General features: G+C 61.5%; 62 protein-coding genes (1 of these 62 running past the window's edge). 29 read left to right on the top strand and 33 right to left on the bottom strand.

Annotated features, from left to right (window positions below; genetic code table 11):
* The 5 genes from Q0X85_RS08690 to Q0X85_RS08670 form a co-directional block, all read right to left on the bottom strand.
* On the bottom strand, positions 1-734 hold the 5' portion of the coding sequence (locus Q0X85_RS08690; protein WP_297771446.1) for a TRAP transporter large permease. The gene continues 577 nt to the left of window position 1, outside the view; the window shows 734 of its 1,311 coding nt (coding positions 1-734); the start codon lies at positions 732-734; its stop codon lies off the left edge, out of view.
* 1 nt (position 735) lies between these two features.
* Positions 736-1,263, bottom strand: coding sequence for a TRAP transporter small permease (locus tag Q0X85_RS08685; protein ID WP_297771444.1), 528 nt, complete (start codon positions 1,261-1,263; stop codon positions 736-738).
* The gene (locus Q0X85_RS08680; protein WP_297771442.1) at positions 1,260-1,892 is read right to left on the bottom strand and encodes a TetR/AcrR family transcriptional regulator; all 633 of its coding nucleotides are present in this window, start codon (positions 1,890-1,892) and stop codon (positions 1,260-1,262) included. Before Q0X85_RS08680 ends, Q0X85_RS08685 begins: the two co-directional genes overlap by 4 nt.
* 64 nt (positions 1,893-1,956) lie before the next feature.
* Positions 1,957-3,081 carry a C4-dicarboxylate TRAP transporter substrate-binding protein gene (locus Q0X85_RS08675; protein WP_297771440.1) on the bottom strand — a complete coding sequence of 375 codons (1,125 nt, stop codon included), beginning with the start codon at positions 3,079-3,081 and terminating at the stop codon, positions 1,957-1,959.
* Positions 3,082-3,329: 248 nt separating this feature from the next.
* Positions 3,330-4,565, bottom strand: coding sequence for a urate hydroxylase PuuD (locus tag Q0X85_RS08670; protein WP_297771439.1), 1,236 nt, complete (start codon positions 4,563-4,565; stop codon positions 3,330-3,332).
* Positions 4,566-4,672: 107 nt separating this feature from the next.
* Here Q0X85_RS08670 and Q0X85_RS08665 point away from each other — a divergent pair, with 107 nt between their 5' ends.
* Positions 4,673-5,584, top strand: a complete 912-nt coding sequence (locus tag Q0X85_RS08665) for a LysR family transcriptional regulator (RefSeq protein WP_297771437.1) — start codon at positions 4,673-4,675, stop codon at positions 5,582-5,584.
* A 20-nt stretch (positions 5,585-5,604) separates the two neighbouring features.
* Here Q0X85_RS08665 and uraH read toward each other — a convergent pair whose 3' ends face one another.
* A complete protein-coding gene (gene uraH, locus Q0X85_RS08660) occupies positions 5,605-5,958 on the bottom strand; it encodes a hydroxyisourate hydrolase (RefSeq protein WP_297771435.1) in 354 nt (117 codons plus the stop codon).
* Between the two features lie 209 nt (positions 5,959-6,167).
* On the opposite strand from uraH, the gene puuE reads away from it, so the two are divergent.
* Both puuE and Q0X85_RS08650 read left to right on the top strand, forming a co-directional pair.
* The gene (gene puuE, locus Q0X85_RS08655) at positions 6,168-7,583 is read left to right on the top strand and encodes an allantoinase PuuE (protein ID WP_297771433.1); all 1,416 of its coding nucleotides are present in this window, start codon (positions 6,168-6,170) and stop codon (positions 7,581-7,583) included.
* Positions 7,580-8,077 carry an ureidoglycolate lyase gene (locus tag Q0X85_RS08650; protein WP_297771431.1) on the top strand — a complete coding sequence of 166 codons (498 nt, stop codon included), beginning with the start codon at positions 7,580-7,582 and terminating at the stop codon, positions 8,075-8,077. The genes puuE and Q0X85_RS08650 overlap by 4 nt, the downstream gene beginning before the upstream one ends.
* 237 nt (positions 8,078-8,314) lie before the next feature.
* On the opposite strand, the gene Q0X85_RS08645 is transcribed toward Q0X85_RS08650, so the two are convergent.
* The 9 genes from Q0X85_RS08645 to coxB all read right to left on the bottom strand — a co-directional run bounded on the left by Q0X85_RS08645 (position 8,315) and on the right by coxB (position 15,784).
* A complete protein-coding gene (locus Q0X85_RS08645; protein WP_297771429.1) occupies positions 8,315-8,902 on the bottom strand; it encodes a GNAT family protein in 588 nt (195 codons plus the stop codon).
* On the bottom strand, positions 8,902-10,164 hold the full coding sequence (locus tag Q0X85_RS08640; protein WP_297771427.1) for a pitrilysin family protein: 1,263 nt from the start codon (positions 10,162-10,164) through the stop codon (positions 8,902-8,904). Before Q0X85_RS08640 ends, Q0X85_RS08645 begins: the two co-directional genes overlap by 1 nt.
* A complete protein-coding gene (gene thrC / locus Q0X85_RS08635; protein ID WP_297771426.1) occupies positions 10,161-11,549 on the bottom strand; it encodes a threonine synthase in 1,389 nt (462 codons plus the stop codon). Before thrC ends, Q0X85_RS08640 begins: the two co-directional genes overlap by 4 nt.
* Positions 11,546-12,229, bottom strand: coding sequence for an SURF1 family protein (locus Q0X85_RS08630; protein WP_297771425.1), 684 nt, complete (start codon positions 12,227-12,229; stop codon positions 11,546-11,548). The genes thrC and Q0X85_RS08630 overlap by 4 nt, the downstream gene beginning before the upstream one ends.
* A 92-nt stretch (positions 12,230-12,321) precedes the next feature.
* On the bottom strand, positions 12,322-13,122 hold the full coding sequence (locus tag Q0X85_RS08625; protein WP_297771423.1) for a cytochrome c oxidase subunit 3: 801 nt from the start codon (positions 13,120-13,122) through the stop codon (positions 12,322-12,324).
* 24 nt (positions 13,123-13,146) lie between these two features.
* Complete coding sequence (locus Q0X85_RS08620; protein ID WP_297771421.1) at positions 13,147-13,734, bottom strand: cytochrome c oxidase assembly protein; 588 nt, start codon at positions 13,732-13,734, stop codon at positions 13,147-13,149.
* Positions 13,734-13,898, bottom strand: a complete 165-nt coding sequence (locus Q0X85_RS08615) for a hypothetical protein (protein ID WP_297771419.1) — start codon at positions 13,896-13,898, stop codon at positions 13,734-13,736. The genes Q0X85_RS08620 and Q0X85_RS08615 overlap by 1 nt, the downstream gene beginning before the upstream one ends.
* Positions 13,895-14,851, bottom strand: a complete 957-nt coding sequence (gene cyoE / locus Q0X85_RS08610) for a heme o synthase (RefSeq protein WP_297771417.1) — start codon at positions 14,849-14,851, stop codon at positions 13,895-13,897. Before cyoE ends, Q0X85_RS08615 begins: the two co-directional genes overlap by 4 nt.
* 78 nt (positions 14,852-14,929) lie before the next feature.
* On the bottom strand, positions 14,930-15,784 hold the full coding sequence (gene coxB / locus Q0X85_RS08605) for a cytochrome c oxidase subunit II (protein WP_297771415.1): 855 nt from the start codon (positions 15,782-15,784) through the stop codon (positions 14,930-14,932).
* A gap of 233 nt (positions 15,785-16,017) precedes the next feature.
* Between coxB and tldD the strand changes: the two genes are divergently transcribed.
* Positions 16,018-17,439, top strand: a complete 1,422-nt coding sequence (tldD, locus tag Q0X85_RS08600; protein ID WP_297771413.1) for a metalloprotease TldD — start codon at positions 16,018-16,020, stop codon at positions 17,437-17,439.
* Positions 17,440-18,236: 797 nt separating this feature from the next.
* Complete coding sequence (locus Q0X85_RS08595) at positions 18,237-18,821, top strand: exopolysaccharide biosynthesis protein (RefSeq protein WP_297771411.1); 585 nt, start codon at positions 18,237-18,239, stop codon at positions 18,819-18,821.
* A gap of 7 nt (positions 18,822-18,828) precedes the next feature.
* Here the strand turns inward: Q0X85_RS08595 and Q0X85_RS08590 are convergent, their stop codons facing one another.
* The 5 genes from Q0X85_RS08590 to Q0X85_RS08570 form a co-directional block, all read right to left on the bottom strand.
* Positions 18,829-19,014: a DUF3008 family protein gene (locus tag Q0X85_RS08590; RefSeq protein WP_297771409.1), complete on the bottom strand. Its 186-nt coding sequence runs from the start codon at positions 19,012-19,014 to the stop codon at positions 18,829-18,831.
* A 63-nt stretch (positions 19,015-19,077) separates the two neighbouring features.
* Positions 19,078-19,218 carry an entericidin A/B family lipoprotein gene (locus Q0X85_RS08585; RefSeq protein ID WP_297771407.1) on the bottom strand — a complete coding sequence of 47 codons (141 nt, stop codon included), beginning with the start codon at positions 19,216-19,218 and terminating at the stop codon, positions 19,078-19,080.
* Positions 19,219-19,292: 74 nt separating this feature from the next.
* The gene (locus Q0X85_RS08580) at positions 19,293-21,044 is read right to left on the bottom strand and encodes a histidine kinase dimerization/phosphoacceptor domain -containing protein (RefSeq protein WP_297771405.1); all 1,752 of its coding nucleotides are present in this window, start codon (positions 21,042-21,044) and stop codon (positions 19,293-19,295) included.
* A complete protein-coding gene (locus Q0X85_RS08575) occupies positions 21,041-21,604 on the bottom strand; it encodes an RNA polymerase sigma factor (RefSeq protein ID WP_297771403.1) in 564 nt (187 codons plus the stop codon). The genes Q0X85_RS08580 and Q0X85_RS08575 overlap by 4 nt, the downstream gene beginning before the upstream one ends.
* The gene (locus Q0X85_RS08570; protein ID WP_297771401.1) at positions 21,601-21,849 is read right to left on the bottom strand and encodes a NepR family anti-sigma factor; all 249 of its coding nucleotides are present in this window, start codon (positions 21,847-21,849) and stop codon (positions 21,601-21,603) included. The genes Q0X85_RS08575 and Q0X85_RS08570 overlap by 4 nt, the downstream gene beginning before the upstream one ends.
* A gap of 49 nt (positions 21,850-21,898) precedes the next feature.
* Between Q0X85_RS08570 and Q0X85_RS08565 the strand changes: the two genes are divergently transcribed.
* Complete coding sequence (locus Q0X85_RS08565; protein WP_297771399.1) at positions 21,899-22,717, top strand: response regulator; 819 nt, start codon at positions 21,899-21,901, stop codon at positions 22,715-22,717.
* An 84-nt stretch (positions 22,718-22,801) separates the two neighbouring features.
* On the opposite strand, the gene Q0X85_RS08560 is transcribed toward Q0X85_RS08565, so the two are convergent.
* Positions 22,802-22,972, bottom strand: coding sequence for a DUF1328 domain-containing protein (locus Q0X85_RS08560; RefSeq protein WP_297771397.1), 171 nt, complete (start codon positions 22,970-22,972; stop codon positions 22,802-22,804).
* A gap of 173 nt (positions 22,973-23,145) precedes the next feature.
* On the opposite strand from Q0X85_RS08560, the gene Q0X85_RS08555 reads away from it, so the two are divergent.
* Entirely contained in the window at positions 23,146-23,475 is a 330-nt protein-coding gene (locus tag Q0X85_RS08555; protein WP_297771395.1) for a hypothetical protein, read from the top strand.
* A gap of 3 nt (positions 23,476-23,478) precedes the next feature.
* On the top strand, positions 23,479-23,844 hold the full coding sequence (locus Q0X85_RS08550; protein ID WP_297771393.1) for a hypothetical protein: 366 nt from the start codon (positions 23,479-23,481) through the stop codon (positions 23,842-23,844).
* Here Q0X85_RS08550 and Q0X85_RS08545 read toward each other — a convergent pair.
* Positions 23,841-24,248, bottom strand: coding sequence for a hypothetical protein (locus Q0X85_RS08545; RefSeq protein WP_297771391.1), 408 nt, complete (start codon positions 24,246-24,248; stop codon positions 23,841-23,843). The genes Q0X85_RS08550 and Q0X85_RS08545 overlap by 4 nt on opposite strands.
* A 67-nt stretch (positions 24,249-24,315) precedes the next feature.
* Between Q0X85_RS08545 and Q0X85_RS08540 the strand changes: the two genes are divergently transcribed.
* A complete protein-coding gene (locus Q0X85_RS08540; protein WP_297771389.1) occupies positions 24,316-25,047 on the top strand; it encodes a Crp/Fnr family transcriptional regulator in 732 nt (243 codons plus the stop codon).
* Between the two features lie 4 nt (positions 25,048-25,051).
* Here the strand turns inward: Q0X85_RS08540 and Q0X85_RS08535 are convergent, their stop codons facing one another.
* The 5 genes from Q0X85_RS08535 to Q0X85_RS08515 all read right to left on the bottom strand — a co-directional run bounded on the left by Q0X85_RS08535 (position 25,052) and on the right by Q0X85_RS08515 (position 29,731).
* Positions 25,052-26,707, bottom strand: coding sequence for a mechanosensitive ion channel family protein (locus tag Q0X85_RS08535; RefSeq protein WP_297771387.1), 1,656 nt, complete (start codon positions 26,705-26,707; stop codon positions 25,052-25,054).
* Between the two features lie 65 nt (positions 26,708-26,772).
* Positions 26,773-27,264, bottom strand: coding sequence for a pyridoxamine 5'-phosphate oxidase family protein (locus tag Q0X85_RS08530; protein ID WP_297771385.1), 492 nt, complete (start codon positions 27,262-27,264; stop codon positions 26,773-26,775).
* Positions 27,264-27,464 (bottom strand): CsbD family protein, encoded by a 201-nt coding sequence (locus tag Q0X85_RS08525; RefSeq protein WP_050663227.1) that lies wholly within the window; start codon positions 27,462-27,464, stop codon positions 27,264-27,266. Before Q0X85_RS08525 ends, Q0X85_RS08530 begins: the two co-directional genes overlap by 1 nt.
* 199 nt (positions 27,465-27,663) lie before the next feature.
* Complete coding sequence (locus Q0X85_RS08520; protein WP_297771381.1) at positions 27,664-29,256, bottom strand: phospholipase; 1,593 nt, start codon at positions 29,254-29,256, stop codon at positions 27,664-27,666.
* Positions 29,257-29,551: 295 nt separating this feature from the next.
* Positions 29,552-29,731, bottom strand: coding sequence for a PLDc N-terminal domain-containing protein (locus Q0X85_RS08515; protein WP_297771379.1), 180 nt, complete (start codon positions 29,729-29,731; stop codon positions 29,552-29,554).
* A 678-nt stretch (positions 29,732-30,409) separates the two neighbouring features.
* On the opposite strand from Q0X85_RS08515, the gene dprA reads away from it, so the two are divergent.
* From dprA to Q0X85_RS08495, 4 genes are all read left to right on the top strand, one after another.
* The gene (dprA, locus tag Q0X85_RS08510) at positions 30,410-31,552 is read left to right on the top strand and encodes a DNA-processing protein DprA (RefSeq protein ID WP_297771377.1); all 1,143 of its coding nucleotides are present in this window, start codon (positions 30,410-30,412) and stop codon (positions 31,550-31,552) included.
* 92 nt (positions 31,553-31,644) lie between these two features.
* The gene (topA, locus tag Q0X85_RS08505; RefSeq protein WP_297771375.1) at positions 31,645-34,281 is read left to right on the top strand and encodes a type I DNA topoisomerase; all 2,637 of its coding nucleotides are present in this window, start codon (positions 31,645-31,647) and stop codon (positions 34,279-34,281) included.
* 179 nt (positions 34,282-34,460) lie between these two features.
* Entirely contained in the window at positions 34,461-35,156 is a 696-nt protein-coding gene (locus tag Q0X85_RS08500; protein ID WP_297771373.1) for a CoA transferase subunit A, read from the top strand.
* A 2-nt stretch (positions 35,157-35,158) separates the two neighbouring features.
* Positions 35,159-35,788 carry a 3-oxoacid CoA-transferase subunit B gene (locus tag Q0X85_RS08495; protein ID WP_297771371.1) on the top strand — a complete coding sequence of 210 codons (630 nt, stop codon included), beginning with the start codon at positions 35,159-35,161 and terminating at the stop codon, positions 35,786-35,788.
* Positions 35,789-35,825: 37 nt separating this feature from the next.
* On the opposite strand, the gene Q0X85_RS08490 is transcribed toward Q0X85_RS08495, so the two are convergent.
* Entirely contained in the window at positions 35,826-36,632 is an 807-nt protein-coding gene (locus Q0X85_RS08490; RefSeq protein ID WP_297771369.1) for a lytic transglycosylase domain-containing protein, read from the bottom strand.
* 356 nt (positions 36,633-36,988) lie between these two features.
* On the opposite strand from Q0X85_RS08490, the gene Q0X85_RS08485 reads away from it, so the two are divergent.
* The 13 genes from Q0X85_RS08485 (at position 36,989) to Q0X85_RS08425 (ending at position 50,337) form a co-directional block, all read left to right on the top strand.
* Entirely contained in the window at positions 36,989-37,198 is a 210-nt protein-coding gene (locus Q0X85_RS08485) for a hypothetical protein (RefSeq protein ID WP_297771367.1), read from the top strand.
* Between the two features lie 214 nt (positions 37,199-37,412).
* Positions 37,413-38,282 (top strand): Flp pilus assembly protein CpaB, encoded by an 870-nt coding sequence (gene cpaB / locus Q0X85_RS08480; protein ID WP_297771366.1) that lies wholly within the window; start codon positions 37,413-37,415, stop codon positions 38,280-38,282.
* Between the two features lie 191 nt (positions 38,283-38,473).
* Positions 38,474-39,892: a type II and III secretion system protein family protein gene (locus Q0X85_RS08475; protein WP_297771365.1), complete on the top strand. Its 1,419-nt coding sequence runs from the start codon at positions 38,474-38,476 to the stop codon at positions 39,890-39,892.
* A gap of 16 nt (positions 39,893-39,908) precedes the next feature.
* On the top strand, positions 39,909-40,562 hold the full coding sequence (locus tag Q0X85_RS08470) for an OmpA family protein (protein WP_297771363.1): 654 nt from the start codon (positions 39,909-39,911) through the stop codon (positions 40,560-40,562).
* A 254-nt stretch (positions 40,563-40,816) separates the two neighbouring features.
* Positions 40,817-42,061 carry an AAA family ATPase gene (locus tag Q0X85_RS08465; RefSeq protein ID WP_297771362.1) on the top strand — a complete coding sequence of 415 codons (1,245 nt, stop codon included), beginning with the start codon at positions 40,817-40,819 and terminating at the stop codon, positions 42,059-42,061.
* 17 nt (positions 42,062-42,078) lie between these two features.
* Positions 42,079-43,521, top strand: coding sequence for a CpaF family protein (locus tag Q0X85_RS08460; RefSeq protein WP_297771361.1), 1,443 nt, complete (start codon positions 42,079-42,081; stop codon positions 43,519-43,521).
* Between the two features lie 5 nt (positions 43,522-43,526).
* Positions 43,527-44,495 carry a type II secretion system F family protein gene (locus tag Q0X85_RS08455; protein WP_297771359.1) on the top strand — a complete coding sequence of 323 codons (969 nt, stop codon included), beginning with the start codon at positions 43,527-43,529 and terminating at the stop codon, positions 44,493-44,495.
* 10 nt (positions 44,496-44,505) lie between these two features.
* Positions 44,506-45,495: a type II secretion system F family protein gene (locus Q0X85_RS08450; RefSeq protein ID WP_297771357.1), complete on the top strand. Its 990-nt coding sequence runs from the start codon at positions 44,506-44,508 to the stop codon at positions 45,493-45,495.
* Between the two features lie 10 nt (positions 45,496-45,505).
* A complete protein-coding gene (locus tag Q0X85_RS08445) occupies positions 45,506-46,057 on the top strand; it encodes a tetratricopeptide repeat protein (RefSeq protein ID WP_297771355.1) in 552 nt (183 codons plus the stop codon).
* Between the two features lie 29 nt (positions 46,058-46,086).
* Positions 46,087-46,944, top strand: a complete 858-nt coding sequence (locus tag Q0X85_RS08440) for a tetratricopeptide repeat protein (RefSeq protein ID WP_297771353.1) — start codon at positions 46,087-46,089, stop codon at positions 46,942-46,944.
* A gap of 8 nt (positions 46,945-46,952) precedes the next feature.
* Positions 46,953-47,453 (top strand): prepilin peptidase, encoded by a 501-nt coding sequence (locus tag Q0X85_RS08435; protein ID WP_297771351.1) that lies wholly within the window; start codon positions 46,953-46,955, stop codon positions 47,451-47,453.
* A 93-nt stretch (positions 47,454-47,546) separates the two neighbouring features.
* The gene (locus tag Q0X85_RS08430) at positions 47,547-48,857 is read left to right on the top strand and encodes an ATPase (protein ID WP_297771349.1); all 1,311 of its coding nucleotides are present in this window, start codon (positions 47,547-47,549) and stop codon (positions 48,855-48,857) included.
* 142 nt (positions 48,858-48,999) lie between these two features.
* Complete coding sequence (locus tag Q0X85_RS08425) at positions 49,000-50,337, top strand: UDP-glucose/GDP-mannose dehydrogenase family protein (RefSeq protein ID WP_297771348.1); 1,338 nt, start codon at positions 49,000-49,002, stop codon at positions 50,335-50,337.
* 75 nt (positions 50,338-50,412) lie between these two features.
* On the opposite strand, the gene Q0X85_RS08420 is transcribed toward Q0X85_RS08425, so the two are convergent.
* A complete protein-coding gene (locus tag Q0X85_RS08420; RefSeq protein WP_297771347.1) occupies positions 50,413-50,793 on the bottom strand; it encodes a hypothetical protein in 381 nt (126 codons plus the stop codon).
* Positions 50,794-50,979: 186 nt separating this feature from the next.
* Between Q0X85_RS08420 and Q0X85_RS08415 the strand changes: the two genes are divergently transcribed.
* Positions 50,980-51,621, top strand: coding sequence for a hemolysin III family protein (locus tag Q0X85_RS08415; RefSeq protein ID WP_366129624.1), 642 nt, complete (start codon positions 50,980-50,982; stop codon positions 51,619-51,621).
* Positions 51,622-51,660: 39 nt separating this feature from the next.
* On the opposite strand, the gene Q0X85_RS08410 is transcribed toward Q0X85_RS08415, so the two are convergent.
* The 3 genes from Q0X85_RS08410 to Q0X85_RS08400 all read right to left on the bottom strand — a co-directional run bounded on the left by Q0X85_RS08410 (position 51,661) and on the right by Q0X85_RS08400 (position 53,058).
* Positions 51,661-51,876, bottom strand: a complete 216-nt coding sequence (locus tag Q0X85_RS08410; RefSeq protein ID WP_297771454.1) for a DUF6455 family protein — start codon at positions 51,874-51,876, stop codon at positions 51,661-51,663.
* 113 nt (positions 51,877-51,989) lie between these two features.
* Entirely contained in the window at positions 51,990-52,346 is a 357-nt protein-coding gene (locus tag Q0X85_RS08405) for a YigZ family protein (RefSeq protein ID WP_297771345.1), read from the bottom strand.
* Position 52,347: 1 nt separating this feature from the next.
* The gene (locus Q0X85_RS08400; protein WP_297771343.1) at positions 52,348-53,058 is read right to left on the bottom strand and encodes a M48 family metallopeptidase; all 711 of its coding nucleotides are present in this window, start codon (positions 53,056-53,058) and stop codon (positions 52,348-52,350) included.
* Between the two features lie 122 nt (positions 53,059-53,180).
* On the opposite strand from Q0X85_RS08400, the gene Q0X85_RS08395 reads away from it, so the two are divergent.
* Positions 53,181-53,414: a hypothetical protein gene (locus tag Q0X85_RS08395; protein ID WP_297771341.1), complete on the top strand. Its 234-nt coding sequence runs from the start codon at positions 53,181-53,183 to the stop codon at positions 53,412-53,414.
* Positions 53,415-53,423: 9 nt separating this feature from the next.
* Here Q0X85_RS08395 and meaB read toward each other — a convergent pair whose 3' ends face one another.
* The gene (gene meaB / locus Q0X85_RS08390; RefSeq protein WP_297771339.1) at positions 53,424-54,398 is read right to left on the bottom strand and encodes a methylmalonyl Co-A mutase-associated GTPase MeaB; all 975 of its coding nucleotides are present in this window, start codon (positions 54,396-54,398) and stop codon (positions 53,424-53,426) included.
* Positions 54,399-54,513: 115 nt separating this feature from the next.
* Here meaB and Q0X85_RS08385 point away from each other — a divergent pair.
* A partial coding sequence (locus Q0X85_RS08385) for a DEAD/DEAH box helicase (protein WP_297771337.1) occupies positions 54,514-55,469 on the top strand: 956 nt, incomplete at its 3' end.

Here is a 55,469-nt window from a genome sequence, read left to right as displayed (position 1 = left end):
GAAAAATAGCCCGAAAAGATCCCACCGAGCACCAGAAGGATCAGCGTCGGCAAGGGCCATATTTCCTTGAGCGCCGACAGCTTCTCGGCGCGCGTCGCCGAGACGACCACCTCGCCGGCAAGCCCCGGATTGGCCTTGACCCGCACCATGATCATCAACGCATAGAGCAAGGCCGAGACGAGACCGGGGATAAACCCGGCCATGAACAATTGCCCGACTGAAACCTGCGCATAGACCCCGTAAAGGATCAGCAGCACACTCGGCGGGATAAGCGAGCCCAGCGTGCCCGAGGCCGCGATGGTGCCGGTGGCCAACCCCTTGTCATAGCCGTTGCGCAGCATCTCGGGCACCGCGATCCGTGACATCGCCGCCGCCGTGGCCACGCTCGACCCGGACGCCGCGGCAAAGAACGTGCAGGCCCCCACGCTGGAGATCGCAAGCCCCCCGGGAAGCCGCGCAAGAAACAGCCTGAGCGCCGAAAACAGCCCGCTTGTGAGTTTTCCCTCGGTTGCAAGGTAGCCCATGAACAGAAACATCGGCGCGGCGGTCAGTTCCCATTGCCCGATGAAATCGAAGGGCGTCGCCGACACCACCCCCCATGCAATCCGCATGTTGGTCAGTTCCGCGATGCCCGCGATCGACACGATCCCCAGCACCACGCCGATCGGAAACCGAAGGGCGATCAGGAAAAGCGTGATGGCGATGGCGATGATCCCGATGGTCGTATTGTCCACGTCAGAGCGCCTTTCCCAGTCGGATCGCCTTGAGCATGTTCGCAAGAACAGCGATCAGCAGTCCGAAAAACCCGATCGGCAAGGCCCACCGGCTCGGCCAGATGTAGAAGATGAAGTTCGACATGATGGTTTCCTTGCGCAGGGTCGAATTCCACGCATCCAGAAAGCTCTGCCGCAGCATGATCGCGAAGAACACGAGGCACAGAAGACAACTGAGCACATAGAGGACAAGCTGCACGGAGCGCGGCATCATCTGCACGAAAAGATCGACACGGATATGCTCGTTCTTAAGCTCCACAAACCCCATGGGCAGCATGACCAGCAGGATCATGTAATAGTAGGACACGATCTCAAGCGTACCGATCAGGGTCATGGCACCGGTCGCCCGCGCCGCCACCTCCGCCGTCACGTGCAGCATCATCAAGAGCAACGCGACCGAGGCAAGCACGACAAATCCCCTGTTGAGGGCCGAGATGATACGGTCAAGGCCATCGGCGGCCCTGCCCGCCGGAATATGCGTCTTGGTCATGCAGCACCTTCCCCGGCACGGCTTTGGCGCGAGAGTTTGAGGAGCTCTTTCCAGTAATCTATCGTTTCGCGGAACAGCTCCGGCTCGTCGCGCCAGATGGTTTGCGTGGCCATGCCGCGCGCGAGACACATGATCGCGGTGATCTCGACCTGTTGACGCCGCTTGTCCGGCGCACAGCCACTGCCATCGGCGATTCTTTCCCAGATCAGCGCATAGGCATCGTTGAACTCCTGCGCGACAGGCACAAGCGCCGCCTTGATCTTTGGGTCAGTGCGCGCCGCGTTCACAAACTCCATCGACACCATGTACAGATCACCCGAAAAGCGTTGCCAGACGAAATCTATGAATTGATCCACGGTCAATTCGTGCTCGACCACAGAATTCGCGATGCGCTCGGCATCAGCCGCTTCTCTGAGCAAGAGCAGTCTCAGCGCCTCTGCCATCAGCAATTCCTTGGTCTGGAAATGATGCAGCAGCGCGCCGCGCGACACACCGGCGCGGGTTGCCACCTCGGTCGTGGAGGTGTTGATCAGGCCCTTGTCCTTGATGCAGGAGAGCGTCGCCTCAAGGATGCTCGTCGTGGTTTCCAGGCTGCGTTCGGCCTGCGTGCGGCGCTTGCGTTGCGACATGTTTTCATCCGGTTTCAGAATTGCAAGAAAGGGTCCGCAGAGCTGCGGACCCTGATCGTTGCAGTTACTGAACGCCGTAGCTGGATGCGTCAACTTTGCTGTAGATTTCGCGCATCGCGAGCTCGGTCAGCGCATCGATATCCGAGCGGTCCACATCCGCAAGCAGCTCTTCCCACTTCTCGTGCGTGGCGATGAAGTCGTCGATCACGGCCTTGCCGTTGCTCAGACCGTAGGTTTCCTCGGCAGTCCGATACGCCGTTTCGACCGAATTCGCGCGATATTCCTCAGCCGAGGCCAGCAGATCCTCGGCGGGCTCATAGACATTGTTGCCCTTCTGCTTGGCCTGTTCGAGCTTGGATTCGGCGCTGTCCACATAGTTCACGATCATCTGCGACATCGCGCGTGCCGTGGCCTGCATCAGGATCTCGCGTTGCGCGGTCGTCAACCCCGACCAGAACTCGGGGTTGTAGCCCCATTGCGGCCCGGTCCAGTACATGCCGGTGGACAGCATCGTGGTGTGCTCGGCCACCTCCCAGAGCGACCGGTCGATCAGGTCGTTCGCCGCGTTCGAGGCGCAATCGAGCGTGCCGCGTTCCAGCCCGGTATACATCTCGCTCGACGGTACATTGACCGGAATACCACCAGCTTTTTCGACCCATTGCGACACGCTGGACCCGGCGGTGCGAATGCGCTTGCCCTTGAACTCTTCGAGGGTGCGCACCGGCTCGCGGCAGAACAGGACATAGGGCGGCGTCGCGTAGGACCCGAGATAGACCACACCCTTGTCCGCCCATTCCTCAAGCTGGGTCGGATTGTTCATGCTGAAATCGGTCGATGCGAAGATCATCACCAGCGGGTCGGAATAATTGAAGCCAAGCTCCTGAACCGTATTGGCGACCGGCATTTCCGACGGCGTGTAGACCGCCGCGTGATGCGCCACCTGCACGACATTGTCACGGATGCCCTGCAAATTCGCCCGCGGGGCCAGTAGCACGGTGCCGGTATAGACATCCGGCTGCAATTCTCCGTCCGAGAGATCCTTTACGATCTCGGCCCAGGCAATATAGCCATCCTTGGAATGCGGATGTTCTGCGGCATAGAATGAATTGGCCGTGAACTGGGTTTCCGCGAGGGCACCGCCCGCCAAAAGCCCGATAGTCGCCACGCTGGCCATAACTGTTTTCATCATCGTTTTCTCCCTGTCTTTCGAGTGCTGGACTCTCTGTTCCTTCGCACACATCATGGAATCCCAACTTACAATCAGTCAAGCTTGTTTGTTTGATGAAGCAAATGAATCTCCTCCCTGAGATGACCACCGGCCGGGGTCTGAGCACTCAGACCTCTGATTTCAAATGAAATTCGTCGCTGACGTGCCAAACTGCTCCGTTTGTGACATCGCCCGGAATTTACGCAACTCGGGTGAGGTTGTGGCCCTGCTCACCGGCGGGTCGCGTCGCGGTACCACGTCACGATCAGGGCGCGCTCGTCTTCTTCCATATAACTGACGTTCCCCGGCGGCATCGCATGCGTGACCCCGGATTGCAGGTAGATCTGTTTCGCGGCCCGCGCGATATCGGCCTCGGTTTCCAATAAGACATGGCGCGGCGCGCGCCATATGCCCTCGTAAAACGGCTCGCGTGCATGACACATCGCACACCGGCCCGGCACGATGCTGGCGACATCCTCGAACCCATCAGCATTCGCAAACCTCTGTTCCGACGCAGAGAACGCGCGCGCCTCGGCCTCTTCATAGCTGCTTTGCATCAGCGGTGCGGTCGAGAGCCACATCACGCCAATAAACAAAAGCGCGGTCACGGCCCATGTCCACCACTTCATGCCGCCCCCCGCATGCATGGTGTTGAAAAAATGCCGGATCGTGACCCCCATGAGAAAGATCAATGCCGCAATCACCCAGTTGTATTCCGTCGCAAAGGCGAGCGGGTAATGATTGGACAGCATCAGAAACACGACCGGAAGCGTGAGGTAGTTGTTATGCGTCGAGCGCAGCTTGGCGATCTTGCCGTATTTGGCGTCCGGCGCGCGTCCTGCCTTTAGGTCCGCGACAACAATTCGCTGGTTGGGCATGATGACTAAAAATACATTCGCCGTCATGATCGTGGCGGTGAACGCGCCCAGATGCAGCATGGTCGCACGCCCGGTGAAGATCTGGTTATAGCCCCACCCCATGGCCACGAGCAGCGCGAACAGCAACAGCATGAGAACGGTGGGCCTCTCCCCCAGCCCGGATTTGCAAAGCCGGTCATAGACCAGCCAGCCGATTGACAAAGACCCGGCAGAGATGGCGATACCCTGCCAAAGCGCAAGATCGGCCTTGCTGCGGTCGATGAGGTACAGCTCCCCCCCTACCCAATAAACGATCATCAAGAGCGCCGCGCCCGAGAGCCACGTGGCATAGCTCTCCCATTTGAACCATGTCAGGTGCTCGGGCATGTTCTCGGGCGCGACAAGGTATTTCTGAATATGATAGAAACCGCCCCCGTGCACCTGCCATTCCTCGCCATGCGCACCGGGCGGCAGATGCGCGGCCTTGCGCAGCCCAAGATCGAGCGCGACAAAATAAAACGACGAGCCGATCCACGCGATCGCGGTGATCACATGCACCCAGCGCACGGCAAAGCCCATCCAGTCCCAAATGATTGCAAAGTCGTGCATGTCCGTCTCCTTCGATGATCCGCCTGTCTTTCTCGCATGATCCGTGATTGTCTTGAATTGAGAAAAGAAACCTAGCTGCTTCAATCAAAAGCTAATAATCTGCGCGCATGGCCTATCTGGAGAATATCAAGACTTTTGTCCGGGTCTATGAGCTGGGCAACATGTCCGCCGCCGCGCGCGATCAGCGCATTTCGGCGGCGGTGGCCTCGGCGCGGATCGCCGCGCTGGAAGAGCACCTGAATGTCCGCCTTTTTCAACGCACGACCCGCAGGCTGAACCCGACCGAGCAAGGCACCCTGTTTTATGACGGGGCCTGCCGCATCATGGAGGCGGTGGACGCGGCAGAGGCGGATGTCTCCAACGTCACGCAAACGCCGCGCGGTAGCCTGCATGTCGCCGCGCCTCTGGGGCTGGGGCAGCGGCTGATCGCGGATGCCATCTCGGAATTTCACGCGCATTATCCCTTGATCCACATCCGGCTGCGCCTGTCGGACAGAAAGCTCGACCTTGCCGCAGAGGGGCTGGATGCGGCCTTTTTTCTTGGCGTGCCAGAGGATTCCTCCCTGCGTATCCGCAAGATCGCCGATTGCGAGCGCGTTTTGTGCGCCTCACCCGCCTATGTCGCGCGCAAGGGCATGCCCGGCTCGAGCGAGAGCCTGAAAACCGGTGAGCATGACTGCCTGAATTTGCGTTACGCCGGCGCGCCCGAGTTCCAGTGGCCCTTGCGCACCCCGTCCGGGATCAAGCGCATCACCGTGTCCGGACCCTTCGAATCCGATCACGCCGATGTGCTCACGCAATGGGCGTTGCAAGGACATGGCATTGTGCTCAAACCCCTCTTCGAGGTCGCGGAGCATCTGGAGAGCGGGCAGCTGGTCCGGGTGCTGGAGGCAGAGCCGCCGGTCCCCATTCAAATGGCGTGCCTTTATGCGCACAAGCGCCGACAAGACCCAAAGGCAAGATTGCTCATGGATTTCGTCACCGACCAAATCAAATCCGCGCTTGCATCCCGGATCTGAGCGTGAGCGCAAGCCCCCAATCAGCTTCCCCGGTAGGTCGAATAACCGAACGGCGACAACAGCAGCGGCACGTGATAATGCGCGGCCTCGGACATGCCGAACCGCAGCGGGACACTATCCAGAAACCGTGGACTCTCAGGCGCGACACCGGTGTCGTCGAGATAGGTCCCGGCATGAAACACCAACTCGTAGATACCGATCTCAAACTCCTCTTGCGGCAGGATCGGCGCATCGGTCCGCCCGTCATCATTGGTCACAAGCGTGCGCAGGTGGTGCCGCTCCGCCCCGTCGATCCGAAAGAGCTCGATCTTGAGGCCCTTGGCCGGGCATCCTCGTGCGGTGTCCAGAACATGCGTGGTCAGATAACCGGTCATGGGTCGCATCCTTTCAGGCAATGGCGGGGCGATCGTCGTGATCCGCCCTGTGATGCCTCTTTTTTCCACAGGTTGACAGACGCGGCAATCAAGGAGGTCCTTCTTTGAAATTCATAAAGTCACCCGCATTCTTTTCTTTTATAAGCAAATGAAACCGGAAAGCAGGGACAGGCGCATAGCCGTCCCGATCACACAGAACGAGGAGCGTCATGAACCGTTACCCCCGAGACTTGCGCGGCTACGGCGCGCAGGCACCACACCCGGAATGGCCGGGAAATGCGAAGATCGCCGTTCAATTCGTGCTGAACTATGAGGAAGGCGGTGAAAACTGCGTCCTGCATGGCGATCCCGCATCCGAGGCGTTCCTGTCGGACATTCCCGGTGCCGCCGCATGGCCCGCTGCCCGCCACTGGAACATGGAATCGATCTATGAATACGGCGCGCGCGCCGGGTTCTGGCGGCTTCACCGGCTGTTCACCGGGGCGAATATTCCGCTGACCATTTACGGCGTGGCCACCGCTCTGGCCCGCAGCCCCGAGCAGGTGGCGGCGATGCAACAGGCCGACTGGGAGATCGCCAGCCACGGCTTGAAATGGGTCGAGCACGCCGAAATGCCCGAAGCCGACGAACGCCGGACGATCCACGAGGCCATTCGCCTGCACACGGAAGTGACAGGCGCGCCGCCCCGCGGCTGGTATACCGGGCGATGCAGCATGAACACCGTGCGACTGGCGGCGCAAACGGCACAGTTCGACTATATCTCAGACACCTACGATGACGATCTGCCCTATTGGCGGCACATCGACGGGCGCGATCAGCTGGTTATTCCCTACACGCTCGAATGCAATGACATGCGGTTTGCCACCAGCCCCGGCTGGATCACCGGCGCGCAGTTCGAAAGCTACCTGCGCGACAGCTTTGACACGCTCTATCAGGAAGGCGTGGCGGGCAGCCCCCGCATGATGACCGTGGGGCTGCATTGTCGCCTGATCGGGCGCCCCGGCAAGATCGCCGGCTTGCGCCGGTTCATCGAGTACATCCAGGGCTTTGAGGGCGTCTGGTGCCCCCGCCGGATCGACATCGCAGAGCATTGGGCGCGCAGGCACCCGCCTTCATCTGCCGAGCGCCCGAGCGCGATGGATCGACAGACCTTCGTGGCCCGCTTTGGCAGCGTGTTCGAACACTCGCCCTGGATTGCCGAGCGCGCCCATGATCTGGAGCTCGGCCCGGCCCATGACGGTGCGGCAGGTGTCCATAACGCGCTCTGCCGGGTCTTTCGCCGCGCGGATCACGACGCGCGCCAGGCCGTGCTTCGGGCACACCCGGACCTTGCGGGCAAGCTCGCCGCAGCGGGCCAGCTGACGGCCGAGAGCACCGCCGAGCAGGCGGGCGCAGGGCTCGATTTACTGACCGACGACGAACGTGCGCGCCTGCAACGGCTCAACACTGATTACATGGCCAAGCATGGTTTCCCGTTCATCATCGCCGTGCGAGACCATGACAAGGCGTCGATCAGCGCCGCGCTTGAGCGGCGCACCGCCAATGACACCGACACCGAGTTCGCCGAAGCCTGTCGTCAGGTCGAACGCATCGCCGAGCTGCGCCTCAGGGACATGCTGACATGACCGCCAACACGCTCACTGTCGCGTCCCTGACGGCCGAGGCGTTTGCCCCGTACGGCGACGTGATAGAGCCGCGCGGCGCGCCCACGAAAATGATCAATCAGGGCTTGTGCGGTCGCCATGACGATCTGGCAAAACTCGATTTCGCAGACGGGCGCGCAGGTATCAGCCTGTTCGACGCACAAGCGCGCGGGTTGCCCTATATGGTCGACATGGTCGAGCGTCACCCTTTGGGCAGCCAGGCCTTCATGCCGCTCACGCCGGTGCGCTTCCTCGTCGTCGTCGCACAGGACGCGGGCGACAGGCCCGGCAAGATCACGGCCTTTCTGACCGCACCGGGCCAGGCGATAAATCTGCATCGCGGGGTCTGGCATGGTGTCCTGGCGCCGATCGGGTCACCGGGCCTGTTTGCCGTCGTTGACCGGATCGGTGACGGCGCCAACCTCGAGGAACACTGGTTCGACACACCCTATGTCGTCGATACCCTGCCCGCATAACAGGACCGTGCAGTGTTCCAAACAGTCCACCTGGGTCACCGTGTGACTTTTGGCCAGAAGGTGCCGCACAATCGCACGGCCAGTGACTGGCCACGCTCCAGGTGTTTCGGAGGTTTCAACACTGCCAGGGCTCTAGAATTCTATCACGTTTCACGCCCAATCCCATCGCCCAATCCCATCGCCAGGCTCCTCGGGGTCCACTCGGGCCCGTTCCAGCCAGGAACCAGACGCGCTCCGTTACCCCACATCCGTCCGGCCGCGCCGGTCGGGGCGCAGCGCGGCATAGAGCACATGGGTCCGCCAGCGCCCGTTGATCTGCAAATAGCTCTGCGCCACGCCCTCATACTTGAAGCCGCATTTCTCCAGCAGCCCGCGCGAGGCGTGGTTTTCCGGCAGGCAGGCGGCCTCGATCCGGCTCAGGTCCAGCCGGTCAAAGGCGTAATGCACCACGCCCGCGATGGCCTCACGCATGTAACCCTGCCGCGCATGCGGCTGCCCGATCCAGTAACCAAGCGTGCCCGCCTGCGCCGGTCCGCGCCGGATGTGATCGAGCGTAATCGCCCCCAACAGCGCCTCATCCTCGCGCCGGATCAGAAACAGCGGCATTGCAGAGCCGCTCGCGATCGAGCGCTGCGCCCAGAACACCCGGTTGGAAAATCCCTTGCGCGCCAGATGATCGGCGGCCCAGGCGGGCTCCCACGGGGTCAGAAAATCGGCGCTCTGCGCGCGCAGGCCGCTCCAGTTCCTGAAATCGCTCATCACCGGTTGCCGCAGGGTCAGACGCTCGGTCTCGATCCTGAGCTTCCGGCGTGGCAAGAGCAACATCAGGCCGCGCGCCTCGCATTGAGGCTCTCGAGCGTCGGCGATTTCGACACCGGACCATAGAGCGCCAGCGCCGTGGGCGCGTGCGTCACGGTCTGCTCGGCCAGACGCCGCACATCGGCCAGCGTCACCGCGTCGATGCGCTCCACCACTTCCGGCAGGTCGGGCACCCGGCCCCAGATTTGCAACATCCGCGCCAGCCGTTCGGCCCGGTTGCTCGGGCTCTCCAGCCCCATCAAGAGCCCCGCCTTCATCTGCGCCCGCGCCCGCTCGACCTCCGCGCCCGACATATCCTCGGCGGCGCGCTTCATCTCGTCCACGGTGATTCCCGCCAGATCGCCCATCTGATCCTCGGACGTGCCCGCATAGATCGTCAGCATGCCGGTATCGGCATAGGCCCCCGCCTGCGCAAAGATCGTGTAGCACAGCCCGCGCCGCTCGCGGATCTCCTGAAAGAGCCGCGACGACATCGACCCGCCCAGCGCCGAGGCATAGATCTGCGCGGTATAGATATCGGGATGCCCGTATTCGGGGCTCTCAAAAGCCAGCGCGAAATGCGCCTGCTCCAGATCCTTGACATGCCGCGTCTCCCCGCCCGCGAACCGCGCGGTGGGCGGCTCGATCGTGTCGCTCGGGATCATGTCGCCATAGGTCGTCTCGGCCATCTTCACCAGCGCGTCGTGATCCACAGCGCCCGCCGCCGCCAGCACCATCTGCCCGGGCCGGTAATACTGATCGACAAACCCCTCCAGATCAGGCCGGCCAAAGCCGCGCACCCGCGCCTCGGCGCCCAGAATGGTGCGGCCCAGCGGATGGTCAGGGTATGCCTGCTCCTGCAACCAATCAAAGATGATGTCGTCGGGCGTGTCCGCCGCCTGCCCGATCTCCTGCAGGATCACGCCCCGCTCCACCTCGATCTCGCGCGCGTCAAACACCGGGTTGCGCAGGATATCGGCCACCACATCCATCGCCAGCGGCACATCGTCCTTCAACACGCGGGCATAATAGGCGGTCACCTCGCGGCTGGTATAGGCGTTGATATAGCCGCCCACATCCTCGATCGCCTCGGCGATCTGCAAGGCACTGCGCCGCTTGGTGCCCTTGAAGGCCATGTGTTCGAGAAAATGCGCGATGCCGTTCTGCTCGGCCCGTTCATGGCGCGCGCCCGCCATGACCCAGACACCGATAGCCGCCGATTCCAGCCCCGGCATGTATTCCGTGGCAATGCGAAATCCGTTCGGCAGCGTGGTCAGTTCTACACTCAATGCGTGATCCGTTCCTTGATCAATGTTTCGATAGCGCCAAGGTCATTGGCAATGCGCGTCACGCGCTCGTCTCGCTCATACAGGTCCGCCATACGCTCGGGCAAGGGGGGGTGAATGCCGCTCGCCTCTTCGACAGCGGCCGGAAACTTCGCCGGATGCGCCGTCGCCAGCGTGATCATCGGCACGCCGGGCACGCGATGTTCCTCGGCCACATGCACGCCCACGGCGCTATGCGGACAGAGCAACTCGCCGGTGCGGTCCCACGTGTCCCGGATCGCAGCGCGCGTCGCGTCCTCGTCACAGCGCCCGCTCGCAAACGCCTCGCGCAACGCCTGCAACGCGCCCTGACTGACGGAAAATCCCCCGGCCTTCAACTCGTCCATCACCTGCGCCACGGCCCCGCCATCCTGCCCGTAGGCATAATACAGCGCACGCTCGAAGTTGGAACTCACCTGAATATCCATCGACGGGCTGATCGACGGGATCACCCCGTCGGGCCGATAATCCCCACTGCTCAGACAGCGATGCAGGATGTCGTTCTGATTGGTCGCCACCACCAGCTTGTCGATGGGCAGCCCCATGCGCTTGGCGATATAGCCCGCAAAGATATCCCCGAAATTCCCCGTCGGCACGGTGAACGACACCTTGCGGTCCGGCGCGCCAAGGCTGACGGCAGAGGTGAAATAATACACCACCTGCGCCAGCACCCGCGCCCAGTTGATGCTGTTCACCCCGGCCAGCCGCACCCCGTCACGAAACTCGAAATCGTTGAACATGTCCTTCACACGCGCCTGCGCATCGTCGAAATGCCCGTCAATCGCCAGCGCATGTACATTGCTCTCACCCGGCGTCGTCATCTGCCGCCGCTGCACCTCGCTGACGCGGCCATGCGGATAGAGGATAAACACATCCACCGCATCCAGCCCCCGAAACGCCTCAATCGCCGCCGACCCGGTATCGCCGGAGGTCGCGCCGACGATGCTCACCCGGCTGCCCGAGCGCTTGAGGGAAAATTCAAACATCTGCCCGATCAGTTGCATGGCGAAATCCTTGAACGCCAGCGTCGGGCCGTGGAACAGTTCCAACAGGAAATGCCCGCTATCCAGCTGCTTCAACGGCGCCCGCGCCGCATGGCCAAACCCCGCATAGGCCCGCGCGATGATCCCGCGAAATTCGTCGTCGGTAAAGGCATCGCCAATGAACGGCCGCATCACCCGGAACGCGGCCTCCTCATAGGGCACCCCCTCCAGCGCGCGGATATCCCCGGCGCTCATCTGCGGAATGCTCTCGGGCAAGTACAGCCCGCCATCGCGCGCCAACCCGGTCAGCATTGCCTCTTCAAAGCTCAAGCTTGGCGCACGGCCCCTCGTCGAGATGTAGTTCACCGCTGCTGCCCTTCCCTTGGCTGGCGCATCCGCCAGATGAAAAACCCGGTCATCGCGGCCCATATTGCGGCCAGCGAAAACCACGTGATCGCGTAACTCAGGTGATCGTTCGGAATGTGCCCCGTGCCTACCGGCAGCGGCGTCACGCCCTGTTCCGGCGGCGACACCTCGCGCGCGATGATCATCAGCGGCTCGGTCTCCAGCACCTCTGCCATCTGCGCGATGTCGCGGGCGAACCACATGTTGCCCGGCACATCGTTCTCGGGCGTGGAACTCAGCCGGTCATCGGGCCAGTGCAGGTTGCCGACAACGCGCACCGCGCCCCCGGTCTCCGGGATCTCTCCCGCCACCTTGACAAAGCCACGATCCAGCAGCACCCGCCGCCCCTCGGTCTCGAAGGCCGAAATCACCCGGTATCCCGCCCCCACCTGCTTCTGACTGACCAAGACCCGCAGCGCCCGCGCGCCGATCTTGCCCGTGGCCTGAACCGGCAGATACCGGTCGGCCTGCGCGCCCGCCACCTCGGGCAACGGCACCGGCTCGGCGGAAATCCGGCCCTCGATCTCGGCCAGCACGCCCTCTTTCCAGGCCAGCCGCTCGACCTGCCATTTGCCCAGGGCCAAGAGCACCGCCACACCGGCAATGCCAAAGATCAGCGGCACCAGAACGCTTTTTCGCATGGATCCACTCTCAAAAGGAAAATGCGGGAGGGCCAAATCCCCCCGCATCTTCATCTTGCCAAAAATATCCGCGCGCGCCGCGCGATGCCCCGTCAGCCGCCCCAGACGTAGACCGCGGCGAACAGGAACAGCCAGACCACATCGACAAAGTGCCAGTACCATGCCGCCGCCTCAAAGCCGACATGCTGCTCGGGCGTGAAATGGCCCTTGAGCACCCGGATCAGGCAGACGAACAGAAAGATCGTGCCGATCACCACATGCGCGCCGTGAAAGCCGGTCGCCATGAAGAAGTTGGCGCCGTAGATATTGCCGGAAAAGCCAAAGGCGGCGTGGCTGTATTCATAGGCCTGGAACACGGTAAAGATCGCGCCCAGCGCAATCGCGATGATCAGGCCCCACTTGATGTCGTTGCGGTTGTCCTCATGCACCAGCGCGTGGTGCGCCCAGGTCGCGGCACAGCCCGAGCACAGCAGGATCAGCGTGTTGATCAGCGGCAGGTGCCAGGGGTCAAACGTCTCGATCCCCGCCGGCGGCCAGATCGCGTCGACCATCGGAGAGTTTTCGCCCATCGGGTACATGGCGTGCTTGAAAAAGCTCCAGAACCAGGCGGCAAAAAACATCACCTCGGACATGATGAACATGATGAAGCCATAGCGCAGCCCGATCCGCACGACGGGCGTGTGATCGCCTGTCTGACCCTCGTGGACCACGTCAGTCCACCAGCCAAACATCACGTAGAGCACGCCGACCAGACCCGCCAAAAGCATCCAGGGGCCATGATCGTGGAAAAAGAGAACCGCCCCGAAGAGCATGACAAACCCCGCCAGCGCGCCCAACAGCGGCCAGATGGAGGGGGGCAGAATGTGGTAATCGTGGTTTTTCGCGTGTGCCATCTTGGTGTATCCCTCGTCGAAGGCTCAGTTCAGGGTTTTATCGGTTTTCTTGGCAGGCTCAAGTGCCGCCTGCTGGTCGGTCTCGGGTAGGTCGATCTCGTGGAACGTGTAGGACAGGGTGATCGTGTGGATATACTGCCCTTCGCGATCCTCGACAATCTCGGGATCGACATAAAAGGTGACCGGCATCTGTACCCGCTCACCCGGTTGCAGGACCTGCTCGGTAAAGCAGAAGCAGTCGATCTTGGTGAAAAAGCCGCCCGCATCATAGGGTGTCACGTTGTAATTGGCGCGCCCCGCCACGACGCGGTCGGTCGGATTGTAGGCCTCGTAAAACGCCAGCCCGGTCTCGCCGATGCGCAGTTCCATCTCGCGCTCGACCGGCTTGAACTCCCACGGCATGCCGCGCTCGCGGCTGGCATCGAACCGGACCTTGATGGTCTGATCGAGAACCTCGTCGCTCGCCCTCTCCGACACGCCGGTCACACCGCCAAAGCCGGTGACACGGCAGAACCAGTCATAGAACGGCACCGACGCCCAGGCGAGGCCGCCCATCAGCACCACGACACCCACGGTCTGGGTCAATGTCTTGGTTTTTGGGTCGAGCGCCATCACTTCCCCTCCTGCTGCTGCGTCGGTACCATGAAATCATCGTTCGACACCTTGGCCACGGTCAAACCAAAGACCAATGCAACGAACCCCGCCAGCACCAGCCCGAGCCCCAGATTGCGGCCAAAGCGGCGCTTGTGCAGCTCATGTTCCTCACGAAAGCTCATGCCCAGCCCCCGAGGCCAAGGCCTGACAGTGCCGCCTCGGCCAGAATGGCGGTGAAATGCGCGAAAAGATACCACAGTGACAGCCGGAAGGCGCGTTTCTCGACCCGGTAATTGTCGGCCTCTGCCCGGGTCTCATCGCGCCGCCAGATCGCCACCGCGTCGCGCAGAAAGAGCGCGTTGAACACCAGCGCCACCGCAAGGTAAACCGGCCCGCCGATGCCGGTGAACGCCGCGCCCACGGCCATCACGGCCAGCAGGACGGTATAAACCAGGATATGCAGCCGGGTCGACTTGCGGCCATGGGTGACCGTCAGCATCGGCACGCCCGCCGTGTCATAATCGCCGCGCATAAAGAGGGCGAGCGCCCAGAAATGCGGCGGTGTCCACATGAAAATGAGCGCGAACATCAGCACCGACTCGATGCTCACCGTGCCGGTCGCGGCGGCCCAGCCGATCATCGGCGGAAACGCCCCGGCAGCGCCCCCGATCACGATATTCTGCGGCGTCCAGCGCTTCAGCCCGATGGTGTAGATCACCACGTAGAAAAAGATGGTAAACGCCAGAATCCCAGCGGCCAGCGCATTCGTGGCCAGCCACAGCATCACCACCGAGAAGACCGCCAGCGTGATGCCAAAGGCGAACGCCTCGTCGCGGCTCACCTTGCCCGCCGGAATCGGACGTTTCGCGGTGCGCTTCATCACCGCGTCGATGTCCGACTCCCACCACATGTTGAGGGCCCCCGCCGCACCGCCGCCCACGGCAATGAACAGGATCGCGGCCAGCCCGACCACCGGATGCACCGCCATCGGCGCGGCCAGCAGCCCGACCAGCGCGGTGAACACCACCAGCGTCATCACCCGCGGCTTGAGCAGCGCAAAGAAGTCGCCGAACCCGGCCTCGCCCGACGGGGCAGAGGCGGCTTGGCTGGCACTGTTGAGGCTTGCGTCGCTCATCGGTGTCTCCCATGGCGATGCGCTCGCGCGCACCCTGCGTGGCAATCAAAGGGCGCGCGATCCCGCACGCCCCTCAGTTCACTCGGCCGAAGCCACGTCAACGCTGCGCGGCGTGCCCGCGTATTCCTCGATCGCACCATCGAGCCATTGGTCATACTCCTCCTGGCTCACGACCTTGACGGTGATCGGCATATAGGCATGCGCCTGCCCGCACAGTTCTGAGCACTGGCCGAAATAGATACCCTCTTTTTCCGCCGTGAACCACAGCTGCGCCAGACGCCCCGGCACCGCATCCTGCTTCACGCCAAAGGCGGGAATGGTCCAGCTATGGATCACATCCGCGCCGGTCACGGTCATCACCACGGTCTTGCCCACCGGCACGACCACCGACGTATCCGTCGCAAGCAGGAACTCGTCCTTGCTATAGCCCGCCTCGACCAGCTGTTCCTCGACCTCCGGCGTCAGGCGGTTGTCCCCCCCGGTGGCCGGCGCGCCGATCATGTAGCTGTCAAAGCCGAACTCGTGGTCGGTATACTCGTAGCCCCAATACCACTGATAGCCCGTGACCTTGATGTTGACATCGCCCTCGGGGATTTCCTGCTGCTTGAACAGGATCGGCAGCGAGAACGCCCCGATGAACACGAGGATCACGATCGGGATGATCGTCCAGGCGATCTCGACCGGCGAATTGTGGGTGAACTTGGCCGGCGTGGCATTGACCTTGCGATTATAGCGCACGATCACGACCCCCAGCAGCGCCGTTACGAACAGCACGATGGCGATGATGATCACGTTGATCGTCCCGTCCAGCCATTGCAGATCGCGGGCAAGTTCGGTTGCCGCAGGCTGAAAGCCTGTCTTTCCCTGCTCGGGCTTGCCTACGATCTCAAGACCTTCTTGCGCCATGGCAGGAAGGGTGGACAAGACGGTCATTGCCGCCAAAAGGCTGGAAGTTAGTCGCATTTTACACCCTGATCGGTTGAAGCGGTTCATGTCTTTGTGGCAGGTCTCGCGCCATGTGCGGCGGAATCCCGTTGTCTTGATGCTGTCTAAAACCATATTCTGCCTCAAACGACAAGAAAGAGCATTGCGGCAAACGGACGCTTTTTTTGATCTGGATCAATTCGACCCGCCGCCGCACACGGCAACACATAGGAACACAGCCCATGAATGACACCCCGTTTCGCCCTTTCGAGAGCCTCCTGGACAGGCAGCAGGCACTCGCGCATCTGCAAGAGGCCACGCGCGGGGCGGATGATGGCGAGCTGTTTCTGGAACGCCGCCGCGCCGAAGGGCTGATGTTTGACGACGGGCGCGTCAAGACCGCCTCCTATGACGCCTCCGAAGGATTCGGCCTGCGCGCCGTGCGCGGCGAGGTCACCGGCTACGCGCATTCCTCCGAGGTGAATGAGGCCGCCCTCAAGCGCGCGGTCGAGACCGCCCGCCTCGCCGTGGGCGACGGCGGCGGCACCCTCGCCTCCGGGCCCGCCCGCACCAACCGCCACCTTTATACCGATGACGACCCGATTGCCGGGGCCTCCTTTCCTGTCAAGCTCGACACCCTGCGCGAGATCGACGCCTTCGCCCGCGATCTCGACTCCCGCGTCGTGCAGGTCACCGCCTCCATCGCCGCCTCGTTGCAAGAGGTGGTGATCCTGCGCCCCGACGGCACCGAGGTCAGTGACATCCGCCCGATGACTCGCGTCAACGTCTCGGTGATCGTCGAAACCGACGGCCGCCGCGAGAACGGCAGCGCGGGCGGCGGCGGGCGCATTGGGCTGGACGGCATGTTGGTGCCCGCCGACTGGCAGGCCAGGACCCGCGAGGCGCTGCGCATCGCGCTGGTGAACCTTTCCGCCGAGGCCGCCCCCGCAGGCGTGATGGACGTGGTCCTCGGCCCCGGCTGGCCCGGCATCCTGCTGCACGAAGCAATAGGCCACGGGCTCGAGGGCGATTTCAACCGCAAGGGCAGCTCCGCCTTCGCCGGTCTCATGGGCCAGCGTATCGCCGCCCCCGGCGTCACCGTGCTCGACGACGGCACCCTCCCCGACCGGCGCGGCAGCATCACCATCGACGACGAGGGCACGCCCTCGGCCCGCAATGTCCTGATCGAGGACGGCATCCTTGTGGGCTACATGCAGGACCGCCAGAACGCCCGCCTGATGGGCGTCAACCCCACCGGCAACGGCCGCCGCGAAAGCTACGCCCACGCCCCCATGCCGCGCATGACCAACACCTACATGCTCGGCGGCGACGCCACCCCGGGCGATCTGGTGTCCGAGATGAAGGACGGCATCTACGCCGTCGGCTTCGGCGGCGGGCAGGTCGACATCACCAACGGCAAATTCGTCTTTTCCTGCACCGAGGCCTACCGCGTCAAAAACGGCCAGATCGGTGCCCCCGTCAAAGGCGCCACCCTGATCGGCGACGGCGCCACCGCCCTGCAACAGATCCGGGGCCTGGGCAACGACATGGCCCTCGACCCCGGCATGGGCAATTGCGGCAAGGCCGGGCAATGGGTGCCCGTCGGCGTGGGCCAGCCCACCGTGCTGATCGGCGGGCTGACCGTGGGCGGCTCGGCGGCATAGGGGGCGGGGGTGGCTGCCGCTTGCGGGAATGGCCGCAATGCTTAGGGCTCGTGCTTTGCAAAATTTGGTCCGTTTGCAAACAGCGGACGTTGGTGTAGCGCGCGGCGAAATCCGGGTGAGAGGCCAGACTGTCGATTGCATTAGAAACGAACCTCGGCTTGGCTTGGCCTGGAGCTGCCGTTGCCGCAAGCCGCGCATCGTCGTGCCGCGGTGTGGCGATCCAAAGTCAGTTTGGCAGTGCTTTATGCCAGCCAAGCCCGAAAAACATACGAGCGCAGAGCAGGTTGCAGCCAAATCGCCGCGCCGGGGGGCGGCACGGCGATGCGCGGCGGCCTTCGGCCGCGTTTCGCGCAGGTGCTTCAATCAATGTCCGCTAAAGGCCATTGGCCGACCTTGATCCCTGCTTTCACCAAGAGCAACTTTGCCCCGCATCTTACCAGTTCGCGACCCATGCAGCGAAGGTCAGCTATCGAGAATTCGCTTCTGGGGCCTTGGGTCCACCCCAGGCTGAAAGCACCCATCGCACCCCTTACGACGAACCACAGGCCCGCCCAACCAAACATGCCCTCCCCCTTTCACCGTTCCCAAAATACTCAAATCCCCCCACCGACCCCGAGCACACCCGCCCGCCTTCATCTTGCAAAAAATATCCATATCCCGCCCTGCTCACACCCGGCTCCCGCCACCGGCGCGCTACAGACACCGGCCAGCCCGGCACCTTATCTCGACCGCAAGGAACCCGGTGGCCCGCTGCCGCGTTGGCCTGCCAGACGTTCACGACTGGATTGGAGAATGACGTGCGTTCCCGGACCGATCCGCGCACCGCAAGCGATGTGGTCAAACAAGCGCGCAACGCGCTCGACGGCAAGGTTTCAAGTGTCGGCGAAGTGGTCGACGCGCTCGGCGTGGCGAGTTACACGCCCCTCCTGATGGTGCCGTCGCTGGCGCTGGCGTCGCCGCTGAGCGGGGTGCCCGGGTTCTCCAGCGTCTGCGGTTTGTTGATCGCGGCGGTGTCGCTGCAACAGATCCTCGAACGCCCGAGCCTGTGGTTGCCGCGCTGGATGCGCCGCGCGACCATAAGCACCGACCACGCGCGTGGCGCGATGCAGTGGCTGACCCGACCGGCACGATGGCTCGACAAATTCACGAGGCGGCGGCTGCACGGTCTCGTGACGCCGCCGCTCGCACGTTTGCCACAGGGGATTTGCCTTATCTTCGGGATGATGATGCCGCTTCTAGAGCTGGTCCCCTTCACCTCGTCTATCCTGGGCGGAATTATCGCCGTTATCGCGACGGGCATGTTTATGGGCGACGGGCTTCTGGTGCTGATCGGCATGATGCTTGCCACAGGCGTGACAGGCGGGCTTGTCTCGCTTCTCTGAGATGCGCTCAGTCGTCCTTACGCTCGGGAAGATCGTCGTGTGAGGTGGCGGCAAACGCCTCAAGCTCCGCTTCGCTCATCGTGTCGTACATCTCTTTTGACGCGCCTTGCAGGTCCGCAACGCGGGTCTCGCCACGCTTGGCTGCGAGGGCGGCACCTGCGGCCTTTTGCTGTGCCTCGGATCGGGCGGGCATGCGGTTTCTCCTTGGTCATCGAAAACGGCCCGCCGGACTGGGTCGGCGGGCCGGTCATGGCTCTTAGTCGTCGGCCTCTTGCGCGGTGTCGGAAATCGCGTCTCCGGCGCTCTCAATGTCCTGTCCGGCCCCTTCGACCGTCTCGCAGGCGCTGACGAGGGCAAACGCGATGAGAGAAAGAAGTGAAATGCGTGCGCGTTTCATGGTGACCTCCACTGTCATTACTGATGGATGAACGCGCCAACGACCAGGATGGTTCCCGCGAAATTCCTGATCGTTCAGACATCCTCGTCGCGCTCCTCGTGCCATTCCATCGGAAAGACCACATGCAGCTCGAAACGGTCCGGCAGATCCTCGGTGTCGAGCGTGCCGTTGAGCTGGGCGGCAAAGGATTTGATCAGGCGCGAGCCGAGCCCGGTGCTGCCGACCTCCTCAGCTGCGTCGGCACTGTCCGTGCCGGCCCTCGAATTGACGATGCTCAGGCACAGGTTGCCGTCGTCCTGCGATTTCAGCGCGATATTGATCCACGCCTCGCCATCCGCGTTCACGCCGCAATATTTGACCGCATTCATCGCCGCTTCGGTGGCCAGCAGCGACAGCGGCACCGATTGATCGGGGTTGATCTCGACCGGGTCAAGCTCTGTCGCGACCTTGATCTGCTGGCCGCTCTCGTCAAGCGTGCCGACGATCACGAGTTGCTGAATGATATCCTCAAGCAGCTTGTCGGCGCGCAGCATCGACAGTTTTCGCGCAAGATAGAGATACCGGTGAATGGCCGAGAGCGCCATCACCCGATCCTGCACCCGGCGCAACAGGCGCTGCGCCTCGGCGCTGTCGGTGGCACGGATCTGCATGTTCATCATGCTGGAAATCAGTTGCAGGTTGTTCTTGACCCGGTGATGCACCTCGCGCAGCAGCACGGTCTTTTCCCGCAAGTCTTCTTCGCGGCGGCGGTCCTGCTCCGACAGGCGGCGTGTCATCGCGCGAAACGCATCGGCCATGACCTCCAGTTCCTCGGGCGCGTCATCGAGCCGTGCGTCGCCCAGATCATCGTAACCGCCGCTGGCATAGAGCCGCATCCAGTAGCGCAACCGCCGAATGTGCCGGATCACCAGACGGTGCACGCCGACATAGGCCACACCGATGGTGATCGCCCACATCGCGAAGGGAAAATAAAGCGCCAGCGCCTGCTCGAAGATCGGCATCTGGATTCCACGCCCCTGCGGCATCCAGCTGCCGAGGACAAACACCTGCCCCGAAACGATCGGCGACACCGCGAAATCGCGGGTTTCGCCTTCGCGGCTCTCGCCACGAAAGGTCTGCCGCCCGGAGGCCGCGAGATCCTGCAGGCTGTAGTCGGCAGGCAGCACGGAGCGCCGGTTCTCGGTGTAATCCTCGGTGGCGATGATGTCGCCATCGGTCTTGAAGAGCACCAGATTGACGTTCTCGCCGGCCTGCGACAGCGCCCCGTTGAGTGCCGAGACCGGTACGGCGATCCAGACCGTGCCGACAAAGCGGCCCTCGTCGATGACCGGCACGGTGACGCTGAACGTGGCGATCCCGCCCAGAAATTCGAGCGGGCGCATCAGCACCGCCTCACTCCGCTGGTCGATTTCCGGCAGTGCCGCGAGCGGGCTGTCGGTGTTGGCGCTGACGTCTCTTGAGGCGCAGATCAGCCCGCGCGCGCTGTCGCGGTAGCCTGCAAAGGCAAAATTGTCGGACCGTTCCACCACTTCGGACATCACCGCGCTACAGGTGTCGCCTGAGGATTGCAGCGCCGAAATCTGCACCGCCAGCGTTTCGGCCGAACTGATTGCCGAGCGGATGACCTCGCGGCTTTCGCCGGCTGCCTGCTGCGTGCGTTGCAGAAGGGCGGATTCAGAGAGCGACTGACGCTCCTGCAAGACCTTGTTGGTCTGGTAGACTGAAATCAGCCCGAGCGGCAGGATGGCGATGCTGAGAACCACGATCAGTTGCGTGGCAAGACGGGGTTTGAGCGCGCGGCGGGGCAGCGCCGGGCGCGCGCTCATGCTGCGGGCTTTCCTTGTACGACGGCCAGAGTGGCCCGGTCGGTCATCTCAAGCTCGTCCTCGTCGTCGAGATGCATCAACTCGGCCAGCCGCTTGCGGGCGCGGTTGGTGCGGCTCTTGATCGTGCCGACGGCACAGCCGCACATCTCGGCGGCATCCTCATAGGAGAAGCCTTCAGCACCGACCAGCACCAGCACCTCGCGCTGTTCGTCGGTGAGCTTGGCAAACGCTTCGCGGAAATCGGTCATCGCGAGATGCCCGTCATGGGCGGGTTTCTCGGACATTTGCCCGGCCATCGTGCCATCGGGGTCCTCGACCTCGCGGCGGCGCTTGCGGTAGAGTGAATAGTAAGTGTTGCGCAGGATCGTGAAGAGCCAGGCGCGCAGGTTGGTGCCGGGCTGGAACTTGTCGAAATTGCCCCACGCCTTGACCACCGCGTCCTGCACGAGATCATCCGCCGTCGCCGGGTTACGCGTCAGGCTCATCGCGAAGGCGCGCATCGCTGGCAAATGCTCGACCAACTCATCTCTGGGATCTGAACTATCGGAACTGGAAGTCACGAGTCATCCTTTGACGATTGTTTGGAATTATCTTGGGGGTCTTCGCTCTCCTGCGCGCGCAATTTGTCCAGCAATTGCGTGAAACGGTCCGGCAACGGCTCTTGCACCGTGTCCGAATAGACGCGCCGGAGATTGTCGTCGATCTGCTGTTGCAACCTTGAAGTCCTGCGTTTGTTTGTCATCGTGCCGCTTTTTCTGCCATGCTTGAGCGGGCGCTTTTTTTCGCCCGAGCGGGAACCTAACACGCCAATCCGCGTTTGGTTCCATGCACAGCAACATTTTTTTGAGGATGCCATGACAGAAAGCCAAAGCCAGCCTGACCTCGCGCAGCACATCGCCGAGGAGTTGCCCTATCTGCGGCGCTATGCGCGGGCGCTCACCGGCAATCAGAAAACCGGCGATCATTACGCGGCGGCCACGCTCGAGGCGCTTTTGGCCGACAAGGACGTGTTCGATACGGGCCTGTCGCGCAAGGCCGCGCTGTTTCGGGCGTTTCACCAGATCTGGGTCTCGTCCGGGGCCCCGGTGGACGAGACGGGCGAGGCGGACAATGCCGAAGCCCGGGCGCAGTGGCGGCTCTCGTCGCTGACGCCCAACACGCGCGAGGCGCTCTTGCTGCACAGCATCGAGGGGTTCCAGACCAGCGACATCGCCGCCATTCTCGACGTCAGCCCCGACGAGGCGCGCGACTTTCTCGGCATCGCGCAGCGCGAGATGTCCGGCGACATTCGCGGCCGGATCATGGTGATCGAGGACGAGGCGATCATCGCCATGGACATCACCGCCATTGTCGAGAGCATGGGCCACGAGGTGACCGGCAATGCCCGCACCCGCGACGAGGCGGTGACGCTCGCACGGCGTGACCCGCCGGACATGATCCTCGCCGATATCCAGTTGGCCGACAGATCCTCGGGCATAGACGCGGTCAATCACATTCTGGAAGAGATCGGCGAGGTGCCGGTGGTGTTCATCACCGCATTCCCCGAACGGCTGTTGACCGGCGAGCGGCCGGAGCCTGCCTTTCTGATCACCAAGCCCTATTCCGAGGACCAGGTGCTGTCGGCGGTGAGCCAGGCAATGTTCTTTGCCAGCACCGAGACGTTGCAGGCCTGATCGCCTGCCCGTGAGATCAGAAAAGGCCCCGCACCAGCCGCGTGCGGGGCCTTTTTATGTGTTTGGTCCTTGAACCGGCCCAAATCAGGGCGAGCGGCCCCTGAGCGCGCGGACGACCATCGCCACGACGAAGAGAACGAGGAAGATCACGAACAGGATCTGCGCGATCCCCGCCGAGGCCGAGGCGATCCCGCCAAAGCCGAAGACGCCGGCGACAAGCGCGACGACGAAAAACGTAAGTGCCCAATAAAGCATGAGTGCCTCCATTGCTGAGTTGCCGTTGCGTTGAAAACCCCCGGGCAAGGCAAATGGTTCCGAAGAAAATCCCGGAGCCATGGCTCGACCCGGATTTTTGACAGGCTTTTCTGGAACTTCCCGGGCGCGCCCGCGTTGACCAGCCAACGCAACCCAAAACGGAGGGCCGCAGAATGGCACAATCAAGAACCACCGACGCATCGCCGCAAAAGGACATCGACCAACTCTCGGAGCAGATCGCGACGCTGCGGCAGGATATTTCCGATATCTCGCAAACGCTGTCGGGGCTAGGCCGGTCGTCGCGCGACGCGGCCAGCGAACAGGCCCGCCAAACGGCCGCCGATCTGCGCGACGCGGGCGCACGGCAGATGCACAACGCGCAATACCGCGCCGAGGAAATGGGCCAGCAGGCCGCCGATCAGGTGCGCAATCAGCCTGCGGCGGCGGTTGGGCTGGCTGTTGGCCTCGGCTTTCTGCTTGGGTTCATGACCGGGCGGAAGTAACCGATGACCGGTTTTCTCTCGACCATCGGCGCGCGCCTGGGACATGCGGCGCGCGCCACTGCGTTCAGCGTGATGGGCGTGGTCTTTGGCCTTGTGGGGCTGGGGTTTCTGACCGTGGCACTGTGGATCGTGCTGGCCGTGCACGAGGGCGTGCTTGTGGCCTATACGGTGATCGGCGCGCTCTATCTTGTGCTGGGGTTCTGCCTGATGGCGCTCGGGGCGCAGGGCGGCAGGGCAGAGGGGCCGCGCAGGTCTGCCCGCCCGTCAGAGCCGCCCAAAGATCCGCCCAAGGATCCGCTGGTGCAACTTGCCGAAGGCTTTGCGATGGGCATGCAGGCGGGCCGCGCGATGCGCGAGCGGCGCGACTAGCGCCGCCGCTCGATCGTGCCCATCAGCGCCTCGCGGAGCATCTCATCGGTGAAAGGGCGCACCAGCATACCCCACCCAAGGGCCTGCGCATGCTCCGCGTCATCCTCGCCGATGGTGAGGATGACATGCGCGCCATGTTCGGCCAGACGCCGGTCAAGGCCCAGCTCCAAAACCTGCGTCAGGCGCATTTCCAGAAACACCGCCGAAACGACCGGTTCCGCGCTCAGATACGGCGGGATCTCGGACGCGTCGCTGACATGGATGGTGCGGCACGGCCCCATATCCGCAAGCGAGCCCATGATATCCTCGGCAATCAGCGCATCGCGCTCCAGCACAAGGAAAACGGGCATCACGGGCGTCGTGGTTTCGGGCATGGCGTTGTTCATCAGATCAATCTCGGGCATGCTCCTTGGGTAGAGCACACTGGGCACCCCTGCATTTAACTGTGACATATCGGGAAGGAAATATTCGATGGTGACACCTTGCCGAGATTGTCCGCTGCGCAAGCTGTCGCTGTTTGCCCCGATGAGCGACCGCGAGGTCGATTTCATGCAGGATTTCAAGACCGGAGAGCTAAAGGTCGATCCCGGAACAACCCTGATGCTGGAAGGCTCGAACAGCCCGCAGCTTTATACGGTGCTGGACGGGATGGGCCTGCGCTACAAGACCTTGCTGTCGGGCAAACGGCAGGTTCTCAACATCGTTCTGCCCGGCGATTTCGTCGGATTGCAGGCCGGGGTGATGAAGGAAATGCAACATTCCGTCGAGGCGACCACGGCGATGACGCTCTGCGTTTTCGATCGGAAATCGCTGTGGGCACTGTTTCGCGATCAACCAGAGCGCGCTTATGATCTGACATGGATTGCCGCCATCGAAGAACATTTCCTCGGCGAGACCCTGGCACTGCTCGGGCATATGAGCGGGATCGAGCGAATCGCGCGCGCCTTCGTGCGGTTGCACGATCGCGGCGTGGCGCTCGGGCTGGTGGCGGGCGCGGACATGCCCCTGCCGTACCGGCAACAGGACCTGGCCGACGCGCTTGGCCTGTCGCTGGTACATACCAACAAGACGCTCAAGCACCTGCGCGAGACCGGCGTCGTGTCTTGGGTCCACGGGACGCTGCGGGTTCTCGATTATGACAGGTTGTGTGAAATCGCCGCTCTCGATGAGGCGAGCCCGCTGGTCACGCGCCCTCTGATCTGACCGATCACCCCTCTGAGGCCGGGACGAGCGCGGTGCCCTCGACGCGCTCCTGTGGCCACCAGTCGGGATGATGCTCGCGGATATAGCGCAGCAGCCCCTCGCGCAGCCGCATTTCTGTCACCCAGCCGGTCGAGGGGTCGGACGACATGGCGTAAAAGGAGATCTCCATCCCCTGCGCGTTGTGGTCGGTGACATAACAGGCGATCTGATCGTGTTCGATCACGCCCTCGTCGTCGCGGGCCAGTTCAATAAACCGGTCGCGCAGCACGTCGCTATCGGCACTGTGATCGAGCCGGAGGCGGACAGTATGCATGATCCGCGCATCCTTGACCGACCAGTTCTCGAACGGTTTGGACACGAAATAGCGCACCGGCACGATGATCCGCCGTTCGTCCCATGTGCGCAGCCGCATGAAGGTATAGAAGATGCTCTCGACATAGGCCCACTCGCCCTCGAAGAGCACGCTGTCGCCGATCCGCACCGGCTTGGCCAGCGCGATCTGGAGCGAGGCCAGGATATTGCCCAGCACCGCCTGCCCGGCGATGCCCAGAAGCACCGTCAGCACACCCGCCGAGGCCAGCAGCGTCATCCCGACCGATTGAAAGAGGTTGAGCCGGGCCAGCACGTAGAACGCGGCGAACCCCACCATGAAGAGCACGATGACCCGCCGCAGCGCGTAAATCGAGGTATAAAGCTCGCGCTTGTCGAGACTGCGCGTGTCGTCGATATCGCCGACATAGCGCAGCGTGACGCGATCAAGGATCGCATCGACGATGCGCAGCGCCGCCATGCCCACACCCGAGGCCATGATGATGACGAGCAAGGGCTGCACGATACTGGTGACCGGGCCCGAGAACGAGACCGCGAGGCTGAGCACGACCTGCGCCAGCACCGCCACGGCGAACAGTGCAAGCGGAAAGCCGGCGCGCGCGAAGGCGTGCTGCAAGAACCCGTAAGGCGCCGTGCGCGCGAGCGTGGTGATGATCGCGTTGACCGACCAGCCGATGCCGATGAGCAGGCCCAGCATGATCGGCAGGCCGAGCCACTCCCAGATCCGCAGCCCGCCCAGCTGATCCTTCATCCGGTCGGGGATGTATTGCTCAAAGGCGCGCGGGCCGTAAGCGTCATGCAGCGGCGCGACATCCGCGACCGTCTGCGGAGTAAAGAGCCAGACCGGCTCGCTGTCCTCGCCCGCCTTGTAGCGCGCGATCCGTATCTCGTAGGCACGGCCGTTCAACTCAAAGAGCTTGATCCCCAGGTCGCGGCGCATCTCTCCGGGGCCGCTGCCCTCACTGGCCGATTGCTCGACCTTGGCATCCGGACGCGAGGGCAGGTCGGACCAGTCCACCCAAACGCGGCGGTCGATCACCTGATATAGCTGCTGCGCGACGCGACCCGCCCGTTCAGGCTGCCGCTCGGGCTCGATCCTCGACAGGTTGAGACCATGCGCCGCCGCATCGAACCGATCGGCGCGCGCATATTCGACAAAGCTGCGCATCGCCGCGCGCGGTGTCGACAGATCAAGATCATCCGGCGCGGGGCCAAGCCCCTCGTTTAACGCCTCGGCAGAATACCAGGCGTCTGGTGTGTCTTGTGCGGCGGCGCCGGTAAAAAAGACGGCCGTGGCGCAGAGGATCAGCAGACGGAACAACGATACCATGACGACCAAACGCCCGAGCGGGCGAATGGTTCCGTCATGGTCGTCCGCCCAGCGCGTGATACCTCTCAGGGCAAGGTCACCAGATCATGCGTGCCAAGATCGGGCCGAGACTTGGACCCAAAGGCCGCACGGGCGATCTCAGCGGCGAATTGCGTGCCGCTGGCCTCGACCGTCCAGATTTCGGCCTCTTCCGGCGTCAGCTCCAGCAGCACGGCGCTCGAATCCTCCGGCCCGCCCTCGAAGAAGGCAGAGGCAAAGACACTCCAAAGCTCGTCCAGCTTGTCGCGATCACGGCTCACCGTGATCGGGCCGCTGAGGCAGGCGTAAAACCGTTCATCCGGGCTCTGCATGGTGAAATACGCGCGTCCGCTCTCGGCCCCGGTCTGCGCCAGCTGATTGTCCGAGGCACACAGGAACCAGACCGTATTGCGCGCCGCATCCGCATGCGGGGTCATCGGACGCATGTGCAGGCCTGCCCCTTCGATCCCCATCATGCCGGCGGTCTGGTCGTCCAGCCGTTGCCACAACTCCTGTTTGAGGTCGCTTTGATCGGTCATCACGACACCCTCCGGCACCAGTCGTCGATCTCTTCTTCGGCCTCTTTCTTGGTGCGGCCGTATTTCTCCTGAATGAGCCCGACGAGCTTTTCCCGCTCGCCCGCGACGCGCTCCAGGTCCTGATCGCTCAATTTTGCCCATTCGACACGGGCATTGCCCTTGAGCTTGTTCCATTTGCCCTGGATTTGTTCCCAGTTCATGACGCACTCCTTTCGGTTGCGATGGTCTGTCAAGGCAACGCTCACGCTCGATGCATTGTTCCGTTCAAATGTCAGGGAACTCGTTGCGCGCGGTGCGCGATGGCCTTGCATGCTCAGTCCTCACTCCACTGGTGATCCGATCATGCTGTGGCCGACACCGCAATGTCGCAGGGCATTGCCGACACCAGTGCCGGTCCGCTCAGACCACCTCGTCCGGCAGGCCGGGGACCGGCACGGCAATGTCGCGCGCCACGTCCGAGTCGTAGCGCACCAGAAAGCCCTGCCGTTTGCCGGGCGGCAGCGCGCTGTTGGTCTCGACGAGCCGCCGCCAGTGACGGAAGGCGGATTGCGGATCGAGAAAGGCGGCGTCTGATTGCGGCGGCAGCCAGTGGCCCATCACGCGGCGGCGCAGCGCCTCGACATGGGCGGGCTGGTCGAGGTAAAGCCCCGCCTCGGTATCCCATCTCATGCTGCGCCCGTTGAGATTGGCCGACGACAGGATCGCCCCGAAGTCATCAAAGATCGAAACCTTGGAATGCACATAGATCAGCGGCGCGTCTTCCAGCGCATCGCGCCCGTCGCTGTCGCTCCTGCGCGGCTGCACCGGCGAGGCCACAAGAAAGCGGTCCGGGCCGAACGCCCGTTGCAGCCGCATCAGGCAGCGCACCTGCTGGTATTCGCCATAGCGCAGATCGAGGCCCTGATTGCTGTCAAAGGCGGCATCCTCGGGGGCGGCGGGCAGAATCACGATCAGCCGCAGCCCGGGACAGGCGCGCGCCCGTCTCTCCAGCGCGCGCGCCAGGGGCAGATGCCGCAGAAATTGCGTCTCCAGATAGATCAGGTGACGCGCCTTGCCGATCGCCTCGATATGCCGGGTCTCGATCTCGCGCAGCAGGGTTCGGGGCGCAAGGCGCAGCGGCACGCCGCGACGGCGGCGCGACAACGTCCGCAAAAAGCCGGGCGCGGCGGCGGGCGGCGCAGTCCGGTCCGCAACACTGTCGAGAAAGCTCTCCAGATGGGCCTGCGCGGCCTGCGCCACGGGGCCGGTGGCAATGACCTGAATGTCATGCCAGGTGCGTTCGGCGGCGCGGCGGTGACGCTTGGTATCATAGCGCCGCTCATTGAGGTCGAGCCCGCCGATATACAGCGTCTCGCGGTCGAACACCGCCATTTTCTGGTGATGCGTCGCCGGAAAGAGATCGACCGGGCGCAGCGGAAAGCAAAGCCGCCCATGGCCGTCCTCGTAGCAGATTTTCTGCAACCGGGGCGTTTCGATCCGAAAGCGGTCGCGCTCCGCCTCGTTCATGTCGCGCCATGTCCGGGCCAGTTGGTTCATCTTGTGGCGCACGATCGGATAGAAAACCAGACGCGGTACGGTGCCGGTGCGCGCATCGTGCAGCGCCAGCGTAAATGTCAGCCCCGCGGGCTGGCGCGTCAGCTCACGCACCGCCGCGACCTGACGCAGCGTGCGCCAGGCCAGCTGATGCAGGTCCGGCGCGGCGACCGGATCGAAATCCGAGGCCACAAGCCGCACCGCGACACCGCGGTCGAGCGTGTGCACCACAAGGTCCATCCAGGTGGTGCCGATCTTTTGCGCCTCGGCCGAGCGTAGCCGGGTGGCAAGGTCGATCACCCGAAAACTGGCGATGATCTCGGATCTGGCTGCGAGGAATGCCCGCTCGAACGCTGGATAGGCCTCTTCTGCCGTGACCAGAACATCGAAATGATCGACGCTCGCTGCGGTGGCAGGCGTCGGATCAGCGTCTGGCGTGCTATGCGATGCGTTTTCCATGATCTCGCTATTACGTGTTGTTCGCCTCCTGCACGTCCAGAAATCATTCCTCGCGCGGGCGGGTCGGGTGCGGCCTGGAAAGGACCGCACTTTCAGGGACGGCGGCCAGGCACCCGATGGTATCGGCGACCGACCCCGGGTCAGTAGAATGGGGGCAGATGTGACCTGGGCTGAACCAGCATATGTTTGGCTGACGTCGTCAAACTAACGGCTAAGGGCGGGAAAAGTTCCCGTCGCGCGGGGCATTTCGTCGGTCTCGGTTTTGACGCACGCAGGTCGCCGCCCTTGCCGCCTCCTAGACCGAACGTGGCCCGACGACGAGCCAGATGATGAAGCCCAGAAGCGGCAGCAAAAGGACCAGCAGGACCCAGAGCACTTTCTTGCCCGTGCTTTCCGCAGACCCGATCACGGACACGATCGCCCAGACATCGAGGATCAATAGAATGATCCCGCCAATTCCTGTCACTTCGAGCATTTGGTCTCCTTTTCCGTTTTCCGGTCGCTCGCGCGTGGTGTCGGCAGAACGTCTCTTGACAGGCGAGACCGCGCGACGTGCTCCTTTGTGCAACGCAACCAGCGTCGATCTGGTTCCCTCGAAAAACATGGACATGTTTTGGCTGCGAATGAAAAAGGGCGACACAAGACACCCCGGAAAGAGCAAGACCAGGAAACGTTTTCTCGCGATCACACAAATCCGACCTGAGCACCAAGATCGGGGACAAGAAAAATGCACGCCGCCGACATGATCGGGGAAGCGGTCGAGAGCAGCCATCGCGCGCCCCCTCACCTGTGCCAAAATACCCACAGCACCGACACCCGAGCCGGGCCACCTGCGCCCGCATTCATCTTGCCAAAAATATCCATATCCCGCCCGAGGCGCCGGCCGCGCGAGCCTTGCCATCGCGTGCCCGCACCGCGCGCCCCGGTCACGACCGGCCCCCTCAGCACCCCCCTGCCCCCGCCACCGACGCGGTACAGACAGGATGCCGACGCGAAACAGACAGTACCCGGATCCCGCAGTAAAATTAATTAACACTACATTTCAGATACTTAGCCGAAATCCCCGAAAAACCCGCGACTCACCCGATTTCGGTTTACCGGGCATTAACCTTGCCCGCGCTATCCATGATCCTGCAAGTAGGCGAGGTCACGGATGCCCGAGGATACACATCCTTCCACTCACCCCCCACTCCCACCCACCACGGAAGATGATCGGGTGTCCTGGCTTCGCCTCTTGCGCTCCCGCCGGGTCGGCCCGGCAACCTTTCACCGGCTGATCTCCGAACACGGCACCGCCCAGGCGGCGCTCGACGCCCTGCCCGACGTCGCCCGCGCCGCCGGTGTCACCGATTACATCCCCTGCCCTGCGGGCGTGGCCGAGGCTGAATTGCGCGCGGGGCACGCGGCGGGCGCAATGATGCTCACCTACGCAGATGCCAAGTATCCCAAGGCCTTACGCGATCTGTCCGACGCCCCGCCGATCCTCTGGGTGATGGGCGACCTCGCCGTGCTCGACCGCCCCATCGTCGCCGTCGTGGGCGCGCGCAACGCCTCGTCGCTGGGCACCCGCATGGCCCGGTCACTGGCGGCAGAGCTGTCCGAGCAGGGCTATGTCATTGTCTCCGGCCTCGCCCGCGGCGTCGATACCGCCGCCCATCTGGCCAGCCTCAAGGGCGGCACCGTCGCCGTCATGGCCGGCGGCGTCGACGTGATCTACCCCGCCGAGAATACCACCCTCGCAGGCGATATCCTCAAGACCGGCCTGCGCCTGTCGGAACAGCCCATCGGCCTCATCCCGCAGGCCCGCCACTTCCCCGGGCGCAACCGCCTGATCAGCGGATTGGCACATGCTGTGGTCGTGGTCGAGGCCGCCGCTAAATCCGGGTCTCTGATCACCGCCCGCACCGCCCTCGACCAGGGTCGCGAGGTGCTCGCCGTGCCCGGCCATCCCATCGACGCCCGCGCCAGCGGGTGCAACATGCTCATTCGCGACGGCGCCACACTGGTGCGCAACGCCGCCGACGTGATCGAGGCGCTGCCAACGCACAAACCTCAGGAAACACAGGCGGAAATGCCTCTGGAAGCCACGCCGGAGCCCCCCGCCCGCAGCCTGCGCGACACCGCCGCGCTGCATCAGCAGATCCTGCAACGTCTCGGCCCGTCGCCCTTGGCCGAGGATCAGTTGATCCGAGATCTTGGCACGCCGGCACATGCCGTCGCTCCCGTTCTGGTGGATCTGGAACTCGACGGACAGATCATGCGCCAGCCCGGTGGATTGCTCTCTCTCACGCGCTGAAACCGCTCGAATGTTGGTCACATTGACAATTCCCCTTGTCAGCACACATGTTGCGCCGCCATAAGCCGCCACCAGAGTCGGAAGGAGTGCCCATGCCCGTAGTCGTTGTCGAATCGCCCGCCAAAGCCAAGACGATCAACAAGTATCTGGGCGATGGCTACACGGTTCTGGCAAGCTATGGGCACGTGCGCGACCTGCCGCCCAAGGACGGCTCGGTCGATCCTGAAAACGGCTTCGACATGACATGGGAAGTGGGCGCTGACAGCCGCAAGCACGTCAAGGCCATCGCCGACGCGCTCAAGGATGACAATGCCCTCATTCTCGCCACCGACCCCGACCGCGAGGGCGAGGCGATCAGCTGGCATCTCGAGGAAACCCTGCGCAAGCGCAAGGCGATCAAGAAGGACACGCCCGTAAGCCGCGTGGTGTTCAACGCGATCACCAAGACCGCCGTCACCGAGGCGATGCAAAACCCCCGGCAGGTCGACGCGCCGCTGGTCGAGGCCTATCTGGCACGCCGCGCGCTCGATTATCTCGTTGGCTTCAACCTCTCCCCGGTGCTTTGGCGCAAACTGCCCGGCGCGCGCTCGGCGGGGCGCGTGCAATCGGTCTGCCTGCGCCTCATCGTCGAGCGCGAGATGGAGATCGAGGCGTTCAACGCGCGTGAATACTGGTCCGTGAAGGCCCTGCTCGCCACCCCGCGCGGCCAGGAGTTCGAGGCACGGTTGGTCACCCTGGCGGGCAAGAAGCTCGACAAATACGATCTGGAAAACGCGACGCAGGCCGAAATGGCCGTGCAGGCGGTGTCCTCACGCGCCCTGTCTGTTACGTCGGTCGAGGCCAAGCCTGGCACCCGCAACCCCTCGGCCCCGTTCATGACATCGACCCTGCAACAGGAGGCGAGCCGCAAGTTCGGCATGGGGGCCAAGCAATGCATGAGTGCAGCACAGCGCCTCTATGAGGCGGGCTATATCACCTATATGCGGACCGACGGCATCGACATGGCCCCCGAGGCGGTGATGTCCGCGCGCGACGCGATCAAGGACCGCTACGGCGAAGACTACCTGCCCAAAAGCCCGCGGATGTACAAGAACAAGGCCAAGAACGCGCAGGAAGCACATGAATGCATCCGCCCCACCGAGATGACGCGCGACGCGGGCAAGATCAAGAGCACCGACGCCGATCAGCGCAAGCTCTACGATCTGATCTGGAAACGCACGCTCGCCTGTCAGATGGCCGCTGCACGGCTGGAGCGCACCACGGTCGAGATCGGCAGCGAGGACGGTCAGGTGGGCTTGCGCGCCACCGGTCAGGTCATGCTCTTCGACGGCTTTCTCAAGATCTATGAAGAGGGCCGCGACGATGTCGTGGGCGACGATGACGACCGCCGCCTGCCGCAGATCATGCAGGGCGACAAGGCGATCTTTGCCAACTCCTCGCTGCGTCCCGAATTCGCCAAGGCGCAGGACGGGGCCGAGAACCCAACTGCCGTGCTGTCAGAGAATGAATCCGTCCTAAGCCTGCAGCATTTCACTCAGCCCCCGCCCCGCTATACCGAGGCGACGCTGGTAAAGAAGATGGAAGAGCTGGGCATCGGTCGCCCCTCGACCTATGCCAGCGTGCTCGGCACGATCCAGGACCGCGAATATGTCCGCAAGGAACAGAACCGGCTCTACCCCGAAGACAAGGGGCGGATCGTTACGATCTTCCTGATCAATTTCTTTCGCAAATATGTGGGCTATGAATTCACCGCCAATCTCGAAGAGGATCTCGACCGGGTGAGCGCGGGCGAGGCGGATTACAAGGAGATCCTGTCTCGCTTCTGGCGCGATTTCTCGGCGGCGATCGCCGAGACATCGGAGCTCAGGATCTCCGAGGTGCTCGACGTGCTCGACGACGCGCTCGCCCCCACACTCTACCCCCCGCGCGAGGATGGCGGCGACCCGCGCCAATGCCCGCTCTGCGGCACCGGGCAGTTGCACCTCAAGACCTCGCGCTCGGGCGGGTTCGTCGGCTGCGGCAACTACCCCGAATGCCGCTACACCCGCCCCATCGGCGGCGATGCGGCGGAAAACGGCGACCGCATCCTCGGCGAGGACGAGAACGGCAACGAGATTTCCCTGCGCTCTGGCCGGTTCGGCCCTTACGTGCAGCGCGGCGAGGCGACCGAAGAGAACAAGAAACCAGACCGCGCCAGCCTGCCCAAGGGCTGGAAGGCCGAGGAAATGACGCTTGAAAAGGCGCTGACCCTGCTGAGCCTACCGCGCGAGGTGGGCGAGCACCCCGAGGGCGGCATGGTCAAATCGAATTTCGGCCGCTTCGGCCCGTATATCATGCACCAAGGACCCGAGGACGCCAAACCCGTCTATGCCAATCTCAAGGACCCGTCGGATGTGTTCGAAATCGGTATGAACCGGGCGGTGGAATTACTGGCCGCCAAGCGCGCCAATCCCGGCGGGCGCGGGCGTGCTGCCGCCAAGCCACTGCGCGAACTGGGTGAGCACCCCAAGGAAGGCGGGCCGATCAACATCATGGACGGGCGCTACGGTGCCTATGTGAAATGGGGCAAGGTCAACGCCACGCTACCCAAGGATGTACAGCCCGAGGATGTAACGCCGGAGATGGCGGTTGAACTCATCGCCGAGAAATCCGCCAAGACGGGCAAGCCGCGTAAGGCGGCGAAAAAGCCTGCCGCCAAAAAAACCACTGCCAAAAAGAAAACCGGCTGACGCGAGGCGACCTGGAAAACCTAAACAAATTTCGCGTCGCTTTCTTGGCCGGAAAGCGGGGCTTGGCGTGTGCGCTACGTAGTAATCCGTATTTCGCTGCGATGCGGCGGCACGCGCGTTGACACGAGGGGGCGATCCGCCCGATACGGGTGTCGGAAAACTTCAGGAGGAGTTTAAAGATGAAAAAAGTATATGGCTCGGCCGCAGAGGCTCTTGACGGGCTCTTGCAAGACGACATGCTGATTGCAGCAGGCGGCTTTGGGCTCTGCGGCATCCCCGAACTGCTCTTGGCGGCAATCCGCGACTCAGGCGTCAAGAACCTGACATTCGCGTCCAACAATGCGGGCGTCGATGATTTCGGTATCGGCATTCTGCTGCAGACCAAACAGGTCAGCAAAATGATGTCGTCCTATGTGGGCGAGAATGCCGAATTCATGCGTCAATATCTGAGCGGTGAGCTAGAGCTGGAATTCAACCCGCAGGGGACGCTGGCCGAGCGTATGCGCGCCGGTGGCTGTGGCATACCCGGCTTCTACACCAAGACCGGGGTGGGCACACAGATCGCCGAGGGCAAGGAACACAAGGAATTCGACGGCGAGACCTATATTCTGGAGCGCGGCATCTTTGCCGATCTCTCGATCGTCAAGGCGTGGAAGGCCGATACCACCGGCAACTGCATCTTCCGCAAGACCGCGCGCAACTTCAACCCGCCGGCGGCAATGTGCGGCAAGACCTGCATCATGGAGGTCGAGGAGATCGTCGAACCCGGCGAGCTGGACCCCGATCACATTCACCTGCCCGGCATCTATGTGCATCGCCTGATCCAGGGCGAGCATGAGAAACGCATCGAACAACGCACTGTAAGGGAGGCCTGATCATGCCCTGGGATCGCAATCAGATGGCAGCGCGTGCGGCGCAGGAACTTGAGGACGGCACCTATGTCAATCTCGGGATCGGCATCCCGACACTGGTGCCCAATTTCATCCCCGAGGGCGTGCATGTCACGCTGCAATCGGAAAACGGAATGCTGGGCATGGGGCCGTTTCCGGTCGCGGGCACCGAAGACCCGGACCTGATCAACGCGGGCAAGCAGACCATCACCGAATTGCCCCACACCAGCTATTTTGACAGTGCCCTATCCTTTGGCATGATCCGGGGTGGCAAGATCGCGATGGCAATTCTCGGTGCGATGGAAGTCGCCGAGAATGGCGATCTCGCCAACTGGATGATCCCCGGCAAACTGGTCAAGGGCATGGGCGGTGCGATGGACCTGGTCGCGGGCGTGCGCCGCGTGGTGGTGGTGATGGATCACACCAACAAGCATGGCGACAGCAAGCTGCTCAAGGCCTGCACCCTGCCGCTGACCGGCACCGGGGTGGTCAACCGGATCATCACCAATCTCGGTGTACTTGATGTGGTGGAGGGTGGCCTCAAGATCGTCGAGACCGCCGAGGGTGTGAGCGAAGACGAGTTGCGCGCCGCGACCGAGGCGACCATCGTCAACTGAAAAGACGTGCGGGTCGGGCAAGCGGATTGCCCGGCCCTCAGTTCAGTGCAAGATTGAGCGCGCAGGCATCGGTGATCAATTCCGGCTTGGTCTTGCACAAACCGCGCGCGACCTCGTAGGCCGCCAGAACCTTGGGAATATAATCCCGGGTCTCGGCATAGGGCGGTACGCCGTCATGCTGTTTCACCGCATTCTCACCCGCGTTGTACCCGGCGAGTGCCAGCACCACATCGCCGTCAAACTCTCCCATCAGCCAGTTGAGGTAGGCGACGCCGCCACGAATATTCTGTGCGGGCGACAGGCTGTCGGTCACACCAAAACGGCGGGCCGTATCGGGCATCAGCTGCATAAGGCCCTGTGCCCCTGCCCCGCTGACCGCCGCCGGTCGCCCCGACGACTCGACAGCGATCACCGCCAGAACCAGCGCCGGGGAAATTTGCGTGCCGATGGTTTCGCGCAGGATGTGCTGGCCTTCCGACAGCGCAATCGCCTGCACCGCCTGCAAGCGCGGGACGTTGACGGCCTCTCCGGCGGGCGGACGCGCCAGATGCTCCATCGCGGCACGCAGGCGCAGAGCACTATCCGTCGCGCGCTCTGGTGGGACATTTGTCCAGAACCATCCGTAGTCGGCCACGCGCGGCGATTTTGGCGCTGTGCCGGTTGCGCGCGGTTCGACCCGTGCGCGGCTCTCGTCAGGTTTGATCTGCACCAATGGCTTGCGCCGCGCACCGGCCGCGGGGGCCTTTTCCCGCTTGAATGTAAAATCGGGAAAGGGTTTAGGTTCTTGCGCAGCAAGAGGCGCCGCGAGAATCGCAGCAGACAGGAAAAGACTTAAAAATTTCATAGCGGGCTCTGCTCTGCCTCTGTCTCTTTGTCCATAGTATCGCAAAAATCCATATCCCAAGCCAGTATTGTATGCGAAAGCAGGTCAGGCCGCGCGCCATTTGCGCCACAATTCACACGCAAAAGATTGCTATCAAAAGATATCCTTCCTAACTTTTGTTTACTTTCAGACGCTTAACAATTTTCTTCTCAAAAACTTAATCTTCTCGAAAATCGCACCAATCACGCCAAAATCCCGCCTGAATTGGCTGGCTATATGTAATCACACCACGACGGCAACGGGCCAAAAAAAATGAGGGGTCCGGAACTGAAGCGGGTGTGACAACACAGTAAACTGATCCTTTGGAGGGACCAACAATGATCAAATTCATCAAAAACTTCTCGAAAGACGAAGACGGCGCCGTTACAGTTGACTGGGTCGTTCTGACCGCAGCAGTCGTGGGCCTGGGCATTGCCGGCGTGGCATCTGTCAACACCGGCATCACCGGCCTCGCAACCGCCATCGACACCGAGATGTCGGGCACGACTGCGGCTGATCTGGGTACGCTCGGCTTCGCCAACGAATAAGTCTTGCTCAGGCCATCGGCCTCAAGATTACAAACAGAATGGCCGCGGCACACGCCCGCGGCCATTTTGTATCGCGCGCCCAAGATGCGCCGCGCAGGACAATGGCGAGATAACGCCGCCCTCCGTCCCTGTTTTTGACACAATCCCCTGATATCCCGGCCTTTGATCTTCGACGGGATTGTCGGATCGAAGCGTTTGATGGAAAGGAAACCCCATGCGAGTAGTGTTCGGATTGGTGCTGTTGCTGGGCCTCGGGCTCGCGGGCTTCGCCGTCTACATGGCCAAGAATTATATTGACGGCTACCAGCGTCAGTTGGCCGTCGAGCGGCAGCAGCGTGCCCCAAACATCGAGACTGTCGATATCTTCGTCGCAAAGCGCGCCTTGAAATATGGTGAGCCGCTCGAGAAGGATGCTGTGCACCTCACCGCATTTCCGAAGGACTCTCTGCCGGAGGGCATTTTCAGCAAGATGGAAGAGCTGTTCCCGCAAGGCGAGGGCGTGCCGCGCAAGGCCCTGCGCCGGATGGAAAAGAACGAGCCTATCCTTGCCGTCAAAGTCACCAAACCCGGAGAAGAAGCCGGCATCACATCGCAACTGGAACGTGGTATGCGCGCCTTTGCGATAAAGGTTGACGTCACCAGCGGTGTTTCCGGCTTCCTGCGCCCCGGTGATACGGTCGACATTTACTGGACCGGCAATGTCGGCTCTGGCAACGTGCGCACCGCAGCCAATTCGACCGGTGAAGTGACCAAGCTGATCGAAACAGGAATCAAACTGATTGCCGTCGACCAAGTGTCGGACATGGACATGACCGAAGCCGTGATCGCGCGCACCGTAACCGTTTCTGTGCGGCCACAGCAGGTCGCGGCCCTTGCACAGGCACAATCCACAGGGCGCCTGTCACTCTCTCTTGTCGGTGCGCTTGACGATACTGTGGCCGAGGCGATCGAGGTCGACCAGCACAGCCTGTTGGGTCTTACTGCAGAAACCGTGGTCGAAGAAGCACCCGTCAAGGAGACCTGCACGATCCGCACACGCCGCGGCGCCGAAGTGATCGAGACACCCATTCCCTGTACCAACTGATTCCGGGTGAGTTGACGACAAGGCGCCTCCTCGGGGGCGCCTTACGCGTTGCGACATGAAACAGGTCACAGTTTCGATAAAAATGAGCAAATCCGCATTGATTCTTGAAAAAAAATCGGAAGTGGCCCACACTGATCCGAATTACGGGCATCAAGACCCAATTATGAGGCGTGATCGGAAAGGCAGGTCACATGAAATTGCGTGAATATCTATGCGCGGCCCTGACAGGGTTGGCGCTTTTTGCAGGTCAGCTGCCGCAGATTGCGCATGCTGAAACCATTCGTGTCGTGCGTAACGGCACATCAAGCAATCTGAATGTTGCCATGAACCGCGCCGTTGTCGTAGAAAGCGATGTGTCGTTTGCAGAACTCAGCATCGCCAACCCGGCCATTGCGGATTTCTCCACCCTTTCAGATCGCACGATATATGTTTTGGGAAAAACACCAGGGCGCACGACGCTCAGCCTTTTTGACGGCACGGGCGGTCTCATCACAAATATCGATGTGCATGTCAGCACGGACATCGAGGAGTTTAAGGAGCGCCTCAAACAGATCCTCCCCGGAGAGCCGATCGAAGTGCGAAGCGCCAACGACGGCATCGTGATCTCCGGCGCGGTTTCGAGTGCTTCGCGCATGCAGCGCGCGCTGGATCTTGCCGAGCGTTACGCGCCTGAGCGGGTGTCGAATCTGATGTCCGTATCCGGCAAGCAGCAAGTCATGCTCAAGGTCCGGTTTGCAGAAATGCAGCGCAGCGTGTCCAAGGCACTTTCGACCTCGCTGGCAATTGACGGGCGCAGCGGCAGCGGCCTCGGCGTGATCGGCGGCACCAACACCAGCAACACCCAGGCGGGGGTTCTGGGTGTTCTGGGCGGCGCCATTCCCCCGGCGAACAGCAACAATGCGGCTTTTGCGTTCGGCTTTGACGTGGGTTCGGTCGAAGTGGGCATCCTCCTCGAAGCGCTCGAAACAAAAGGGGTCGTTCGCACCCTTGCAGAGCCAAACCTGACAGCACTTTCGGGGCAAGAAGCCAAGTTTCTGGCCGGCGGTGAATTCCCGGTGCCGGTGGCTCAGGACAATGATACCACAACCGTCGAGTTCAAGCCCTTTGGGGTTGAGCTCAACTTTGTCCCGCGCGTCGTGGACGATGGCATAATCAATCTCGAAATGGCCGCGGCGGTCTCGTCCATCGATACGGCCAACGCCTTGGTTGCAGATGGGTTTTCCGTACCGGCGTTCCGCCGCCGGGACACATCGACCACGGTCGCGCTCCGCGATGGTGACAGCTTTGCGATCGCGGGTCTGCTTCAAGACGACTTTCGAGACAACGCCGGCCAGGTGCCATGGCTGGGTGACATTCCGGTACTGGGAACGTTGTTCCGCAGCGCCGATTACCAACGCTCGCAAACCGAGTTGGTGATCATTGTCTCGGCACATCTAGTATCGCCCACCCGTGGCGAAGCGCTTGCGCTTCCGACAGATCGGGTCAAACTGCCATCGGAAAAGGATCTTTTCCTGAACGGTCGCGTGGCACGCGGTGCGAATAGCAATGGCCCGGTGGGCGAAGTGGCCAAGCAGGATTTTACCGGATCCTATGGCTATGTAATGGATTAAGCAGAGGGCCGAGGACATGAAACACGTTGTCGCAATTGCCGGCCTGATCGCCGCCTCGGCCTGCGCTCAGCAAGGCGAGGTCTACCGTTCCTATTACGGCGAAGCGGGTTCGCTCATTGACAATGGCCAATTCGGCGAGGCGGTGATGAACAACCATCTCGTAATGACTGGTGAACGCAGTTACGCGTATGACCTGTCTAACAGATTTGCCAACGAGGTCATGAGCACGGTCAATTTCGCGTTCAATTCCGCCGTGCTTGATGCAGGCGCGCGGGACACGCTTCGCGAGCAGGCGCGCTGGATTCGCCAGTTCCCGGAAGTGCGGTTCCGTGTTTACGGACATACCGATGCGGTCGGCTCCAACACCTACAACAAATCGCTCGGCATGCGACGGGCACAGGCCGTAGTCGCCTACCTTTCCAGCCAGGGAATCAGTCGAGCGCGTCTCGAGGCGGTGGCCTCTTTCGGCGAGACGCAGCCACTGATCGTGACGCAGGGCCGCGAGCGCCGCAACCGGCGGACCGTCACCGAGGTATCCGGCTTCGTCCAATCGCATCCAATCATCATGGACGGCAGGTACGCCGAGGTGGTTTATCGCGAATACATCAACAGTGCACAGCCTGAATCACAGATTTCAATGGTTCAGGGCGGCTCTGCGGTGGACGAGTAACCTTCGCACACGTTCTCCCTGTTCGGCCAAGGCCGAGCCAACTGAAACCCGCCCCGACTGGGCGGGTTTTTTGTATCCTGATATCGCACAATTACGATCTTTTGGCCCAAATGTCGCCCAACTTGAAGCGCATCTTCTCTGAGTGCCAAAGGTTTCCCGTCGCACGCGACCGGCTCGCCGGATGACCGCATTTAAATATCCGGCAAGCGCATTCGCGACACCCGCGTGACGACGGCAAGAACAGGACCATTAGAATGACGAGTAGTGCCATAAAACAGCCAGAACCTATACCAATCGTTGCCTGTACCATCAGCCGCGACGTGCAGAACTTCGATCTGTTAATCGAAGATATGGAGACGGCTCTCGGCGAGACCTGGGGAGATCTGGGATTCGCCGAAGCTCTGGCGTTCTTCAATCAGCCCGAGGCCGAATCTCTGGAATTCGTCGCAATTGCGATCGATGAGACGGATGAGGACGATCTCGTGATGCTTGGCGAGATCATCGTTCTGGCCAGCAAGCAAGGTATCAAGGTCATCCTGATCGCAGAGGATGTAAGCCCTGCCGTACTGCACCAGTTGCTGCGCCACGGTGCCGATGAATTCGTGCCCTATCCTCTGCCCGAAGGCGAGCTTCAGGCCGCCATTGACCGGTTGCGCAACGCTCCGGCTCCGGTTCAGCTCGCGACGTCGAGCACTCCAGCTGCTCTTGAAAAACCCACAGAAGGCGACGCCGTGATCCTCGGGGTTCAGGGGTTGTCAGGCGGAACCGGCGCCACGACCCTTGCCGTGAATCTCGCGTGGGAATTGGCTAATGTCGAAAAAACCAATCCGCCCCGTGTCTGCCTATTGGATTTCAGCCTGCAATTCGGATCAGTATCGACATATCTTGATCTGCCGCGCCGCGAGGTGGTGTTCGAGATGTGGTCCGATACAGAAGTGCTGGATGATGACATCTTCCGCCAGGCACTGGTTTCGTTTGATGACAAGCTCTGGGTTCTGACCGCCCCGTCGGACATCCTGCCGCTCGATATGATCACGTCAGAGGACGTCAACAAAGTGCTGGCCCTTGCACGCAAGCATTTCGACTATGTGATCGTCGACATGCCAGGCACGCTGGTTCAATGGACGGAATCGGTGCTGAACGCGGCGCATATCTATTTCGCCACGCTGGAGCTCGACATGCGCTCGGCGCAAAACACTTTGCGGGTCAAACGCGCCCTGCTCTCCGAGGACCTGCCGGTTGAAAAACTTCGCTATTGTCTCAATCGCGCCCCGAAATTCACCGACCTCAGCGGAAAAAGCCGCGTCAGACGCTTGGCCGAGAGCCTTGAGATCAACATCGAGCTGCAACTGCCAGACGGTGGCCGCGCGGTCTGCCAGAGCTCGGATCATGGCCTGCCGCTCGCCTCGAGCGCAGCCAAGAACCCATTGCGCCGCGAAATCGCCAAACTGGCCAGATCTCTTCACGATCTGGGCAAGAGCGACGTCGAAGCAGCTTAGGAAAAAGGGTAGAAGCGATGTTTTCCCGATATAAGAAATCTGGCGCAGCCACCAAGAGCCCGGCCAACGCCGCACCGGCTCCGGCCCCCCAAACGGCTGCGGTCGAGGCAGTCCAGTCGCAGTCCTTTCGCAAGCCGTCCCCTGTCGCCGCAGCCAAGCCGGTCGGCATCGACAAGGAGCGCAAGCGCAAGGAGCGTATCAGTGAGATCAAAATCGAGCTGCACCGTGCGATGCTCGATCACCTTAACCTGGCCGCACTCGACACCGCGACCGAGTCGGACTTGCGCGCAGAGATCAGCTCTATCGCCAGCGAAATCCTCGAAGAGAAAAGTATCGTTCTCAACCGTGAGGATCGCACACAGCTCACTCAGGAACTCTACGATGAGGTCAAAGGGCTTGGCCCGCTCGAAACGCTGCTCAAGGATGACACCGTCAACGACATTCTTGTGAACGGTCCACAGCAGATTTTCATCGAACGTGCGGGCAAGCTGGAACTCAGCGATGTCACCTTCAAGGACGAGCGTCACCTGCTGCGCATCATCGACAAGATCGTGAGCGCAGTGGGACGGCGTGTCGACGAATCGAACCCCTATGTGGACGCCCGCCTCGCCGACGGCTCGCGCTTTAACGCGATGGTGCCACCGGTCGCGGTGGATGGCAGCCTCGTCTCGATCCGAAAATTCAAGAAAGACAAGCTTGGCATCGACGAGTTGGTCAGTTTTGGCGCGTTTTCCGAGGAAATGGCCGCCTATTTGCAAGCCGCCGTCGCGACACGGCTCAACGTGATCGTCTCCGGCGGAACGGGCTCGGGCAAGACCACCACACTCAATGCCCTTTCGTCTTTCATCGACAATGCGGAGCGCATCCTCACCATCGAGGACACCGCCGAATTGCAACTCCAGCAGATCCATGTGGGCCGGATGGAAAGCCGCCCGCCCAATGTCGAGGGCAAGGGCGAGGTGAGCCCGCGCGACTGCCTCAAGAACGCGCTGCGCATGCGCCCCGACCGCATCATCGTGGGCGAGACGCGCGGCGAGGAGGTGATCGACATGTTGCAGGCCATGAACACCGGCCACGACGGCTCTATGACTACGATCCACGCCAACAATGCCCGAGACGCGATCAGCCGTCTGGAAAACATGGTCGCCATGGCCGGCATCGAGATGCCGCTCAAGGCCGTGCGCAGCCAGATCGCATCTGCTGTCAACCTCATCGTGCAGGCAAACCGCCTTCAGGACGGGTCGCGCCGAATGACCTCGATCACCGAAGTCACAGGGATGGAGGGCGATGTTATCTCGATGCAGGAGATATTCCGCTTTCAGCGCGTCGGGCTCAGCCCCGACAACAAGATTATCGGTCATTTCACCGGCACCGGCGTGCGCTCGCATTATTCCGAACGCTTCCGCCTCTGGGGCTATGACCTGCCGGCACATATCTACGAACCCATCGCAGCGGAGTAACGCAGATGACACTCAGTGCAGAACCGATTATCTACGGCCTGATATTCGTCGGCGTTCTCGTGTTGGTCGAAGGCATATATCTCACCGTTTTCGGACGCTCGATCAGCCTCAACAACCGGGTCAACCGGCGCCTTGAGATGCTCGACAAGTCTGGCAATCGTGAACAGGTCATGGAAACCCTGCGCAAGGAGATGCAGCAGCATCTCAAAGCCCGCAAGATCCCGCTCTATGCGATCCTGTCGGAAAAGGCGCAGAAAGCGGCGATTGCATTCACGCCGCGACAGTTGATCATGCTGATGGCCGGGCTTAGCGTGCTGGCCTTCATCGGCCTCTCGATCGGCACCGAGACCGCTGTACCGGTCCGGGCGGTGGTCTCTGTCGGCATCGGTGTTGGCGGTATCTTTACATGGATCAGCATGAAGGCAGGCAAGCGCATGAGCATGCTCGAAGAGCAGCTGCCTGACGCCATCGAACTGATGGTGCGCAGCCTGCGCGTCGGCCACCCGTTTTCGTCGGCCATCGGCATCGTCGCCACTGAGGTTGCCGACCCACTTGCCACTGAATTCGGGATTATCGCTGACGAGGCCGCGTATGGCCGCGACATGGGCGAAGCTCTCAAGGAAATGGCCGAGCGGCTCGACATGCAGGATCTACGCTTTCTCGCCGTGGCCGTGACCATCCAACAGCAATCAGGCGGCAACCTCGCCGAAATTCTTGCTGGTCTGGCCAAGGTGATCCGCGCCCGCTTTCGCTTATTTAGGCGGGTCAAGGCGATCACAGCCGAGGCGAAATGGTCGGGCAAGTTTCTCTCGGGTTTTCCCATCTTTGCGCTCATCGGCATCCAGGTGATCAAGCCGGATTACTATGACGAGGCGATGCTGCACCCGTTCTTCATTCCCGCCGTGCTCGTCGTGGGCGTCTTTCTGGTGCTCAATCTCATTGTCATGCGCGCCCTCGTGAACATCAAGGTCTAAGGCAGATATCATGCAAATCCTGTCCTCTATCAACGATATCCTCACCGGCGCGCTCGGGCCGTTTGGCCCCCTGATTGCGGTTGGCGGGCTGGGCGTCATGCTGGTGCTGTTCACCATCCCATTGATGCTTCGGCAAAAACAGGATCCTCTTGAAAAGCTCAAGAAGGCGAACTCGGCTGCGGCGAGTCGTCAGACAGGCGATGGCAAGACAAATCTTCGCGCTGCTGCGCAGAACAAAAAGCTCGACCGCTACGCAAGCTTTCTGGAACCACAGGACGCCAAACAACTAAGCCAGATGCGCCTGACCCTGATGCAGGCAGGTTATAGGCACCGCGACGCCGTGCGGTATTTCCACTTCGCACAGTTCGCGCTTGGGCTCGGGCTCTTGGTGTTGGGGGTCGCATACTATCTGTTGTTCAAATCCGGTACCGAGACAACGACACAGCAAACGCTTATGTATATTCTCGGACCCGCCGGTGTCGGCTACATGCTGCCCAAATACTGGATCACCAAACGCCAGCAAAAGCGCCAGGAAGAGATTCAGGACGGATTCCCCGACAGTCTCGACATGATGCTTGTCTGTATCGAGGCCGGACAATCCATGGACCAGGCAATTATCCGCGTCGCCAACGAAATCCGCGCCTCTTACCCCGCATTGTCCGAGGAATTTGAGATCGTGGCCCTTCAGATCAAGGCCGGGCGCGACAAGGCATCCGTTCTCAACGAGATGGCGGAGCGGTGTGGCGTGCAGGATATTTCTAGCTTTGTCACCGTTCTGGTACAATCACAGACCTTTGGCACCTCGATCGGTGAGGCGCTGCGCGTTTATGCCGCCGAGATGCGTGACAAACGTGTCATGCGCGCCGAGGAAAAGGCCAACAAGCTGCCGACCAAGATGACATTAGCAACCATGATGCTTACAGTACCGCCATTGCTGATCATTCTGGTCGGCCCTTCGGTTCTGGGAATCATGGAACTGATGGCCATGTCTGAGAGATAAACGGTGTGAAATGACGCGGCGGGTGGCGCTTATCCTCACAGGTTGTCTCGTATTGGCCGGATGCCTTGCCGCTCCTCAGAACGACACCCCCTTTGCCCCCGGCCCCGCGCCCGGTGCCGAGGGTGTGGACGGGCTCATCGTGGGCCACAGGCTGATGGATGCCGGGGAATACGAGCTTGCGCACAAGGCATTCACCCGCGCCGCCGTGACTCACGGCATGAGCGCCGATGTTCTGGCCGGCCTTGGCAGTGCAAATCTGGCGCTAGGACGTCTAGGCACAGCAGAGCGCCTGTTGCGCGACGCTATCAAGAGCCAAGACGCCTCACCCGAGGTCTGGAACAATCTAGGCGTCGTGCTCGTGGAGCAGCGCCAGTATCCCGAGGCCGAGCAAATCCTGCGCCGTGCCTATGCGCTCGACAATGGCGAAAGTGACTCAATCCGCGACAATCTGCGCTTAGCTCTCGCAAAATCGGAAAATTCCGATTATGGTATTGAACAAGAGCAAGATTACAAATTGGTACGGCGGGGCAGCAGCGACTATCTGATCCGCAAGATACCGTGACGAGGCAGATGCAGTAAAAGGACGCAAAAATGCGCCACCCTATTCTTGTTTCCCTGTGCGTGACGGGCGCGTTTGCGCTGTCCGCCTGCGAAAAGAGCACCGGAAACGACGTTGACCGCGCCTTCCAAAACATCAACGTCGTCGATGAAACCAACCTGAACGACGTCATGCTGACCGCCGGAGACCCCAACGAGGCGGTTGCCTATTTTCAGCGCGCGGTTGGCGAGCAACCCGACCGGATCGATCTTCAGCGCGGGCTTGGCAAGTCGCTGGTACGGGCCAAGCGCAACACCGAGGCAGTCGCCGTGTGGAGCAAGATCGCCGAGCACAAGGATGTGACCCACGATGACAAGGTCGCTCTCGCAGACGCGCTCATTCGCAACAACGAATGGGATCGCGCGGATACCGTGCTGGACAGCATCCCGCCGACCCATGAGACATTCAAGCGCTACCGCCTTGAGGCGATGATCGCCGACAGCAATCAGGAATGGAAAAAAGCAGACAGTTTTTACGAGACCGCTGTCGGCCTGACCACACAACCGGCAAGCGTGATGAACAACTGGGGCTATTCCAAGCTGACACGCGGGGATCATTCCGGAGCCGAACGCCTGTTCACAGATGCCGTGCGCCAGGACCCAAAACTATTTACGGCCAAAAACAACCTCATTCTGGCGCGCGGTGCGCAGCGCAACTATTCGCTGCCGGTCCTGCCAGTCACACAGACAGAGCGGGCGCAATTGCTCTACACGCTCGGCCTCTCTGCGATCAAGCAGGGTGACACGAATATTGGCCAGGGCCTGCTTCGAGACGCGATCGACACCCACCCCCAGCATTTCGAAGAGGCTGTGCGAAGCTTGCGGGCGCTCGAAGCGAACGTTGCAGGCTGAGCCACAAGATGACGCTCGACATAACGGCCCATTCCGCGCTCTGGTTCCTGCCCTTTGTGTTGCCGGTCTGCATATGGGCCGCATATAGCGATCTGCGCCGCATGACGATCCCGAATACCGCCGTTCTTTGTCTTGGCGGCATTTTCGTGGTGATAGGGCTAATTGCCCTTCCCTTGGCCGAGTACCCTTGGCGGCTGGTCCATCTGGCGGTCATGCTGGTGGTCGGTATAGTCATGAACGCGGCCGGTCTCATGGGGGCTGGCGACGCTAAGTTCATTGCCGCCGCGGCACCTTTCGTTGCACTCGGCGACGCGGCGACTTTGTGCCTGATTTTTGCTGCCACGCTGCTCGGGGCCTTTGTCACACACCGCGTGGCCAAGCACAGCCCGCTGCGCCGCCTCGCCCCGGACTGGAAGAGTTGGAGCACCGGTAACAAGTTTCCAATGGGTTTTGCACTGGGCGCTACGCTCGCGTTATATCTGGGTCTAGGCGCCCTGCACGGGTCCTGAGCGCCCCAGAGCTGCCCGTCCCTCTCCTTAATTTTTGCACCTTTGGCAGCCATGCTTGTGGTGAATCCAGAAGGCAGATCACAGGCAATTCTCATGAACATGCAAGTTAGCACCGGCGTTCAACCTCCCCCGCCCCCGAGCAGCCTCGAGGACATGCAACTGCCTGTCGTGATGATGCGAGACATCCTGCTCAAGACGATGTTTCGAAAGAACCTCGACCTTGCGTCGGATATCGCCGAGGCGATCTGCCTGCCACGCGCGGTCACGCAAGAACTGATCGACATGTCACGTAGCCAAAAGCTGGTCGAGGCAACCGGCACGTTGAATGCCACCTCGGGCGGCGAGATGGGGTATCAACTGACAGATGCGGGCAAGTCGCGTGCGCTCGACGCGCTGAGCCAGTCGGAATATTTCGGGGCCATGCCGGTGCCGCTTGCCGTCTATCGTGAACAGGTCACGCGACAGTCGATCCGCAATATCCAGATCACCCGTGAACAGCTGACCAACGCAATGGGCCACCTGATCCTGCCCAACGCACTGCTCGATCACCTGGGGCCCGCAGTGAGTGCGGGCCGCTCTATTCTGATGTACGGCCCGCCGGGCAATGGTAAGTCCTCGATCTCGAATGGCATCCGCGATGCGATGGGCGACAAGATCTACGTGCCGCGCGCCATCGAGTATTCCGGCCAGGTCATCACTGTTTATGACCCTATCGTGCATTCCAAGGCCGAGGTCGAGGTTGACGATCCCAACTCGCTGCGCCGCAAGCGCACCTTCGATACTCGTTACGTGCGCTGCGAGCGGCCGACCGTGATCACCGGGGGCGAGTTGAGCCTGTCGATGCTCGATCTGGTCTACAATCCAACCGCCCGCACCTATCAGGCTCCGCTGCAGCTTAAATCCACCGGCGGCATATTCATCGTCGACGACCTTGGCCGTCAGGCTGAACCGCCGCAGACGCTGGTCAACCGCTGGATCGTACCACTTGAGGAATCCAAGGATATCCTAGCCCTGCAATCGGGCGAGAAATTCGAGGTGCCATTTGATACGCTGGTTATCTTCTCGACCAACTTTCACCCCAACGCGATCTTCGACAAGGCCGCGCTGCGCCGGATTTTCTACAAGATCAAGATCGACGGACCGTGCCAATCGGATTTCCTCAAGATCTTTGCGATGGTCGCACGCAAAAAGGGCATGCCCCTTGATGAGGCAGCATTGATCTACCTGATCAAGGAAAAATACCCGACGATCGACAATGTCTATGCCAATTATCAGCCCGTGTTTCTGATCGACCAGATGATTTCGATATGCGAATTCGAGGGCATCCCCTACCAGATGACCCCCGAATTGATCGAGCGGGCATGGGCCAACATGTTCGTGCGCGAGGAAGAAATAATTCACTGATCTGTTACACTGTCGCAAGCCAAGGCCAGAAGCGACAGTCATCCCGTTTTCCTCCGATCATTCCCCTTTTCACGCGTTGACACACCTGATTTGACCGCCAATACAGGCACAATCAGAGTTTCTTCGGTAAAGGGCGTTTGGCATGAAGATCGCGATGATCGGCACGGGGTATGTTGGGCTCGTCTCGGGGGTGTGTTTCTCCGATTTCGGCCATGACGTCACCTGCGTCGACAAGAACCCCGACAAGATCAGCATGCTGGAACGCGGCGAGGTGCCGATCTTCGAGCCGGGGCTCGACACGCTCATGGCCAAGAACGTCGAAGCCGGCCGCCTGAGCTTTACCACGGATTTGGAACAGGCCATCACTGGGGCAGAGGCCGTGTTCATCGCAGTCGGCACCCCTACCCGCCGAGGTGACGGACATGCAGACCTGACCTATGTCATGGCCGCAGCCGAAGAGATTGCGCGCGCCGCCAAGGGATATGTCGTAATCGTCACCAAGTCCACCGTGCCGGTGGGCACCAACCGCGCCGTGAAAAAGACCGTGAAAAAGGCCAACCCCGCGCTCGATTTCGACGTCGCATCGAACCCCGAGTTCCTGCGCGAGGGTGCCGCTTTAGACGATTTCATGAAGCCTGACCGGGTGGTCGTTGGGGTACAGTCCGATCGCGCCGCCGATGTCATGGCCGAAATCTACCGCCCGCTTTACTTGCGGGATTTTCCGATTGTCACGACTGACTTGGAGAGTGCGGAGATGATCAAATACGCCGCGAATGCATTCCTCGCAACCAAGATAACTTTCATCAACGAGATCGCCGCCCTTTGCGAACGCACTGGCGCCGATGTGAAACACGTCAGCCACGGCATGGGTCTGGACGGGCGCATTGGCAACAAGTTCCTGCACGCAGGTCCCGGTTATGGCGGTTCTTGCTTTCCCAAGGACACCAAGGCGCTCGCGCGGATCGGGCAAGATCACGGTCTGCCCATGCAAATCACCGAAAAGGTGATCAACGTGAATGAAGAGATGAAACGCCGCATGATCGACAAGCTGCTGGATCTCTGTGATGGCTCGTTCAACGGCAAAATCATCGCGGTGTTGGGCGTCACCTTCAAACCCAATACCGACGACATGCGCGATGCGCCCGCGCTGACCATAATTCCAGCGCTTGTGGGAGGCGGCGCGCGCGTGCGTGTCACCGACCCGCAGGGCAAGCGCGAAGGGGAGGCCCTGCTGCCCGGCGTTGTCTGGCAGGAAGATCCATATAAATGTGCAAACAATGCCGACCTTGTTGTGCTTTTAACGGAATGGAATGAGTTTCGCGCGCTCGACCTCAAACGCTTGGCACGCAAGATGTCCACGCCCCGCATGGCCGACCTGCGCAACATCTACTCGGTCAAGGACGCCAAACGTGCCGGATTCGTGGCCTATGACAGTATCGGGCGCGCCCCGTTCCGCCAGCCTTCTCTCCGACCCGAGTAAAGGCGCCTTGAAAAGGCACGTTACTCTAATGACACCATTGCAAATTCAAAGTTCATCATACCCCGTATCGGCAGTTCACTCAACCTGCCGCCCCTCCAGCACGTCGAACGGCTCCAAGCTATCCCCGTTGACCCATGCATATGCACCATCTTCTGTGCGTACCATGGCATAAGGTGTCCACCCTGTGCTGCGCCACCAGCTCTCATAATTGTTTGTCTCGGCATTGACACGCCAGCGGCCCTCATCAGGACGCCCGACATCCGGCACATATATCGTCGTGCCATCGCTCTTGAAAAATTGACGATACGGCGCGCTCGACCAACTGCCGACAATGGTGTTGCCTGAAAGCAAGGCTTCGATCGCGGAAGCGTTGACGCGTGTAGGGTCAGCATCTGCGGGTAAACCATACCCTATGGCCAGCCCCCCTAAAACACCCACAAAAAAACGGCGTTTCATGCCCTAACTCCTTCTATTATCAGGTGTAGTATCGCAAATCTTATATTATTGCGCGACTCGAATGTTATATTTGGCGGCCGCGTGAATTTCCCCAACGTCACCCTGAATTTGCCAAATTCTCCGTTTATTCCCTGTGATATTATGAGAAAATTAACTACCTAAGATAAGATTGGATGGATGATAACCATGTCTTACCCAGCATATTCGCGCGCGGAGCGGCTCGCCGACGGGGCAGTTCACGTTGCAGGGATTTTGGCCGCGCTTACCGGGATAGGAGTGTTGTTTGCCATGTTGGCCTTGCGCATGGACGGGGTGACACTGGCATCCACCATCGTCTATTCCGGCGCTTTGTTGCTGATGCTTGCAGCCTCTGCGGCGTACCATCTCTATGCCCACACAGTCGCGCGCCCGGTGCTCAGACGCTTGGATCATGCAGCCATATACGTAAAGATCGCAGGAACGTTTACACCGCTCAGCGTGCTTTTGGGCACAGCCTTCGGCTATGCGATCCTAGGCCTCGTTTGGTGTCTCGCCCTATTCGGAGCAGCTACAAAGATCATGGCCAAACGCGGCCATATGACGACCGGTTGGCTGCCTTATGTGGCGCTCGGTTGGATCGGAGTCACACTCTTCATTCCGCTCGCCGCCATTCTCCCAAGTACGAGCCTCGCACTTCTGGTCTGTGGCGGATTGCTCTATACATTCGGTGTCGTGTTCTACGCTTGGGACAGTTTGCGCTTCGCCAATGCCATTTGGCACTTTTTTGTTGCCATAGCCAGCGCTTGCTTCTTCCTCGGCATAACCTCGGCGCTTGCCACCCGGATTTGAGCCCCGGATCACACTGAACGCTTAGATGAAAACATGCGATCAGGCGTGACGGCCCGTTTTGAGACGCGCGAAAACATCGGAATTGCGGCAATACTCCGGCGTCGCCTCAGCGCTCTTGTTCTCACCGAGCCAACGCTCGCACTCGCCGGGATTCGCGCAGCCCGTACAAGCCAGAACAACATCGTCCAGCGCATCAAAGGTCATATGACCTTCCATTATTTTCTGTTCCAAATCAACGCCAAGCCTATTGGCCATGTCATCCACAAGCGCGGCGTGACGTTTCAGGGTTATGGTACGTTGCATGCCATCTCTCCTTTTCGGTGCACCGCCAGTTTTCCAGCCGACGCCGCATCTTGCCTTGACCTGTATCAAGCCGAGTAATTTTCCAGATAGGCACGCACGCAATCCTGAACGTGGCGAAACCGGTCACCACCCAATTTCTTTCCTCCGTACCAACGCGTTACGACGATCACATGATCCCGCAATTCGGCCCTCTCCAGCATTCGCAAGATCACTTGTCCAGCACCTGCCTCTCCATCGTCACCTTTGAGCGGTGTGCCATCAGACAACAGGACGGCCCAAGTATTATGCGTCGCACGGGCAAACTTCTTGTCTCTTTTCAGAGATTTGATAAACGCGTCAACCGTTTCACGGTCATGCGCCATGCCACCGGACACCGCATAGTTCGAGCCTCGATCACTGACAACGCCCTTGAGTTGCCGCATATCAGAGCCCGGCCGCTACCCGACGCACGGTATCGATGCGCTGCGCATTCGGGGGGTGCGTCCCGAGAAAGCGGTTTCCCGGATCCGGAATTTGAGTGAAGAATTCCGCACCTTGAACCGGGTTGTACCCGGCCCTGTGTGTGATGACGGTACCAAGCGCGTCTGCCTCTAATTCGAAATTCTTCGAGTAGCTTCGCGCGCCTACACCCGCACCGATATCGACAGCCTGATCCACGACACTCTGGTTCGCGCCGGTAATCGCCGCCAGACCACCGAGCAAGATCGCACCTGCCGCCGCATTTTGCTGCTGACGCGGAATATGCCCGGAAATGTGATGCGCCGCCTCATGTCCCATTACAAAGGCCAGTTCATCTCGATTACGCACTTGGGCAATCAACGGCAACGTGAAGGCAAGTATCGGCCGGCCGGCCCTGTCCACCGTCTGGTAAGCATTCGAGGGCTGCCCGGGTCGGTCATCGACCACGATCCTGAAGTCGCAGTTCAAACCCGGCGCACGTGCGCGGCACTCACGCTCGGCAACCGGTTCAACCCTTTCCACGACTGTCATGAACTGTTGTACCTGCGCCCGCGTCGGTGCTTTCGCAACTGGACGGGGCGTGTCCTGCGGAGCAGGTCGTTCCACAGGCCCACTGTCCACCACATCGACGCAACCTGCCAGCACCAGCAGACCAAGTACAGAAATCCACCTCATCATTCGCCCCCAGTCAAAACGCATCCATCCTACGTTTTAGCAGGGTTTCCACACCTTGAAAGCCCCATCATTCGGCCTCGCTCACCCCTTGCAAAGACTCGCCAACCGGTTAGGCTGGCATCATGTTTTCGATTGAGCACGACTTTGACGCCACCGTGATCACTCTCGTGGACGAGGGAACGCAGCCTTTGGGCGAAGATGTCATCGTGAATGCATTCGAGGAATGTGTGACGATCGAGCAATATGATCCGCGCACGGACAAAACGCACAAAGTTACCTTGTCGATGACACAACTACGAGACCTTGGGGCCGCACTTGACTTGCCAGAGGGCGTCTATGTCCAAACGACGGACTAGAGTTGATTTTCAATCTCCGAGGTGTTTCACGACCTCTGAGGCAGCAATCGTCGGTGTTACCTCGCCAGTCGCGACCCGCTCTGCATAATCTTGCATCATCGCCTTGGCAGCCGGCGTCTCCAGCTTTGCCAAAAGGCAGTGCCGGATTTCCTGTTGAAACCAGTACCGCGCCTGCTCGGCGCGACGTCCGGCGAAATGACCTGTCTCACGGCGCCAGTCCACAAGAGCCGTCATCTCATCCCACGCGCGTGCCAGACCGTCCTCCTGCAAGGCCGAAACTGTCATGGCCTTGGGAAATCCCTCCGGATCCTGCGGACGTTTTCGTAACAACCTCAGAGCACCCGCATAGTCAGAGCACGTCCGGGTCGCGGCTGGTTTCAAATCGCCATCAGCCTTGTTCACAAGGATCAAATCGGCCATTTCCATGATGCCCCGCTTGACGCCTTGCAATTCGTCCCCCCCGGCGGGTGCGAGCAAAAGCACAAAAATATCGGACATTTCCGCGACCACCGTCTCGGATTGCCCAACTCCCACCGTCTCGATCAGCACCGCGTCAAAGCCAGCAGCCTCGCAGAGAGCCACCGCATCGCGGGTGCGCCGCGCCACTCCGCCGAGATGGCTCTGACTGGGCGAGGGACGGATAAAGGCGCCGGGGTCACGGCTCAGCCGCTCCATCCGCGTCTTATCGCCGAGGATCGAGCCACCGGAGCGCGCCGAGCTGGGATCAACCGCAAGCACAGCCACGCGAAGCCCTCGCGCAGTCAGCATCATCCCGAAACTCTCGATAAAGGTCGATTTCCCGACTCCCGGCGTCCCCGAAAGACCTACTCGAATCGCCTGCTTTTCAACAGTCTTCAAGGTCTCCATCAATGCGGCCGCCTGCGCGCGGTGATCGGCGCGCCCGCTCTCGACCAGAGTGATCGCCCGCGCAAGCGCACGCCGATCTCCCACAATGATCTTGTCGCTCAGTTCAGTGATATCCATGCGCCCGGCCAGAGAGATTGTTTGCGTTGCGCCTTCATGCCTTGCCCGGGCCGCGAATGTCCAGACCGGGCACGCCCCTCTGGCCAATCGCGCGCGGCTGTCGGATAAGCGGGGGATGACACGGACCTTGCCCATCCATGATGCGATCCCCGCCCTGATCGACGCAGTGCGCGGGCGGGGCCGTGCGGTGTTGCAGGCCCCGCCGGGCGCGGGCAAGACCACCGTGGTGCCGCTGGAGATGCTGCGCGCGGGGTTGACGACGGGCCGCATCCTGATGCTGGAGCCCCGCCGTCTTGCCGCGCGCGCCGCCGCCGAGCGGATGGCACAGACACTGGGCGAAGGTGTTGGCGAGACCGTCGGCTACCGCATCCGGGGCGAGGCAAAGATTGGCCGCGCAACCCGGATCGAGGTGGTGACCGAGGGCATTCTGACCCGCATGCTCCAATCGGACCCGGACCTGCCGGGCATCGGCGCGGTGATCTTCGACGAGTTTCACGAACGCTCGCTCAATGCCGATCTGGGTCTGGCGCTCTGCCTCGAAGTGGCGGGGGCACTGCGCGAGGACCTGATCCTGCTGGCGATGTCGGCCACGCTCGATGCCGGACCGGTGGCGCGGCTGATGGGCGATGTGCCGATGGTCACCTCTCAGGGGCGCAGCTTCCCGGTCGAGACCCGCTGGCGCGACCGTCCACGCCGCAAGGCGCAGCGATTCGAGGAGGGCGTGGCCGATCTGGTGGCGCAGGCGGTCGCGGAGACGGAAGGCGGCGTGCTGGTCTTCCTGCCCGGCGAAGGCGAGATCCGGCGGGTCGAGGCGTTGCTCAAGGGCCGCGTGCCGCTGGAGTGTCAGATTCGCCCGCTCTTTGGCGCGATGGAGTTTGCCGCACAGCGCGCCGCCATCGCCCCGGTGGCGCAGGGCCGCAAGATCGTGCTCGCCACCGCCATCGCCGAAACCTCGCTGACGATTGAGGATATTCGCGTCGTGGTCGATGGCGGTCGGGCGCGGCGCGCGCGGTTCGATCCCGGCTCGGGCATGTCGCGGCTGGTGACCGAGCCTGTGACCCGCGCCGAGGC

It is taken from the genome of uncultured Roseovarius sp., from assembly GCF_947259555.1.
Lineage (GTDB): Bacteria > Pseudomonadota > Alphaproteobacteria > Rhodobacterales > Rhodobacteraceae > Roseovarius.
This window is presented reverse-complemented; position numbering and strand designations above follow the sequence as displayed.

Coding starts and splice junctions, on each gene's coding strand:
- Q0X85_RS08685 (WP_297771444.1), bottom strand. CDS start 1,263: ATGACCAAGACGCATATTCCGGCGGGCAGGGCCGCCGATGGCCTTGAC.
- Q0X85_RS08680 (WP_297771442.1), bottom strand. CDS start 1,892: ATGTCGCAACGCAAGCGCCGCACGCAGGCCGAACGCAGCCTGGAAACC.
- Q0X85_RS08675 (WP_297771440.1), bottom strand. CDS start 3,081: ATGATGAAAACAGTTATGGCCAGCGTGGCGACTATCGGGCTTTTGGCG.
- Q0X85_RS08670 (WP_297771439.1), bottom strand. CDS start 4,565: ATGCACGACTTTGCAATCATTTGGGACTGGATGGGCTTTGCCGTGCGC.
- Q0X85_RS08665 (WP_297771437.1), top strand. CDS start 4,673: ATGGCCTATCTGGAGAATATCAAGACTTTTGTCCGGGTCTATGAGCTG.
- uraH (WP_297771435.1), bottom strand. CDS start 5,958: ATGACCGGTTATCTGACCACGCATGTTCTGGACACCGCACGAGGATGC.
- puuE (WP_297771433.1), top strand. CDS start 6,168: ATGAACCGTTACCCCCGAGACTTGCGCGGCTACGGCGCGCAGGCACCA.
- Q0X85_RS08650 (WP_297771431.1), top strand. CDS start 7,580: ATGACCGCCAACACGCTCACTGTCGCGTCCCTGACGGCCGAGGCGTTT.
- Q0X85_RS08645 (WP_297771429.1), bottom strand. CDS start 8,902: ATGTTGCTCTTGCCACGCCGGAAGCTCAGGATCGAGACCGAGCGTCTG.
- Q0X85_RS08630 (WP_297771425.1), bottom strand. CDS start 12,229: ATGCGAAAAAGCGTTCTGGTGCCGCTGATCTTTGGCATTGCCGGTGTG.
- Q0X85_RS08625 (WP_297771423.1), bottom strand. CDS start 13,122: ATGGCACACGCGAAAAACCACGATTACCACATTCTGCCCCCCTCCATC.
- Q0X85_RS08620 (WP_297771421.1), bottom strand. CDS start 13,734: ATGGCGCTCGACCCAAAAACCAAGACATTGACCCAGACCGTGGGTGTC.
- Q0X85_RS08615 (WP_297771419.1), bottom strand. CDS start 13,898: ATGAGCTTTCGTGAGGAACATGAGCTGCACAAGCGCCGCTTTGGCCGC.
- cyoE (WP_297771417.1), bottom strand. CDS start 14,851: ATGAGCGACGCAAGCCTCAACAGTGCCAGCCAAGCCGCCTCTGCCCCG.
- coxB (WP_297771415.1), bottom strand. CDS start 15,784: ATGACCGTCTTGTCCACCCTTCCTGCCATGGCGCAAGAAGGTCTTGAG.
- tldD (WP_297771413.1), top strand. CDS start 16,018: ATGAATGACACCCCGTTTCGCCCTTTCGAGAGCCTCCTGGACAGGCAG.
- Q0X85_RS08590 (WP_297771409.1), bottom strand. CDS start 19,014: ATGCCCGCCCGATCCGAGGCACAGCAAAAGGCCGCAGGTGCCGCCCTC.
- Q0X85_RS08585 (WP_297771407.1), bottom strand. CDS start 19,218: ATGAAACGCGCACGCATTTCACTTCTTTCTCTCATCGCGTTTGCCCTC.
- Q0X85_RS08580 (WP_297771405.1), bottom strand. CDS start 21,044: ATGAGCGCGCGCCCGGCGCTGCCCCGCCGCGCGCTCAAACCCCGTCTT.
- Q0X85_RS08565 (WP_297771399.1), top strand. CDS start 21,899: ATGACAGAAAGCCAAAGCCAGCCTGACCTCGCGCAGCACATCGCCGAG.
- Q0X85_RS08560 (WP_297771397.1), bottom strand. CDS start 22,972: ATGCTTTATTGGGCACTTACGTTTTTCGTCGTCGCGCTTGTCGCCGGC.
- Q0X85_RS08555 (WP_297771395.1), top strand. CDS start 23,146: ATGGCACAATCAAGAACCACCGACGCATCGCCGCAAAAGGACATCGAC.
- Q0X85_RS08550 (WP_297771393.1), top strand. CDS start 23,479: ATGACCGGTTTTCTCTCGACCATCGGCGCGCGCCTGGGACATGCGGCG.
- Q0X85_RS08545 (WP_297771391.1), bottom strand. CDS start 24,248: ATGCCCGAGATTGATCTGATGAACAACGCCATGCCCGAAACCACGACG.
- Q0X85_RS08540 (WP_297771389.1), top strand. CDS start 24,316: ATGGTGACACCTTGCCGAGATTGTCCGCTGCGCAAGCTGTCGCTGTTT.
- Q0X85_RS08535 (WP_297771387.1), bottom strand. CDS start 26,707: ATGGTATCGTTGTTCCGTCTGCTGATCCTCTGCGCCACGGCCGTCTTT.
- Q0X85_RS08530 (WP_297771385.1), bottom strand. CDS start 27,264: ATGACCGATCAAAGCGACCTCAAACAGGAGTTGTGGCAACGGCTGGAC.
- Q0X85_RS08525 (WP_050663227.1), bottom strand. CDS start 27,464: ATGAACTGGGAACAAATCCAGGGCAAATGGAACAAGCTCAAGGGCAAT.
- Q0X85_RS08520 (WP_297771381.1), bottom strand. CDS start 29,256: ATGGAAAACGCATCGCATAGCACGCCAGACGCTGATCCGACGCCTGCC.
- Q0X85_RS08515 (WP_297771379.1), bottom strand. CDS start 29,731: ATGCTCGAAGTGACAGGAATTGGCGGGATCATTCTATTGATCCTCGAT.
- dprA (WP_297771377.1), top strand. CDS start 30,410: ATGCCCGAGGATACACATCCTTCCACTCACCCCCCACTCCCACCCACC.
- topA (WP_297771375.1), top strand. CDS start 31,645: ATGCCCGTAGTCGTTGTCGAATCGCCCGCCAAAGCCAAGACGATCAAC.
- Q0X85_RS08500 (WP_297771373.1), top strand. CDS start 34,461: ATGAAAAAAGTATATGGCTCGGCCGCAGAGGCTCTTGACGGGCTCTTG.
- Q0X85_RS08495 (WP_297771371.1), top strand. CDS start 35,159: ATGCCCTGGGATCGCAATCAGATGGCAGCGCGTGCGGCGCAGGAACTT.
- Q0X85_RS08490 (WP_297771369.1), bottom strand. CDS start 36,632: ATGAAATTTTTAAGTCTTTTCCTGTCTGCTGCGATTCTCGCGGCGCCT.
- Q0X85_RS08485 (WP_297771367.1), top strand. CDS start 36,989: ATGATCAAATTCATCAAAAACTTCTCGAAAGACGAAGACGGCGCCGTT.
- cpaB (WP_297771366.1), top strand. CDS start 37,413: ATGCGAGTAGTGTTCGGATTGGTGCTGTTGCTGGGCCTCGGGCTCGCG.
- Q0X85_RS08475 (WP_297771365.1), top strand. CDS start 38,474: ATGAAATTGCGTGAATATCTATGCGCGGCCCTGACAGGGTTGGCGCTT.
- Q0X85_RS08470 (WP_297771363.1), top strand. CDS start 39,909: ATGAAACACGTTGTCGCAATTGCCGGCCTGATCGCCGCCTCGGCCTGC.
- Q0X85_RS08465 (WP_297771362.1), top strand. CDS start 40,817: ATGACGAGTAGTGCCATAAAACAGCCAGAACCTATACCAATCGTTGCC.
- Q0X85_RS08460 (WP_297771361.1), top strand. CDS start 42,079: ATGTTTTCCCGATATAAGAAATCTGGCGCAGCCACCAAGAGCCCGGCC.
- Q0X85_RS08455 (WP_297771359.1), top strand. CDS start 43,527: ATGACACTCAGTGCAGAACCGATTATCTACGGCCTGATATTCGTCGGC.
- Q0X85_RS08450 (WP_297771357.1), top strand. CDS start 44,506: ATGCAAATCCTGTCCTCTATCAACGATATCCTCACCGGCGCGCTCGGG.
- Q0X85_RS08445 (WP_297771355.1), top strand. CDS start 45,506: ATGACGCGGCGGGTGGCGCTTATCCTCACAGGTTGTCTCGTATTGGCC.
- Q0X85_RS08440 (WP_297771353.1), top strand. CDS start 46,087: ATGCGCCACCCTATTCTTGTTTCCCTGTGCGTGACGGGCGCGTTTGCG.
- Q0X85_RS08435 (WP_297771351.1), top strand. CDS start 46,953: ATGACGCTCGACATAACGGCCCATTCCGCGCTCTGGTTCCTGCCCTTT.
- Q0X85_RS08430 (WP_297771349.1), top strand. CDS start 47,547: ATGAACATGCAAGTTAGCACCGGCGTTCAACCTCCCCCGCCCCCGAGC.
- Q0X85_RS08425 (WP_297771348.1), top strand. CDS start 49,000: ATGAAGATCGCGATGATCGGCACGGGGTATGTTGGGCTCGTCTCGGGG.
- Q0X85_RS08420 (WP_297771347.1), bottom strand. CDS start 50,793: ATGAAACGCCGTTTTTTTGTGGGTGTTTTAGGGGGGCTGGCCATAGGG.
- Q0X85_RS08415 (WP_366129624.1), top strand. CDS start 50,980: ATGTCTTACCCAGCATATTCGCGCGCGGAGCGGCTCGCCGACGGGGCA.
- Q0X85_RS08410 (WP_297771454.1), bottom strand. CDS start 51,876: ATGGCCAATAGGCTTGGCGTTGATTTGGAACAGAAAATAATGGAAGGT.
- Q0X85_RS08405 (WP_297771345.1), bottom strand. CDS start 52,346: ATGCGGCAACTCAAGGGCGTTGTCAGTGATCGAGGCTCGAACTATGCG.
- Q0X85_RS08400 (WP_297771343.1), bottom strand. CDS start 53,058: ATGAGGTGGATTTCTGTACTTGGTCTGCTGGTGCTGGCAGGTTGCGTC.
- Q0X85_RS08395 (WP_297771341.1), top strand. CDS start 53,181: ATGTTTTCGATTGAGCACGACTTTGACGCCACCGTGATCACTCTCGTG.
- meaB (WP_297771339.1), bottom strand. CDS start 54,398: ATGGATATCACTGAACTGAGCGACAAGATCATTGTGGGAGATCGGCGT.